We start from the raw sequence: 57,671 nt of genomic DNA on the forward strand, positions 1-57,671 counted from the left end.
ATGCAATAAATGCAGGACTAGTAAAAAATGTACTCATCATCGCCACAAACGTTATGACAAATAACAGCCAAACACAATAGAATACGAAAGCCCACATAGCTTGTGTCATAGGAACAGTAGTAAATAAATACGCTGAGTAGCCATAAGACACAACATAGCCAAGAGCTATACAGATAACTGCCATTATATAATGGATAATGATTTTACTATTTAAATAAGATGATATCGATACTGGCCTTGTTAGGATAAATGCCATCATGCCATTCGCTTTTTCCCCTTGGATAATACTCATAGTAGCAACTGCCAGAATAATAATGCCTAGTTGATCAAATTGTGAATTTAATGTTGAGGCAAGTACCTCACCTCCCTCTGGCTTTGCCATGTTAGGATCAATCATTATACCTTCAACCCCACCAGCTGATTGTAAAATAACTGGTAAATAATACGTCATAATCGGCTGAGTTAGCCCTAGTAAGATAAAGACAATTGGGAGCCAAACTATTTTATATTCTTTTGTCATTTGATTTATTTCTTTTTTGCTTAACGCGATAAAAGCATGCATTCACTTACACCACCAATTCTAAAAATATTTCTTCTAGATTATCTTGAATACCCACTTCAAATTTAGTAAACAACACTTTTGAGTCGAGTCCATGCTGTAATAATCGGTTGGCATCACCTTCCAAATGATCCACAAATACTTTAAAGCCATCTCCATAGCTTTCAATTTTCTTCACGTATGGCAAATGTTCAATCATTGTTAACCACTTCAAATCTTCCTTTCGAATCATTAAAAAGATAGCTGATTCTTGATGATGCTTAATCAATTCTAATTTTGTAGCATCCTCTATTTTGTGACCATTTTTAATCACTACAAAGCGCTCACAAATTTCTTCTGCATCGCTCAATATATGTGTTGATAATAAAATGGTCGTCTCTTTTTTTATCTCTTTTAATAGATTTAACACTTCTCTCCTACCTATTGGATCTAGTGCAGATACCGGTTCATCCATAATCATTAAAGCTGGTTTGTGCAATAATGCTTGTGCGATGCCAAGGCGTTGTTTCATACCACCTGAAAATGTTCTGACATGGATATGTGCTTCTTTCCCTAAGCCTACCTTTTCTAATAGCAATGGAATTTCTTTCTGCAATTCTGTTTTTGCTATGCCAGAAAGTGTCCCCATAAAGGACAATGTTTCAAATGCTGTCATCCACGAGAAAAAATTAGGATACTGAGGTAAATAACCAATTTGATGTTTCATAGATGAATTCTTTTGACCATCAAGAAGAACTTCCCCTTCATCCGCATACAAAATGTCTGCAATGATTTGAATTAACGTAGATTTCCCTGCTCCATTTGGACCAATTAATCCAACACACTCATTAGCATCAATGACCATTGAAAAACCATTCACAGCCGTTTTATGTTTAAATTTTTTCGTAATATTTTTAATTTCTAAGCGCACGTTTATTTACATCCTTTCTACCAATAATGAAGTATAGAACAGAACCAATCGTATTAAAGAACAAAATAATAATTGTCCACATAAGTATGTTTTCTCTCGTATCTCGGTGCCGATATAAATCGAATAAAGCAACAATGATTAGAACAAATCCTACGAATAAAAATGGCAAAATGATTGGTAGTATGCTTGCCCAATCCAATTGATTTAAATCATCAAAACTATAGTGTAATTTCATTACTAAAACCCCCATTCATTATCATTATCAATAATGATAACAAAATACTTTAAAAATTTCATCCTTTTTACTGTACATCCTTTTAAAAAATATATATTATATTTTTGAGAATGTTCTCACGTTGATAACATTTTATTACTACCCTTGATACCATCTCATTTTTTCTATAGGAGGATCGTTTTATGCGTAATAAAGCAGAGGTCTTAATGCACCCTGTGAGAATGAAAATTTTACAAGCTCTGAATAAAGAAGAAGGCTTAAGCACTTTGGAGATGATTACTGTCATTAAGGATGTACCTCAAGCTACTTTATATCGACATATCCAAATTTTGGTGGATGAAAACATTATAAAAATTGTAAAAGAGCGAAAAGTACGTTCTGTTACAGAGAAATTTTATGCATTAAATGAAGGAGCAGCAAAACTGAGTAAGGAGGATTGGTCACAACTAACAATCAAACAAAAATTAAATTATGTTTCCTATTATCAATTAGCTTTACTATCTCAATATCAAAATTATTTAAATTCACTTGATGAAAAAGAAAGCACGGCAGATCTTGCAACTTTTTCATTTCTTGACTTGTCATTAACGAATGATCAATTTATGAACTTTGAAAATGAATTAAACAATTTAGTAACTAAATACTATAATATGGCCGACTCAACTGAAGAAACTGAGACAAAAACAATTGCTGTAAATATTATTCCAAAACCTTAAGTATTATTTTACATACAGAAATGGAGAAGATGAATGAAAAAAAGAAAGTTAATTGAAAACACACGAAAATTTATTCTGATTGTCATTGGCGCTGTCATTGCAGCATATGGACTAGAGGCGGTATTGATACCGAACGATGTCATTGATGGTGGTGTGACGGGGATTAGTATTATGGGCGCACATCTCTTTGGTATTCCGTTAGGCGTGCTGCTCTTTGTATTAAATATTCCGTTTATTTTTATTGGCTACAAACAAGTAGGTAAAACTTTTGCATTGATGAGTTGTGCTGGAATAGCAGCTTTATCTGTTTCCACAGTCCTTTTACACGATGTTAAAACAATTTTAGGTCCAGAAGATCCTTTATTAATTGTTTTAGCTGGTGGTATGTTACTTGGTGTTGGGATTGGGATTGTCTTACGTAACGGTGGCGCTTTAGATGGCTCTGAGGTTTTAGCCGTGCTACTATCTCGAAAGATTCCATTTTCAGTCGGGGATATTATATTATTTATTAATGCCTTTATTTTCTTAGGGGCAAGCTTTATTTTTGGATTGGAGAGCGCATTATATTCAGCTTTAACGTACTATATTGCGAAAAACGTTATCGATATTATTCAAGATGGTTTAGAAAAATCAAAAGACGTTCGTGTTGTTAGTTCGAAGTCAGAGGAAATTGGAGATGCGATTCAAGCTCGTTTAGGTCGTGGTGTTACCTATACACAGGGTCGTGGTGGTTTTTCAAATGAACCAACTGAAATTTTAAACTGTGTTATTAACCGTATGGAAGAAAATAAGATTGTTTCAATTATTAAAGGTATCGATGAAAGTGCTTTTGTCGTCATTTCTGATGTTTCAGAGGTACGCGGTGGTAACTTCAAAAAACGTGATATTCACTAAATCAAAAGTAATGTTTGATAAAAAATATTCTCATTGGATTACGTCCAATGAGGATATTTTTTATAGCGCGGTAAATTAATTTTTAATCAATAGGATATTCAATAAATCTATTTTTTTAGAATTCATAGTTTTGTTTTACGGACAAAATTATTTTGGAATTTTTTCAATGTTAGTACACAGAGGAAAAGTAATATTATACTTGGTTCCTAATTGAGGTTTACTCTTTATATCAATCTCTCCCCCATGAGCTATAATAATTTGTCTTGCAATTGCCATTCCTAACCCTGTTCCCTGATTATTAGATGATGCACTAGTTCCTCGGTAATATCGATCAAATAAGTGCTCAATCGTTTCTTGATCCATACCGACTCCATCATCTTTAATTACAACACGAATTTGTCTTGGGTAAGACAAGTCTTCATGTAGGAAAATTTTAATGTTGGTTTCAGGGGGATTATGCTTAATACAATTAGCAATTAAATTTTCAAATGCCCGCTTCAAGTATCTTGTATCCATATTAAGGATAATTTGTTCCTTACTTGATTCAAATGAAAACATCTTATTTTTCGATTCAGGCAATCTATATAGTTGTTCTAGAACATCTTTAAGAATATTTACAAGATTATTTTGTTCAAATTGTATTGGAATAGAATCATTTTTTAATTGAAATGTTAAGTTGAAGTCTTCAATTAATTGTTCCATATACTCTACACGATTCTCCATGATTCTGGAAAATTGACGTATCTTATCTTGTTCCCATTCGTATTCACGTGAAGATAACAAAACAATATAACCTTTAATAACAGACAAGGGGGTTTTAAGATCATGTGAGACTCCTGTTAGCCATTCTTCCCTAGTCTTTTCTAATAACTCCCGTTCTTCTGAATTTCTTTGAAGAGTTGATGTAAGATTGGAAAGAGCCTGCGTCAATTCTTCATACGTACTATATTTAGTTTTATTTCTCCACCGTTTTTTTTGATTAAATTTCCATTTAGAAAAAGGTTCTTCATATTTTTCATTAGATAGATTTTCAATCCACGATACAGTATGTAGTAAAGGAGCACCTAGTTGTCTTCCAAAAAATAAAGCAAGTAGTATTCCAATTATCATGATTGAGAGCATCCATAGATTATTTACCCAATAGAAAAACGGATTATTATTTGACATCGGCTTACCTAAAACCCATGTAAGATTTTGGCTATCAATAGTTTTATACCATGTTGACAGCTGATATCCTTTTTTTGTGGGATACAGTTAATCAGAAACTAGTTCTCCTGGAGTATAATGTTCTTTTATATTTTGGGGTTTATTAAAGGAAAATATTTCATCGCCATTTTCATCTAATATTTGGATCCACATTTTATTTTTTAATAAAGCATCTTTAATCTTAGAACTTATTGTAAGTTTTTGATCTACGACACTGGTATGTTCAACAGCATTGCTAATCGTTAATCGTGCACTTTCTGTTTTATTTTGTCCAAGAAAGAAACTGAAAAAAACAATGGTTATTACAATAAGTAAGCTCCAAGTAAACATTAACCAGAAAAGGCGTGAAATGAAAAAATAGGCAACACGATTTTTTAATTTCACAATAAGCCCTCTTTTGTGTCTACTTCAAAAATATAGCCTAATCCTCGAATTGTTTTTATCCATTTAGGTCTACTAGGATCTTTTCTATTTTTTCACGTAAACGTCGCACATGTACCATCACTGTACTATCTCCACCATATATTTCACCCCATACATCCTTATAGATTTGATGTTTACTTAAAATTCGGTTGGGATGCTCGCAAAAATAGAGCAAAAGTTTCATTTCCTGAGTAGGACACTCTATTCTTTCGCCATTAACAATAAGTTTGCCCATATTGGGATCTAGAGAAAAATAGGCAAAATCGTAAATCTGTTTTCTTACATACTGTGATGGAATTTTAGTAAAACGTTTTAATTGTGCTTTTACACGAGCAACGACTTCTAATGGATTAAAAGGCTTTGTAATATAGTCGTCTCCTCCAAAACTAAACCCCTGTAATTTATCTAAATCGGTAGTTTTAGCTGTAAGAAACAGTACTGGTACATCTGTCTCGAAACGAATTTTATTGCACAAAGTAAAGCCGTCTGTATCAGGTAACATTACATCTAACAATATAATGTCTGGTTTTTTTTGAGTTGTTATAGAAAGTGCTTCTGCTCCATTAGTGGCGATTAAGATATTTTGAAAACCTTCCTTTTCAAAGACTGTTACTAATAAATCTAAAATGTACTGATCATCATCAACCATCAGAATTTTATGATTCTCGATTTTAAAAGTCACCTATATCATCCTCTCTATCTCAACTATTATTTTACCTTAAACATAAATATAAAAAGTCGTTAATAAAAGAATTAATACTCCGTTTAATTTTCTGAAAAATCAGAGTACGAATTCCTTAGCATTCCATGTAGGTTGATTAAAATAGATACTTATTATAGAACTAGCCGTTTAGCAAATGTTTAAGAAGAGTTTCATTCATGTTCATTAAGTTTCATATACGATTGAAATGAGGTGAGGAAATAGATGAAGAATCAAATAGTGGTGACAAATGAGCTTACCAAAAAGTATAAAGGGCATACATCTGTGGAAGGAGTAAATTTACGAATTGAACGTGGACAAATTTATGGATTCCTTGGTCCTAATGGAGCTGGAAAAACTACAACAATTCGAATGTTACTAGGTTTAATAAAACCGACAAAGGGAAATATTGAAATTTTTGGTCAAAGTCTAGAAAAAGATCGGCTACAAATTTTACAACGAATTGGATCATTAGTGGAGTCTCCAACATTCTATGGGAACTTAACCGGACGTGAAAATTTAGAGGCTGTTCGTAGGTTAAGAAATCTTCCAGAAAATAGCGTTGACGAAGTATTGGATGTAGTAAGATTGACTAAATCTGCGAACCGACTAACAAAAGAATATTCACTTGGAATGAAGCAGCGACTTGGGATTGCTACGGCACTATTAAGCAAGCCGGATTTATTAATTTTAGATGAGCCGACAAATGGTTTGGATCCGTCGGGTATTCAAGAAATAAGAGAGTTAATAAAAAAATTGCCTGAGTCTGGTATGAGCGTCCTTTTATCTAGTCACTTATTAAGTGAAATAGACCAGATGGCTACGCAAGTTGGGATTATTAATTGCGGAAAAATGATTTTTCAAGATTCAATTGAGCAATTAAGACGAAAAAGAAAACCGTTATTAAAAGTAGGAGTTAGTGATTTAGTTGAAGCAAATACACTATTAAAAGGAAAAGGATTAAAGACTGATTTGCAAAAAGATTTTTTGTGGCTTCACCAAACAGAGCCAGAGTTTGTTTCAGAAATCAATTCCATTCTAGTTCACTCAGGACTATCTGTGTATCGACTTGAGGAAGTGAAAAGAACACTTGAAGATATTTTTTTAGAACTAATTGGTAGTGAGAAAAGCTTATGAAAAATATCTTATGGGCAGATAAAATCAAATTAAAACGTTCTTCGCTATTAATTATTGTTCCATTGGTTCCGTTACTTATCATTGCATATGAGTTGGTGAATCTCACCTATCGCGCTGAGTTTGTGGAAAAACAAGCTGAGATGTTCGGCGCAGGCTCAATGTGGATGTATTTAATATATGACAATAGTTTGTTATTTGGTCTAGGTTTTCCATTAGCCGTTACACTAGCTGCATCAGTGATTGCAAATATTGAACATCAAGCTAATGGATGGAAACAAACCCTTTCAATGCCTATAGCAAGAGGGAAAATTTATTTGAGTAAATTTACTTGGCTAACAATTAGTCTATTCCTATCCACTACTATTTTTCTGATTGGCATGGTTTTTTTAGGAAAGGTACTATCATTTGAAGAGGATATTCCTTGGGGCTTATTGATAGGCGATTGTTACGGTATGTTAATTACAGTATTACCAATTATGGCTTTTCAATTTTGGCTATCTATGAGCATTAAAAATCAGGCCTTCTCTATTCTTATCGGATCAGTTTCCTCTATTATGGGTCTGTTTTTAGCAGCTGCTCAAACGACTAGATGGTTACCATTTGCCTATCCAATTCAATCATCAACGGTTATATTGCAGTATGAGGGAATAGGATATAACCCAGATTTTTCGGCATTTCTTCTTGTAAATCTAATATTAGGTATCATCCTGTTTTTTATGGGGTCCATGCATTTTGCCAAACGGAATGTCCAATAAGGGAGGGCTAATTTTGAAAAATATCTTATTTGTTGAACGATTAAAGTTAAAACGCTCCAATTTATGGTTACTTTACTTTATTGGTCCTATACTAGGTGTGGCATTAGCTTATATTAATTTCTTTAAAAACTATGATCTCCTAATGCAACCTGGAGATAATGCTTGGATAGAAGTGTGGACACAAGCCGCATTATTTATGGGACCTTTTGTATTACCAATCTTAGTAGGAATATATTCAGCACTAATTTGTAGAAGTGAACATGCGGGAGGTGGATGGAAACAACTACTAGTATTACCAGTTAAACACTCGGTCGTCTTCCTAGGTAAATTTATTACAGTGGTCCATATGGTAATCATTACAATGTTAATTTTATTAATCTTTTTTATTGGATTTGGTTATATTAAAGGAATCAAAGACACCCTTCCGATCTTTACAATATTGGGGTATATAATTAACGGTATTATAGCGTGTCTACCTTTAATTCTTTTGCATTTAATTATTTCCATAAGAGCTAAAACATTTGGCATACCATTGGCCATCAGTATTGTTTTTACACTTCCAGCGATTATTGTTGCCAGCACACCATTAGGCCAGATTTATCCATGGACACTGCCAATGTTAGCAATGTCACCTAAGGACGAATCACCTATTCAATCTTATTTCTTATTTTATACACTATTAGGTGGAACTTTTATCACTTTACTAGTTTATGGTTTGAGAAGTTTTCGTAAACGGGACATAATTTAACTGTTTTGACCAATACTAGGCTCAAATACCTACTTTGTTTATTTACCACAATGACGAAGTGCAGTCACCTGCACTTACATATTTTTTAGAGACGATCGATGAATACGATGTTTCATCAGTTTGAGGGCTACCCAACACTCAAAAAAGAGCTATTCAACATTGAACAGCTCTCTTTTTGAGTAATTATTGTTTCTACTAGTTTCCTAGGCTTGCTTAATTGCCATTTTTTAAAATTCTACCATCACTTAGTAGTTCAGCTGACAAGACTTCCACATATTTTCCATGCAGTATATCTTTTGACGATTAATCTAATTTCCTATAGGCTTTTATTAAATCGGTTTATACAAAGGAGTATTAAATGGATATATTTATCGCCAGTAATCGTCAACTACCTATACGTTATTACGTCAATGAAGCAATTTGGATTCGTCGCGGTGGCAGTACAAAACTTCCCGAACTAACATTACCGTTTTTTGTCGAGGTGGAAATTAAAAACCGTGTAAACTTACAAATAATAATCGAATATATTTTTGAATTCCAACGACAGTACAAACAAACAGAAATTCAAATCCTAATAAAAGACACATATATTTTAGCTAATATCCAAGACATGCTTACTAACAATACGTTGACCAATCACACGATCACTATTCAGCAGGTGTAACAGGTAATTCAATGAAAAACTTCAGCAAGTGATCTGCATATTTTGCGTCAATTTTACCACCATGTAGTTCTACTATACTCTTTGCAATAGCAAGTCCAAGTCCTGAACCTTCCGCTACGCTTGTTCTAGACTGATCTTTTTTATAAAATCGCTCAAATAAGTTCATTAGCTCTTCGGATGTAAATTCATCACTTTCATTTGCAACACAGATTTGAACATTGCCCTCTTGTCTTTCAAGAGAAACAAAAATCTTACCGTCACCTGTACTATATTTAATGGCATTCATTAATAAATTATCAAAAACTCTGACAATTTTTTCGGAATCAACCGTAGTAAAGATCCGCTCCTCAGAGAAATTTTTTGTAAATGAACGATGGTTTTCCTCTGCCTGCGGGATTAACTCCTCAATTAATTGATCGAGAAGCTCATTGATACATACCTCTTGTTGCACAAGGACAATGCTTTCATTCGTTAGCTTCGTATACTCAAATAAATCATCAATTAGGTTTTTTAATTGTTCAGATTTTGAAAAAGCAATCTTTAAATACTCATCATACTGCTCCTTCGTGTCATACCTCTCATCTCTTAACAATCGTAAATAGCCCATAATCGAAGTAAGTGGTGTTCGTAGGTCATGCGAAACATTAGTAATTAATTCATTTTTTTGTTTTTCAATCCTTCGTTCCATCTCTATATTCGTCATAATTGCTTCGGCCATATGATTGACGTTCTCTGTTAATAAAGCTATTTCATCTATCCCCTTTTTTTCAATTCGATAAGTTAAATCTCCTTTTGCGATTTCCTTAACCCCCTCCGCCAACGACTCAATTTGTTTCATTTTTCGTTTTGTTAAGTAAAAGAATGACAGGGCAAAAACAGCAATTCCAATTAATACGGGAAAAGGACCCTCCGTAATGCTTGTAATAAGTACGCCTGTTGGAATACCACTGACAAACAAATATAAATTTTTATCTTCTATAGTTATTGGATTAAAGGCAATAATTTCTTTATGCGATTGCTCGACTGTAGGTATATCATAATTAAAATTAAAGAGTGGATTATTGATTGCAAAATCCATTACCTGACGAATCTTATTATGTACATCAATTTGTTCCTCTTCCGCTTGCTTTGTTTTATACAAAACTTTACCGTGCTCATCGGTAACTAACACTTTCAGCGCTCGCTCTGTCGATTTCAGTTTTTCATTTTCTGCTTCAATCATTTGCAGTATAGTTTCGACACTATTTTCACTAACAGCCAAATCTGCCGCTTGCTTTGCTTGAAAATTTATTTGCTGCATATCTCCACTGTAGTCAATGGTAGGTGTTGGATTCCCAACATACGGTAGAGTAAATCGTGCAACAAGTAAACCGAGAAATGCACAAAGGATAAAGGTTGTTAAAAGTTGAATTCTAATACTTTCCCGAACTTTTGTAATGGCATTCACTATAAATAATTTAAGTTTGCTTAGTAAGTATTTAAATGGCTTAATGATCTTTCTCAATTTTATAACCTACTCCCCATACGGTTTTAATATACTGAGGATTTCTTGGATTTGTCTCAATTCTTTCTCGAATTTTACGGATATGTACCATGACCGTATTTTCAGACTGTATAGCTTCTTCCTTCCAAACCCTTTCATAAATTTGCTCAGCACTCATGACCATTCCTTGATTTCTTGCGAGTAATTCAAGTACTGAAAACTCCCTTGGCGTCAGCTTCACTTTTTCATTATTAACGACTACTTCATGTGTGGCAGTATTAATTCGCATATCACCTATTTCTATTTCATTTTCGTTCATCGTATCTAGTCGATTCATTTTGATGTATCTACGAAGCTGAGATTTAATGCGCGCAATTAGCTCTAATGGGTTAAATGGCTTTGTTACATAGTCGTCTGCCCCTAAAGTTAATCCAGTAATCTTATCCATATCCTGTGATTTTGCGGACAACATAATAATTGGCATCTCGGCTATTTCCCTTACTTTCATACACATCTCAATACCATCTACATTCGGCATCATAATATCTAGAACAATTAAATGTACTTTATGTTTCGTTAAAAGATTAAGGCCTTCTTCTCCATCACTAGCTTCTAGTACATCAAATCCTTCGTTTTTTAAATAAATAGCAATAAGATTTCTAATCTCTTTTTCATCATCCACAATAAGAATTGTTTCTTTATTCATCTAATCCCACCAATTATAAAATATATTAAACTATCCAATGTGTTAACCAGGCTCATCACCATAACGTGGGGTTGATTTCCGTTCCGACTGGGCGCTTTTTACCTGTCAAACTATTTCCTTTACAATAATTTCCGTTCCTAATTTTAACTATTTTTTTAATTTTCGTATATAAAAATAATAAAAACACCCTACAATAGCGACGAAAACCCCAAAATATATTCCATATCTCGTAGCTAGCGCAGAAATATATTCCATATGTTTTCCAAAGAACAAACCAAGTGTAAAGTAGATCAATGTCCAAACAAAACCTGTTGTGTAGGAATACATCGCATATTTTTTAAATGACATGTTATTCATACCCACTAAGTATGGAATGATATGTCTTACAAATGGTATAAAATAGCTTACGACTAAAGCAAAATGCCCGAACCTTTCTATTAGTTCTTTTGATTTCAATAAATGTTTAGCATTTTTCTTCTTCACCAATTTATCAAGTATTTTATGACCAAATACTTTACCTAGGATATATCCTAAAGAAAGTCCTGACACTACACCTAAATACGTTAATATAAATGCTTTAATCACACTCATTTTTTCTAATGAAGATAGAAATCCACCACTCATAACGATCATCTCATCAGGAAGCGGCATACCCACGATTCCTAGCCATAAGCTAAAAAATAAAGCAAAATAACCATACTGCTCAATAAATGATAAAAGATCCTGTAACCCCATTAACTAGCCCTCTTATTTCCTAGTTTACAGCTCAACACATAAGCTGGCGGAAAATTAACCCACACTTTTTCATGTGAAATGTTCTCAAAAAATTGTTGAATAAAGGATTTTCTTACAAGCGAATATTGGAATGTAATAAATTCTCCATCCTCTAAGCAATCCTTTACATTATGTAAAATTCGTGATGAAACGGCTGGATTCAACGATGTAAAAGGTAACCCAGATACGACATAGTCAATTTTTTCGATATTTAATGCTGCCATATACATGCATAAATCCTCAGCTGATCCATGTATAACAATTACACTTGGCTCATGCTCAAATTGTTGACGGAGCCTTTCACAAAAAATCTCATTATATTCTATAAGAATTAGCTTCGTAGTCTTCTCTTTTCTTTTCATTAGTTCTTTTGTAAAGGAGCCAGTGCCTGGGCCTAGTTCAACAATACATTGGGCTTTTTCAAAGCAAATCGTTTCAACCATTTTTTTTGCTAATTTTTTAGAACTAGGCGAAATTGCACCTATATTTTTTGGATTTTTTATAAATTCAGTAAGAAACGTTATAAATTGCATTCCATTTTTCTCCCCGCTCATGAGTAATATTTGAATGTTTTAAATATACCGAGCATTTCTTAAAGAATTGCGAGGGAATTTCTTAACTTTTTCTTAAGAGTCATAAAAGGTCATTAGTTCTAATAATATTTTCCTCAAGAAAATAGGCATACAATTGCTTCCAATGGAATAGAAACCTATATAGATACATTTACGGAAAAATAAAGTGGGGTGTGAAAGGATGCTTAAAGTAAATGATGCAAAAGAAATGGTACTCAGAATTGTGCAACATGACCCATTATTTGTCGTTATACAAAATACGCCGCCTCTAGAAGAAACACTTTATAATGACGACTATTTAGCGCATATTGAGGAATCAAATTATTATTCTACTTCAGATGTCGCTGGCTGGTTTGAAATAACTGATGCGAAGCTTCGTTATTACATTAAACCATTTGAACAGTATATTTTTGATAGTGCTGTGAATAGCCCAAACACCAATATTCGTTTGAATCTTCCTGCCATTTTAAGACTTCGTATGATATTACTATTAAAGGATGAACACCGCGTTAAAGGTTTGAAGCTTTTACTTGGCCTTGATGATCATGCTCAACTCATTAACCATCAAATAACTGCGACAACTGTAGGTACTGATGATTTAACCAACAAAGTCGATGTTCTTGGAAACGTGCTACAGCAAATGATACAAACAGGACTCTTCAATATCTTTCCAACTGAAGAGCATGGAGCATTACAAGTAACGATTAATCAAGATTTTCTTGCGCAAAAATTTCAATTACTATCCTCCGAATCTAGTCTTCAAGTTGAAGAAATTCAAAAGGAAACAGCTGAACTTAAAGAAGAAAACGAAAATTTACAAAGGCAAATTTCAGAGCTGCAAGAGGATAGCGTGAAGGATATTGTCCAAAAAATTCGTGAACGTCATATTGAAAATGAAATTGTATCGACATTGCGGACAGAAGCATTACAGCAATTTTCTACGCAAAACAAGGTAAGTTTCTTTACAAAAATTTTCCGCTCCTCACAAATTGAGATGGAAAAAGAGCAATTTGTGTTGAGCTATATTTCGAAGCACCTGGAAGAACGTTTAGAAGTAGCACTGCATAATTATTATGGGAATTAAATACCTTTTCTTTAGAAATCACATAATTTTTTCCAAATTATCATTCTTTAAATACTTAAAAACCTTTGACCTAGTGGACATTTGGTTCCAGTCAGAAGTTTTTCGTGGGAAAATAACGAGCCTCCTCAGGGTAACGTGCTGTAGGTCACGAAGGTGTTGTCAATGGAAGTGACGATTACTTTTAACCCTCCCTGAGGGGTCTCGATTACCCATTTGTACCCGAAAAACATTGTATCGAAAATTGTTTACTTCAACTACAGGACTCATCACCCCTTCTGCATTTCTCCTTATTTTCGAAGAATAACACAATTTTTTCCTTCCCCCTCTCCCTTATCTGTTACACACAAGGCACCTCATCCTAAAATTCACTTGATCATTCCCTAATCCCTTTGAAAAAATATCCATATCTTAAATTGACCACATTGGTCAACTCATATATAATCATGTTAAAAATAAACTGAAGGGAGAAAAAACTTGTATCAAACATTCCTTAATTTAGAGGTTGAAAAACAACATAAAATTATTAACTCAGCACTCAAAGAATTTTCCATCAATAATTACGATACTGCTTCAACAAATAAGATCATTAAAGATGCCAAAATTTCAAAAGGTATTTTGTATCACTATTTTGGTAGTAAAAAAAATTTATATCTTTACTTATATGAATACGTTACAACGATTTTCATTGATGCAATCAATAGCCGCTTAGATTTTGAAGAACCTGACATATTTAAACGCTATGAACAAATCATGAAAATAAAATTAGAATTAATTAAGCAGTACCATACTTTATTTGATTTCCTTAAAAAAACGTATATCGAAACAAGTTTAGAAGTAAGAAGTGAGCTCGATCAATCTAATTTAACTTTACAAAATAGTTCCTATGAAAGTGTGTTTGCAGGAATTGATTACGATTTGTTTCATAAAAATATAGATAGTAAAAAAGCAATAGATACCATTCGGTGGGTTACGGATGGAATAAGTCATCGATATGAAGAACAATTAAAAAGTAATATAGATAACAGTGAGGCCTTTAACCAACTTTTAGAACAATGCATGGAGGAAGCAAACGATTATTTTCAATTTTTAAAGCAATTAGTATACAAAAACACAAAGAGGTGAATTGTATGACAATGATTGAGGTCAATAATTTGACTAAAAAATTTGGAGAATTTTATAGCATACAAAAGGTGGACTTACAAATTAATAAAGGTGAAGTATTCGGATTTTTAGGTCCAAACGGTGCGGGTAAATCTACAACAATCCGGCATTTAATGGGCTTTTTACAACCGACAGAAGGACGTTGTTTCATTAAAGGATTAGATTGTCGTCAATCTACGGCTGAAATACAAAAATTTATTGGCTATTTACCAGGTGAAATAGCTTTTATTGATAAAATGACGGGTCAACAATTTATTAAATTTATTGCGCAAATGCGAGGATTACACGATTTAACAAGAGCACACGAACTCATGCAATACTTTGAATTAAATGCTACAGGGCTTATAAAAAAAATGTCAAAAGGGATGAAACAAAAAGTTGGCTTAGTTTGTGCGTTTATGCATAACCCTGAAATCGTCATTCTAGATGAACCAACAAGTGGATTAGACCCTCTAATGCAAACAAAATTTATTGAATTTATTTTAGCTGAAAAAGAAAAAGGAACGACGATTTTCATGTCCTCTCATATGATTGAAGAAATCGAAAAAACTTGTGACCGTGTAGGCATAATTAATGCTGGGAAGATTGTTGCAACCGAAACAATTGCTGACTTAAAAAAACGCAAATCAAAAAAGTTTTTAATCGAATTTCACAACGAGCAGGAGCTATCTCGTTTCCTAGAAGAACCATTTAAAATTGAAAAAATCGGGCCAACAAAAGCCATTGTAAAAGTTCAAGGGAATGTCCAAACATTGCTTCCAACATTAGCAAACTATCAAATTCTTGACCTTGATGTGATTTCTCAATCTCTTGAAGATATATTCATGCATTACTATGAAAAAGGAGGTACAGAATCATGAACTTTACTTTGCTAAAACATGAAATGCTAGCTACTGTAAAACTATTTTGTATTATACTCGCTGTATTAATGCTATATATCATTAGTATTGTCTATATGTATAACCCTGAAATGAGCAATACCCTTAAACAACTTACAGCAACGATGCCCGAAATGATGGCGGCTTTTGGTATGAGTAATATAGGTGATTCATTAATTGAGTTTTTATCTACCTATCTGTATGGATTTTTATTACTAATTCTTCCGTTAGTTTTCATGATCATGTTAGCAAATAAGCTCATAATGGGCTATATCGATAATGGTTCCATGGCATACTTAATTGCAACACCGAATACACGTTTTAAAATCGTCTTTACACAAGCTTTCTTTTTAGTTGCTAGCATCTTTATACTTCTCTCGACGACAACTTTGGCTACAATCATATTTTCCGAGATTTTATTTCCAAATGAATTGGATATCACTGCTTTCCTGACATTAAATATCGGTCTTTTTTTCTTACACTTTGCCATTAGTGGCTACTGTTTTCTTGTTTCGTGCAGTAGCAAGGATTTAAGAACTTCTTACGCGTATAGTACCGGAGTGCCCATACTGTTTTACTTAATTGAGGCGCTTGGCAATATGGGGGGCTCTTTAGAAAAGCTTCAGTACTTCACTATTTATTCGTTGTTTGACCCAGAAAAATTAATGGCTCAAGATAGCTCGTCCATTTGGATGCTAGGAGCATTATTTTTAATCGGGATGCTATGTTATATGTTGGCTATTCGTGTTTTTGTTAAAAGGGATTTGTATTTATAATGTAAAAATCTGCTTGCTTTCTCTGAACAAGCAGATTTTTATTACTAATACACGTGAAACCTGTGTTAACATTCAATACTGCGTAGACGTTAAATTACAAATAAACAGCACTAAACGGGAATGAATTGTTGCCAATTCCTCCACACTTACATCCTCATTTCCTCTGTCTAACCACTCCTGAATAACTCCCAAAATTGCAGAAGCTAGAAAAGCCTTTAAATATTGCTGGAAACCTGAATCTTGTAATTCCTCTCCAATAACGGATAGTCTGTCTAATATTTGATTACTAAATACTTCCTTCATCCTTTTGCTAAATGCTGGGCTTCCCTGCTCCCCTAAGATAACTCGAAAAGCTGTAGCATGCTCTTTAATGCATGTAATGACTTCAACAAATGGTTGATATAGCTGCCCCGTTTTTAATATGTGAAAGGCTTCTAATGGTTGCACATGTTTAACATAACTTTCTAGTTCATTTAATAGCTCCTGCTGCAAATCCTCCATTACTTCAAACTTATCCTTATAATGTAAATAAAACGTTCCTCGATTAATGTTTGCAGTAGAAGCCAGATTTTTAACGGTTACTCGTTCAAAGCCTACCTCTTCTATTTGTATAATTAATGCATTTTTTATAGCTGACTTTGTTTCAAAATTCATCATTTTATGGATAGACATGTATACCCTCCGTTCTATTGACACTTTATACCAACTTGTTCATTGTAATAGCCAATATGCTAACGTAAAATTTTATTAGTATCAACACTGTGTTCAGTAAAGGAGAGAGAAATTTATGGAAGCTTTAGCAATTTTCTTTTGTTTAGCCATTACCCTACACAATATTGAAGAAGCTATATGGTTACCTCAATGGTCACAGCACGATTCAAAGTTTCAAAAAGCTGTGACGCCAAATGAATTTCATTTCGCAGTGTTTGTGATTACAGCTTTAGCTTATTTATCGGCATTTTTCTTTATCTTTTTGCCCCAATCTAATTTTGCGAAATGGTTTTTCGTTGGGTTTTTAGGCGCGATGATGATCAATGCTATTTTTCCGCATCTTCTAGTAACAATAGTCATGAAAAAATATGCACCTGGACTTGTAACAGCATTACTACTTAATATTCCAATCAACTCCCTAATCATTCATAGGATGTTCGAGACTCATTTAATTGGATGGACAGAGCTACTATTTTCAACGATTCTAGTAAGTATTAGTTTGTTAGCGCTTATCCCATTTTTGTTTAGGTTAGGAGGATTAATTTCACCTGGCTCGAAAACGTAGTAATCCAAAATCACTTAACACTTTTTATTTGTTTGTTTATTGTAATTCCCAATACACTGCCTTAAAATTTCAGGTATCAACACTATGTTCAGTAAAAGGAGCGATAAATAAATGGGAAACAACGCAATTTCACTAAACTCCATTGAAAAAAAGTTTCATCAAAAACAAGTAATTGCCCCGCTTTCCTTAGAAATTCCAAAGGGACAGCTTATTGGCTTACTTGGTCCTTCAGGCTGTGGGAAAACGACGTTAATTAAAATGATCATGGGAATGATCAAACCCGATAACGGCAATATTCAAGTATTAGATTTTATCGTCCCTCATAAGCAATTACTGACGGATATCGGCTATATGGCACAATCGGATGCACTGTATTTGGATTTAACCGGTGAAGAAAACCTTCATTTTTTTGCTAAGCTTTATCGATTATCAAAAAAAGAGCGTGCTGAGCGTGTCAATTATGCTGCAAGCCTTGTTCATTTAACGGATGATTTAAATAGTAAGGTATTGAATTATTCTGGAGGGATGAAACGGAGATTGTCCCTTGCAATTGCTCTTATCCAAAATCCAAAGCTGCTGATTTTAGATGAGCCAACTGTTGGTATTGATCCAGTATTAAAAAAAGAAATATGGCAGGAATTAATTCGATTAAAAAACGATGAGCATAAAACCATTTTAGTAACGACACATGCAATGGATGAAGCAGAGCGCTGCGACCAGTTGGCTATGCTACGCAATGGGCGGATCATCGCACATGGAACACCTCATGATTTGAAAGCTCATTATCAAGCAAAAGATTTTGATGAAGTATTTTTAAAAGCTGGAGGTGAAGCACTATGAGAATCGGCGCAATTGTTACAAGAATTATTCAGCAAATGGTTCGTGATAAACGTACACTTGCCCTATTATTTTTCGCACCACTTCTTGTACTTTCGCTAATGTATTTTGTGTTTAACAGTGATGAACCTGAAGTAACACTAGTTGTTTCAAATGGACCTGTACAGCTAATTGAAAAACTTGAAGCTGCGGATTTCCATGTCATCGAAAACAATGATTTTACTATTGCCAGTCTAAAAGAAGAAAAATATGATGGCTGGTTAGCTTTCAATCAATCTCAATTAAAGCTCACATTATTAAATGATGATCCGTCTACCGCCAAGGCTTTAAAAATGAAGCTTTCTCAGGTTTTACAGCCAGAGCAATCTTCTAAGATGAAGTTGACGACTGACTATGTATATGGCGATGAAAATACCGCTATTTTTGATATTTTTAGCCCGATGCTTATAGGTTTCTTTGTTTTCTTCTTCGTCTTTTTAATCACAGGTATAGCTTTGTTAAAAGAACGAACTTCAGGGACACTGGAACGTTTACTAGCTACGCCGATTAAACGTTCTGAAATAGTTGCTGGCTATATGATTGGTTATGGTTTATTTGCCTTACTTCAAACGACTATTATTGTATTATTCGGGATTTATGTCCTGGATATCGTACACGTTGGTTCAATTTGGCTCGTTCTACTAATCAATATTATCGTCGCACTTGTTTCATTATCATTAGGAGCTCTCTTATCAAGCTTTGCTGCTTCAGAGTTTCAAATGATGCAATTTATTCCGCTTGTCATTGTACCGCAAATTTTCTTTTCAGGTATTTTCCCACTCGATAATATGGTTGAGTGGCTACAAAATATAGGTCGAATCATGCCACTTTACTATGCCGCTGACGCGTTGAATGGGGTTATGTATAAAGGTTATTCCTTTAGTGACATTTTCTCAGACTTAGCCATTCTCACTTCCTTCGCTCTTGTGTTTATTACATTAAATATTGTAAGTCTTAAAAAATATCGATCATTATAATCAAAAGGGTCTGCTCAAATTGGGCAGACCCTTTTTGTAAACTAACCAAAATTAGAAAATTACACCAATTTTCATTAGCAATAGAACTAATATTCATCTATACTAAATTTACAGTTACTGGTCTTGGACTTTGTACATCGTAAGTATACATAAATAGAAATAACAGTGATTTAGAATAAGAAAGCAAAAAAATAAAGGTGTGTAATGATGAATACGATTATGGAAATCCAGAACATCTCTAAACAGTATAGAGGTAAGCAAATTTTAGAGAATGCTACATTTTCTATTTGTGCCAATCAAATAATAGCTCTTGTAGGAAAGAATGGCTCAGGTAAGAGTACCCTTCTAAAGATCATTGCAGAATTGGTCGATGCTGACAGTGGTTCCATTGTGAAACATCGACAATCATTAAAAATTGGATATGTGCCAGAAGTGACGCCTTCACATATTTTGTTTACACCTGAAGAATATCTTTATCATATGGGCAGCATTCGAGGTATGACCAAAAAACAACTACAGCAAAGAATAAATGACTTACTTGAATTATTTCATTTACAGGATGCACGGAATATCCGGATTGATCATTTTTCCAAGGGTATGAAGCAAAAGGTTATGATCATGCAGGCAATGCTTGAAGATACAGATCTGCTAATCTTAGATGAACCATTGTCAGGACTCGATCCTAAAGCACAGAGCGATTTAGAAGAAACCCTCTCTATTTTAAAGGACAGAAGGTTAAGTATCGTTTTAACATGTCATGAAACAAAATTACTTCAACATCTTGTTGATACCGTCCTTGTTATTCAAAATAACAAAGTTATTCAAAGTGATTCGACACATAAGAGGAAGACATCGAAAAATAAATTAATTTTTGAAATTTCAAGTGAGGAATTAGTTGATAACCTATTACCTATTCTTGAAATTCAACAACAAAGTCTATTAAACAACGGTTATTTTGAGGTAATCACCTTTATTAAAGCACAGGATACAGACCAAGTATTATTAGAGCTACTACATAAAAAAGCCGCAATTAAACAATTAATTCCGATAAATGAAAAGGAGGAACAATTCTATACCCATTTTTAATGAGGAAGAATAGACGCCGACATGACTAGTTTATTACGCTATCAATTTATCAATTATTTAAGAACCTATAAATATGTTCCACCCTTTTCAATTTTCATTTTATGTCTTGTTGTAAACTATACCTTTGTCCCCAATCCAATTTTAGATAGCTATTCGTTTACAGCTATCATTCTCTTCTTTCTAATGGGATGGTTTACAATCACACTATTTCACGCAGAAGATGAAGAGCAAAAAGTAATTACCACGCTTCATGCAAAAAGTCGAAAACAGTACAATTTAGGAATTTTTATAATCTGTGGCCTCATTGGTTTAGGCCTAAGCTGTGTATCCGTAATCTACCCTACTCTAATCGGTGCCTTTGAAGAAGAGCCAAGATTTATACATCAATTACTAGGATTCCTATCACATTTTAGTTTATCTGTACTAGCCATTGCACTTTCAGCTATCTTTACAAGAGAACTCGTCAAAAACAATCAAAATACTTGGTGGGGTGTTCTTAGCATCTTAATTGTTTCTGTTGTGATCGCTACCTTAAAAGAGTCGATTCTTCAGATAAAGGGACTGATTTGGCTACTTCCACCCGTCCACCTGTCATTGGAAATGATGAGTTCAGAGGATTCTATAAAAACAATACCGAACAACTTTTATTCGCAGTTTGCTTGGATATTTATCTATGCAAGCCTAGTTATAGCGTTGTTCTTCCTCCTGTCAAATCGAAAAAGGAAATAAGATTTCTAAAGAAAGAGAGACATTTTATGTTAAAAAAGCGAAAGTGCTGATTATAGAAGACGAAGGTTATTTAAATACGGTATGTCAGAATTTGCAAACAGTAAATTGGATCGACGTTTCAAACAATACTGGCTGGGCAATTTTTCGTGCGTTAAATGATGAGGGCAATATATAATAAAAGAAATTCAAACTAGATTGGTTGTGATGAAATGGAAACAGTTCCCATTCCTATCGACGCTGAACATATTGTTAGCACCTCTAGTAAAGGCGATCAATCGAAATGGCGTATCGGCAACAAGTGGGTCAAACAAAATGCACGAGGTTATGAAGGGCAAGCAGAAGTATTAGCTTCCCTCATTCTTGAATGCTCAACTCTTGATCGTTCTAAATATGTCGTCTATCAGCCATGTATCATTCAGTTGGCTGACGGTGAACAATTTGAAGGCTGCTCCTCACTCGACTTTCGTGGTACAAAACAGGAAGTGACACTTGAGCGCTTGTTTGAAGCAAATTTCAGCTCTACTGACCCTATTACAAATAACAAAACACTTTCTACTAAAGAAAAATTCGAGCAATTAATGGCGCAGGTTGAGCAGTATACAGGACTCGTTGTACATCAACAGATTGCACAGCTATTCGCTTTTGATGCCCTTATTCTAAATGAAGATCTGCATACAAATAACATTTTATTTTTATACGATCCAAAAGAAAAAACATGGGAGCTGGCGCCTATTTTCGATAACGGGCTTAGCCTATTATCCGATGAAAAAGACTATCCATCCGGCAAACCTTTAACGATTTTAAAGCGAAAAGTAAAGGCAAAACCACTGAATTCATCTTTTACAAAACAACTTGCTCTTTACGAAGGACCACCCTTTATTGATAAGGAGAAATTAGTAGCGGCAATCGATCAATCACCGTACGATTTTGGACGTGCTAAGGACGTATTACTTTCACAGTTGCGTGATCCAGTTTTGAAACATTTATTCATAGAAGGAAGTGAATCTATTGATTGATTACATGACTTTTGACGTGATGTGGATGGATGACATTATTGCAAATGTTGATTTAAAACCGACTGATGGTGGCACACCGTATGTCATTAACTATATTGAAGATTTTAACAAGCAATTTTCACCGACGATGGAGGGGCATATAACCTTAGAAGAACTGGAGCGTTGGCTAAAATGGCGAACCTTCCCCCCTACTCGGGTCAACGCAAAAGAATTACTGGCTTCACTAGATATGCAAGCCTATAATCGCTGGGGCATCGTGCGAAAAACACACGGTGTCATGGCAGATGATGAGATTTGGATTCGATTTAAAGGCGAAACCCTCACACATCGGGATGTCTGCTTACGCAAGGATTTATATTATCCTGAGGAACCAAATTTTCTAGATTTTCAATAAGTTAACTGATGGAAGACTTATGCTGAAAGAAGTTAAACTAGCTCTCAGACGTATTCTAAATCGAGTTGACGGATGATTCCCCAACTCGATTCATCTGGGCGCTCTTTAAGAAAATTAGCATCAAACAGAGCGAAAATTTTTAGCAAAGAACAGATAAGAGTATAAAACAAGAAAAATGAATTCCTTTTTGTATCGAAAGGAATTCAACTTTTCATAACTTTACAATGATAAAATTATTTGATATCTGAGAAAAAATCTTCTTCAGAAAAGACCTCAATATTATTTCTTCTGAGCAACGCGGTAGTTACGCCTACGCCAACTAATTTTGTCCCATTGAAATCTCCATTGTAAATCATTGCACTGCCACAGGATGGACTATACTCTTTTAATATAACCTTAGTTGCACCTAGTTCAAGTGCTTTCTGTAATGTTGCATATGCACCTTTTAAATAAAGCTCCGTTACATCACTGCCAGATTTTCCAATCACTCTCGCTTTTCCAACAAGAACGTCTTCCCCATCACCGCCAACTATTTCTGCTGGCACACGAGGCGTCGAAAAACCGCCCATAAGTTCAGGGCACACAGTTACCGCCTTATTTTCTAACACAAGCTGTTGAATTCTTTCATCTAAACTATCTGTTCCGTTATAACGTACCTTTAATCCTGCTAAGCAGGAGCTTATTAAAATCATATGCGCACCTCATTTTTTAGCAATTTCGTATAAGTATCACTATAACTTATTAGAAAAGTCCGTCAACAGCTCTTACAATGACTTAAATTGCTTCCTTGCCCCTCAATTCTTTTTTAATGAGCGATATTGATTCTTTTAACTGACTTTAATTATTTAAGTAGCACATTCATTTCACTGATTTATGCTACTATTTCTTTATCTAGATTTTTTGAACTAGTAATACTATGCATGACAAAAAAGAAAAGTTATCAAAAATGCAAATATGATTTAATTAAAAAGCAGATCAATGGTGGAAGCGTACTGACTGGAATCTGCCAAATTCAGATGCTTGAAATTTTCGCTTTGCCATTTCAAAAGGAGGAAAAAGAATTGGTTGAATTTACAATCTGTTTTCTTAAATAGGGTGACAAAATATTACTACTTAATAGAGATTATCCAGAGTGGATGGGAGCTTGGAATGGTGTAGGAGGAAAGATTGAGAAAAATGAAACCCCACTGGCCGGTGCATTACGAGAAATTAAAGAAGAAACAGGCATTGCACTTCAGGATATTACATACAAAGGAAAAATAACGTGGACTGATGGTACAACCAACTTTGGCTGTATGTATGCTTTTATTACTGAATTGCCAGAGTCCTATCCATATGTGACACCAATTAAAGTCGCAGAAGGCATTCTCGATTGGAAAGATCTATCATGGATTTTCCATCCTAAAAACGTCGGAATAGCAGATTTAAAATATTACTTACCAAAAATGCTAGAAGAAACAAACAACTATGAATACATATTTACATATAAAGAAAGTAAATTGATTGACGTGACTACTACTCCATTAGCACAAACAATTATTGTCTAAATACAACAAGTCTCGTAAACGCGACTGTAACGTTTACGAGGCTTGGCTGTTATTTTCTTGGCTGTGCAAATCGCATTCTACACATCGACCAGTTAAATGATGTTTTTTGAATTCCATCATGAATATCCCACAAATTATCAACTATTCGTACTTCAACATTACGTTTAAACAATTCCTCAAATAAATTTTCCACTTCAAATTTAGCAATAGGATATTGCGTTGTTTCACTTGTATAATAACCAGCATTTTGATCCTGTAGTGTAAACCCTTGGATATCAAACTCATATAAGTAGAGTTTCGTATTTTTCATCGTCTCAAACCACTTGCTTTCAATAACAATAACGTGTGAACATTGTGTCGATGCTATAAAAACTCGTTTATCCTGTTCCGTAGTAGTAGCACCAATATGATAACAAACACGCGGGCAATTTCTAGGTGTTAAAAAGTTAGGCAAACATGTATCGTTGATTGCCCATACTAGCCCTTTTTTCGGATCTAAATCTGGTCGATCCGGTAATCGGGGATGAAACACTGTCATATCATTTTCCTCACTGACATGAAATATTCGCACATGTTTCCCTCCTTTATTTTCTTAATTTAAATACGATAAAATCTGCACAATGTAAATCTTCCTCGAATTGTGGATACTTGGTAAGCATCTCTTTTGAAGGCATCGGTTCGATAACGTCTTCTATCGTAAATCCTGCTTGAATAATTGCTTTCATATAGTTCGTTAATGTTCGATGATAAAAGACAATTTTTTCATCAGAATCTAGCGGAAGCTTTTGATCATATACACCTTCATAAAAATATCGCTGAACTTTCCAATACTGTTGGTCAAGTTTTCCATTTCTGATCCATCCGCTATTAGGCGTAATAAAGCAAGGATGAAGAATCGAAAAGATGAATGTGCTATTTGGCTTTAACAGGCGATACATCTCATTCAAAGCTGCCTGATAATTCTCTAAATCTTGCAGAACCATATTGGAAACAATACAATCGAACTGTTCATCTACTAAAAAATTGAGATTTTCACAATTACCGTGTTTATATTGTATAGTGACTTCCTCACGTGTTCTTTCCCTAGCAATTTCCAGCATTTTTTCTGAATAATCAACAGCTGTGACAATTGCTCCTTTTTGAGCAAGGATTCTACTTAAATAACCTTCTCCACATCCTGCATCTAATAGCCTTTTCCCATGTACATCTTCCAATAATGAAAAAATGGCTGGATTCAATAATACTTCACGGTGTATATCACCATGCTCATCGTAGTTTACTGTAAACCTTTCTGCATGTTGATTCCAGCGTCTAATCGCCTCTTCCGTTGTTACTGTTCTTTTCATTCTATTTCCTCATTTCTTTATAGAATCGTAACGTTACGTCTTTTGTGCACATCAATATTTTTTTATATCATGTAGATAGAGGCATGCCATCTTTAGATAAATATTCAAGCCAGAAATCCTGATTGGATTTCTGGCTTTTCTAATTTAAGGACTAGATTGAGTTTTGATAGGCAATGCATGATCTAAAGTCTCCTGTCGTTTAACAGTGATCCATCTTCCACATACCATCACAATCAATGCAAAAAATACAATGACTCCTGCAAAGATAAGCGCTGCCTTATAGCTATTATAAACGGCCACAAGCTGACCAGCGATGATTGGACCAATAATTTGTCCAAATGCATAAAACGTTGTTAACAATGATACTACTGGACCGCTTTGCGTTGGGAATAGCTGACGTGCATAAGATGTCGTTAACGTCACAATTCCTACAAATGTTAAGCCGAATAAAAACGACGATAATAATACGCTCCATGCTGTTTGTGAAAATACTGGTAACAAGATACCTAAAACTTGCAATATGTATGCCACAAACAATATTTTAATTGCTGAGAATTTCTCTAATAATACAGTCCAAACAGGTGCTGACGGTATGGCCGCTACCCCAACAATGACCCAGCTATACGAAGAGTACTCTTGCAGTGAAGGAATATTATGAATGATATCCACTAAAAAAGTACCTGTGATAATATAGCCTAACCCCTCTAAGCCATATGCGACAATCAGCCATGGCATAAAGCCCGTTGTCATTTTTGCATCGGAGGATTTTGCGGTCCTCACACTATCCTGTACATCCAAATCTCTCCAAAGTATAAATGTCATTACTAAAAACAGAGCAGATAAAACCCCTAAGCCGATCCACGTACCTTGCCAAGCAAAACGCGCTTCAAAAGCAGGTACGAATAAACCTGAAATAGCAATTCCTAATCCAATACCACCAAACAAATAGCCTGACCATCGTGTAAGGGCATGCTTTGCTAAATAATCCATAATAATGCTCGATGTTAAGACAAAAATAAGTCCCCCTGTGATGCCTGCAATCAGACGAAGTACAAGCCAAATACTATATATTTCAATGATTCCCATAAGAACAATAGAAAGGACATTCAAAATAACACTTAACAATAAAAAGTTCTTTTTTTGGCGATTGATAAATCCTGCCCACAACGCGCCAATAAAATAGCCAATATAATTACTTGATGCCAAAAATCCTGCAACTTCAAACGAAAACCCGACATCATTACGCATAAATGGCAAAATTGGTGTGAATGCAAATCGGCTAATTCCCATTGCCACTACAAGTAATAGCACCCCTCCAAATAAAATTCCAACATGCTGTCGATTCATCTCGTCCCCACCCCCTAAAAACTTTTTGTAATTAAAAGGATACAGAGGGAAAATTAATAAATCTAATATATAATTTATATAAAAGGATAAAAATTTTTTATAAAAGGTGGATACTTAATGAATTTACATGCTCTTAGATTATTCACAAAAGTAGCTGAACTCAAAAGTGTTTCAAAGGCAGCACAAGCTCTAATGATTAGTCAGCCTGCCGTTACCATTCAAATTAAAAATTTAGAAAAAGAACTAGACTTAACTCTTTTAGAATCGAAAGGTAGAGGAATTACCTTAACACAAAATGGCGAATTTTTATTTAAACAGGCTCAGCGATTATTTGATTTAGAATTGGATATTGAACACAAATTAGAGCAATTAAAAAACACCGGTAATGAAGAATTACAAATTGCTTCTACCCATGTTCCATCCCATTTTTTATTACCGAAATGGCTCGCAAAATATAAGCATGCCTATCCGACAACAAATATCCACATAAAATCGGCTAATTCTCAACAAGTTATTGAAGAATTACTTCACTATAAGGCTGATATTGCTTTTATCGTAAAAGAGGACGGTCATCATCCAGATATTAATTACCAATTTCTTATGAATCTCGATTATTGGTTTATCATCCCATACGGACATCCGTTGGCAGATCAAACAGTGACTTTAGCGGAATTAATGCAAGAGCCATTTGTTTCACGAGAAGATGGTAGCTCCACAAAAGAATATTTAAACGCTTTATGTAAGGTGCATAAAATCCCGCCACCCAGAGTAGGGCTGCAACTGGATGGTATCAATGAATCAATTCACGCCATTGCTGCTGGATATGGTACGATGCTAGCTCCATCTATAGCAGCTTCAAGCTTTCTTCAACGGCAGCAAGTAGCCCGAGTTTTTATAAAAGACATCGACATTCAGCGTCCTATTTATCTATGCACACGGAAAAATGAACAAAGTACCTCCTCGACCTTTAATACTTTTATTAGTATCGTGAATGACTCAATTTCATAGCAACCTCTTTTTTAAAAATTGAACTACACAAATTTGTACAACAACAAATTGATGTGTAGTCTTTTTTGCAAAAATTTGTAACTAACTATATCTCAATTGCTCATTACCAAAACGTGGGGGTGATTTCCGTTCCGACTGGGCGCTTTGTTGCTGACGCTTCGCTTTCGCACAGATAAAACATTTGCCGCTGACGCTTCGCTTTCGCGCAGATAAAACATTTATTGCTGACCTTAGCTTTCGCGCAGATAAAACATTTGTTGCTGTCGCTTCGCTTTCGCGCAGATATAACATTTGTTGCTGACCTTTGCTTTCGCACAGATATAACATTTGTTGCTGACGCTTCGCTTTCGCGCAGATATAACATTTGTTGCTGACGCTTCGCTTTCGCGCAGATATAACATTTGTTGCTGACGCTTCGCTTTCGCGCAGAGCAGAGCTCCCGGGGGCGTCCGATGAGCCGCTTGGGCCTATACGATGTAGGTCATGAAGGTGTTATCACAGGACGTGAAGGTTTTAGCCTTCGTTCCTCTATCGCTATCCCCAAGGAGGCGCCCAGCCTCCACTCCAGTCAACTAATATACAATGCATACGTTTTAACAAAAATAATCCCAAACTTTTGGTGTAGAAGCATCTCGATAATTCCAAAAAGAGGTAGGAATAGACAAAACTTTTTAAAAAACCTAAAACCACCCTTGTTAATATTCGTCTTTTTATAGACTTGAAAGTTTAAATAACCTATAATAATCCATGCATACATAAATACACGAACATTAAGGTGGTTTTTATGACTAATTATACGTTAATTTTCAAGGGAACGGCTTTTTCAAGTAAGTCTCCTACTGAAGTACAAATTTTAAAGGATCATCTATTCTTCATTAATGCTGACGGGATGATTGAAAAAACTGTAGCTCCTGAACAAGCAGATTATCAAAATCTACTAACTACATATCAACATCAAGAAAATTTCCATCAATTAGCTGCCGGTCAATATTTCTTACCAGGCTTTGTCGATTTGCATGTACATGCACCACAATGGGCACAAGCTGGAACTGCATTAGATATTCCACTTTATGACTGGCTAAATACATACACATTCCCTATCGAATCCAAATTCTCTGATTTAGAGTTTGCACAAGAGGTCTATGGAGATTTAGTAAGCACTCTTCTTGCAAATGGAACGACTACATCACTCTATTTTGCAACAGTCCATAAAGAAGCGAGCCTGCTATTAGCGAAAATTTGTGCTGAAAAAGGACAACGAGGTCTAGTTGGGAAAGTTGTGATGGATGATCCTGAACAAAATCCAGACTATTATCGCGATGCAACTACGCAAACTGCATTAAACGATACAGAAGAATTTATTGTAGCTGTAAAAGAATTAGCAAAATCAACGAAACAGGGTGTTTATCCAGTTGTAACACCACGCTTTATCCCAAGCTGTACAGACGATGCTTTAAAAGGTTTGGGAGAGTTAGCTGCTAAATATGATACACATATCCAATCTCATTGTAGTGAAAGTGATTGGGCGCACGGCTACGTAAAGGAACGATTTAAGAAAAATGATGCCTTTGCTTTACATGATTTTGGCCTACTGGGCGATAAATCTGTGATGGCACATTGTAATTTTTTAAATGATGACGATGCACAGTTATTTGCTGAAACAGGCACAGCAATCGGTCATTGTCCAATATCCAATGCTTATTTTGCAAATAGTGTCATTCCAATTGCCCGCTTCCATGCAAAAGGCGTAGATATCGGATTAGGGTCAGATATTTCAGGTGGTTTCTCCCCTAGCCTATTCGATAATGCTAGACAAGCTGTTATGTCATCTAGAATGCTAGAAGACGGTGTTGATCCATCTCTTCCTACTGAAAAACGAGGTGTTCCACATTCACGTATTACGATTAATGAGGCATTTTATTTAGCAACAGCAGGTGGCGGAGAAAGCTTAAGCCTACCTATTGGCCGTTTACAGGAAAACTACACATGGGATGTACAAATTATCGATACTAACATACCATCTGCAAAACTTCCTATATTTGATAGCAAGGAAGATTTACAGGATATCTTCCAAAAAATTATGTATCTTGTGCGCCCAGAAAATATCCGTGAAGTTTGGGTACAAGGTAATAAGGTTCACGCTAGAGCATAAATAAAAATTCTAAATTTACAATTTTGAGGTGTACATCTTAGTGGAAACGCAACATAACAAATTAGCTAACGATAAAATGAAAACTCAGCAATTAACAGTTTTACCAGATGAAAAGGTGTCATTCGGTCAATCAGCTTTACTTGGTTTACAGCACGTTATGGCAATGGACGTCTATGTAGTGCCTTTCTTAATTGCCATGTTAATCGGTTTACAATCAGGTCAATCAAGCGCATTGATTCAATCGACATTTATTGCCGCAGGGATCGCAACGATTATCCAAACTCATTTTTGTATGAAGCTACCGATAGCACAAGGTCCTTCATATGTTCCTCTTGGCGCCATTGTAGGTATTTATGCTACAAGTGGTGGTGGAGATCTTGGCTGGAGCACTGTGCTAGGAGCAAGCTTAATCGGCGCTATTTTAGTCATTATTTTAGGTTATACAGGTATATTCAATAAAATCGTCAATACTTTCATTCCTCCACTTGTCGGAGGGACAATTATCTTTGTTGTCGGTCTTTCATTAATGCCTGTAGGTTTAAGTAATAACATTTTTAACGCAGCGGGTGCATCTATTAACCAAAACATCTATTTGGCTCTCATTTCAGCTACCGTTCTTATCGTTTGCGTTATGCTAGGTGCAGTCTTTCATAAAAAAGGTCGCGTATTTCGTATCACTTCAGTAATCATTGCTTTAATCGCAGGTAGTATTGCCGCGAATATGATGGGTGTCTTAGATTTATCAGCGGTATCACAAGCAAAATGGTTTAGTATGCCTCAAATTCCATTTGTAGATTTCGGCTTTACGTTCAATTTTTCAGCCATCATTACAATGGTTATTATTTATATCGTCTTAATGGCAGAAACAACAGGTACATGGTTTGCAGTGAGTAATGTCATCGACAAACCATTAACAGATAAACAAATTAATCGAGGCGTTATCGGAGAAGGAATTGGCTGTTTCGTTGCTTCCTTACTTGGCTCAACTCCTGTCACTGGCTATTCAACAAATGCTGGTGTGATATCGATCACAGGTATCGCAAGTCGCCGTGTTTTTATTGCTGCAGGTTTTTGGTTTGTATTATTCGGCTTCTCTGGTAAATTAGCTGCTCTTATTTCTGCAATTCCTTCAGCAGTTATAGGTGGTGTATTCGTTATCGTTTGTGGCATTATTGCGATCAGTGGTTTACAAGTAATGAAAAATGAACACATTGGTGAAAAGGAAATGTATGTAATCGCAATACCAGTAATTTTAACATTAGCCCTAACATTACTTCCTAAAGATTTCTTATACTCATTACCAACAACTGTTCAATATTTATTCGGCTCTCCAATTGCAACAGCTGCTATAGTAGCCATCGTTTTAAATAAAATATTACCTAGTGTGAAATAGCTTTAAACTCGATGCACAACTCTCCTATTTTTATAAGAAGAGTTGTGCATTTTCTTATTTATGATGTTTTGCAAACCAACATCCCCTTAGCAACTTAAAATTAGGTATAATTTATTATAATTGACGTTTTAAGATAATAGTCCATTATAAGCAAGGAGGTAGAAAGTTGATAAACATTTTGGTACTAGATGATCATGAGGCCATTGGTGAAGGTATAAAATTATTATTAGAACAAGAAGGCGATCTCCATGTTACTGTTGTAAACTCTGGTGAAGAAACGTTGAATATCCTCCTACAGCAAACATTCGATATATTTTTATTTGAAGTAAATATGTATTTTTTAAATGATTTAGAATTACTAAAAAAAGTGCAACAATTAAATCCTGAAGTAATCAAAATTATCTACACGGGCTATAACATTGAACCTTTTTTCAATGTATTAGTAGAATCAGGTGTTTCTGGCTTTGTTAGTAAAACAGTTTCTACGGAAAATCTTATTACGGCAATACGCTCCGCTCTAGATGGGAATGCCATGATCCCAGTGAAGTTATTACGACAATTAAAAATAGTAGAAAGCCAAAAGAATAAAATGGAAATAATGAATCCGTTAATTCAATATGACCTCAAAAAAAATGAACTAGCTGTGCTTCAATTAGTGGCAGTTGGAAAAACAAATAAAGAAATAGCAGAAAATTTATTTGTCAGTTTACGCAAAAGAACATAAGTTACAATTCACAACTTGGTTTGTAGTGATAGGGGCTATGTTGATTGGTGGTTTTTTTGGGAGCTATGTAATTGGTAAAGAAACAGGAAAGGGAAGATAATGTCCCTGAATATGATGAGCGTAATAGTTCTGACACAAGATGAATTTTACAAACAAGCTGTTCAACAAATGGGCGGTAGTAAAATCGTTACTTTCAGATGGTGTGAATGGGTTGTAGGTGCACTATGTGGCACTGGTGGTGAAATTGCTTGCTTCGCTTTAGCTGCTGCTCTAGGAATTACTCCAGGAGTTGGTGGACTTACTCTTGCAGGAGTATGTGGATTAATTGGAGCATTAGGTTGCACAGGGGCTACATTAGCAATTTGTGGATAGTAAATCGTTTACTGCTTAAAGGTGCTAGCACAGCTTCACACAGACAGTTCACGGACGTACTTGGCTTCGAAAAATCGAAGGAAATACGGTACCATAAGGATTTTGAACTGCAGTTGCCCTAGTCAAAGGTTATAGTAAAAAAATGGATATTTACTATCTCTACTTAAGCGTCTTTCATTTTCTTCAAAAACGGAAGAATTTGAAAATAGAAATTGATGAGGCTGAGAACGTATATTATTCTGAAGAAGATCCTTCAGTTTCACCATTTGTACCACCACTAATTGTTTGGGCTGCTGGAGTACTAGCAGCTGTCGGTCTTACTTGGATAGCTGATAAATTATTAGATTGGGGGCGCACAAAAGTTTTGTGATAAGTATAGAAACAGTAATTCTATAACTAGGATGGTGTGTAATGTCATTGCTCCGTAACCCTATAATGATTGGATTAGCTATGTTACTTACATCTATAATTCAGAAAATTCTGATTAAAATCGGAATATTCAATAACAACTCTTTACCTTTAGAGTTTTTAAGTTATGTCGTAATTTTTTTCATAGTTTATGCATTACTTGACATTAAAAATTTGTATATCCTTATTTTGCAGAGAGAGTAGTGTGAACTACTCTCTTATTTCTGAATAAAGTTAGTTGATACTGAATACAGTAGAACATTATATCTATCCCCAATAGGCCAAAGAACGTTTCTTCATCGCTTCTCGGTATTGCTCGGTTGAGATTGGCAATGCCTTATTTGTTTGATAATCCATAATGACACCGTATCTTCGAACAACATCCATTTGATTAATTTCACCTTTGTTGTACATTTGTTCAACTTCTATCGGATCTATCCCCAGCCATCTATGACGATTTTTGCGAATATAATCACGTTCTTTTAATGTAGCAGCCATATCAATTTCGAAAGCATCCAAATCGCGGTCAATTTCATGGATGATTACACCATAATCTAGCTTCGCACGTTCAATCGAAACATATTCATCAATAACGTCCTCTAAAACAGCTTTGACATCTCGTGCAATTGGGTCGCCTAAACCGCCTCCTCCAGCTGAAGGACGTGTAAAGGTATCGCCTTTCTTTAATTCAATATTGGAGAAAATCGTGCCTAAAAATCTCTCACCCTCTTTGTTTGGATTTAAAATAGCTCCTTGTGCGATAGAAGGTAAGCCGCCCATAATCCCCCATGTAATAGAACGAGAACGATCACAGCAATAGGACATCACGGTTTGGTTGACATCCGTTAAAATACCGCCCTTTTCTACACCACAACCACCACGGTATTGCCCAGGACCTGCAGAATCTATAATAATTTCATGCTTCGTCGTTACAACTGGTGACAAACGCTCTTGCCCTTCGCATGGCTGAACGCTCAATCCTACTCCGAACACTGGTGACGTAGTATTCGCACCATCGCGGTCAATACGTCCACCATGACCACCCGCCATCCAGTCATACCACATAAAATATTCACTACTATCTCGTCGTTGATCATAACCGCCTATTAGTAAATACTCTAAATTAAATGAACATGCGATAGCGCGCTCAGGCATAATAGATGACCATAATTCAAAGCAAGCATTCATAATTTTTTCAAAAGCGCCTGAACAATAGCCAGAGACAGCTACTGGGCTAGGTGCATTGACGACAGAGTTTTCAGGAAGAAATATTTTCACAACACGATAAAACCCCGAGTTCAGCGGAATATCTGGGAAAAATGTTTTGGTTCCTGCATAGGTACCAGAAAGTGCTGAGCCAAAGCCCGCATTTAAAAAACAACTGATATAAGGATGAGAATCACTTAAATCATAAGCTATCTCATCGTCTGTAATGGTCATTTTTACACGAATTGGGATTAAGCCATCTCCTAATTGTGGGTCCATATCGATATAGTCCACTGTTTCCCACTGTCCTTTAGGTAAAGCTTTAATCTTCGCTCTCATTAATCGTTCAACGTAATTTTGAACTTCTTCAAAAGCTGTTAGCACCGTGTGAATACCGTACTTCTCAATCATTTCCTTGAGTTGCTTCTCTCCCACTTTCGCCGCTTCTACTTGAGAACGTAAATCTCCTATACGTTCTTCCGGAATACGCATGTTCATGACAATAATTTTCACTACATCTGTTAAATATTGACCTTTACTATAAATACGAACAGGTGGGATACGTAGACCTTCCCCGTAATGTTCCTTTGCTGTGATATCAAAAGAACCTGGGTTAGAACCGCCGACATCCGCCCAGTGCCCATTTGTTTGCATCATTGCAATCAGTTTGTCATCATGGAACACTGGTAAAATTACACGTACATCACTGAAATGCGTTCCTCCACGATAAGGATCATTTACTAAAAATACGTCTCCTGGATGAATATCATCAGCGAAATCTTCTAATACAGCCTTTGCAGTTAAATGCAATGTCCCTACGTGTACGGAAATATCTTGTGTTCCTTGCATCACCGTATTGCCCTGTGCATCGCATAATGCACAGCTGAAGTCTCGATTATAAATAACAAACGAGTAACACGTACGCAGCATTTGTTCAGCCATTTGATCGACTAAGTTCACAAAGCCATTTTTTAACACTTCAAATGTTACCGGGTCGAGATTTTGAACCTTATCATTCATCTCCAATTTCGTAGTACTCATAGCCTGATTCCTCCTTATCGCGTATTAGTTCACCGTAATAATGATATTTTTATAGGCATCTACTTCCGCTGTAAACCCTGGTGGAATAACAGTCGTCGTATCCAGCTGATCGATAATGGCAGGACCCTCAAATTGCGTATGAACTGGTATTTTATCGCGATGATATACGTTCGTTTCAATATATTTACCTTCAAAATAAACAGGACGTGTTTCTTTGAAAGCATCTTCAAGCGAGCCTTCAGGAGCATACTGCGGGAAATTAGGCTTAGGAACTGTTCCTATAGCTGTGACACGTAGACCAAAAATCTCTACAGCTTGGCCCTGATCGGAAAATGCAAATTCTCTTTCATGTTCTTGATGGAATGCTTCCAAAATAGCATCTAAGGAAGTTATTTGATCGGATACGAGAACGGCCAGAGATCGCCATTGTCCTTTATAACGAAGATCTATAAAATTCGTTAATGACGATGAATTTTCTGCTATTCCTTCCTCTACTAATAACGCTCTTGCCTCCTCCCGCAATTCACTAAATTGATTTGTCAGTTCCTCTACATTTACTTCATCAAGTTTTTTCACATACGTTTTAGAAATATCGTGGCGTACATCTACAAGTAGGCATCCCATTGCTGCTGCCACACCTGGATGAGTAGGAATAATGACTTTTGGAATGTTCAAATCTTTCGCCAAATAGGCACCATGTAATGGCCCTGCACCACCAAAAGCTACGAGTGCGAAATCTCGTGGATCATAGCCTCTCCGTACGGATATTAATCGAACTGCATCACTCATATTGGCATTTGCAACTTCTATAATGGCACTTGCCGCTTCCTCGACTGATTGATCGAATGCATCTGCGATTTTTTTCACAGCATCATTTGCAGCATCTTTGTTTAACTGCATCATACCATCCAACAAATCCACACCCAGACGTCCTAACACTAAATTTGCATCTGAGTTAGTTGGTTCAGTGCCTCCTCGTCCATAGCAAGCTGGACCTGGTACAGCCCCTGCGCTTTGTGGTCCATTGCGTAAAGAACCGCCTTCATCTTTCCATGCAAGACTACCGCCACCGGCTCCTATTGTTAAGATTTCAATGCTCGGGAAACCAATTGGATAGCCATATTCTATCGACCAGTCCTTTGTGATCCGTATATCACCCTTATACATCAGCGAAATATCAGTACTTGTACCACCCATATCTAAGCCGATTGCATTGTCAAACCCGCACAACTTTGCAATATGCTTACTTGCAATTGCTCCAGCAGCTATCCCGGAACTTGCTAATCTAGCAGCATAGCGTGGAACTGTACTCGAAGTCATCACCCCACCACCGGAATGTAAAACTAAAATTTCTTCTTCATAACCTTTGTTCTGCATTTCATAGCTTAACTTACTAATGTAGTTACTCATAATTGGTCCAAGAACAGCATTGATAATCGTTGTACTCATACGTTCATGCTCGAAAATTTCTGGAAGCACCTCGCTTGAAATACAAACATAAACATCAGGTAGTTCCTCTTTTAGAATTTTTTTAACGCTTGCCTCATTTTCCCCGTTCACATAGGCATTGAGGAAACACACTGCAATAGATTCTGTTCCTCGACGTTTTAATTTTTTTGCTAATAAACGAACTTCTTCTTCATCAATAGCTTGAAGAATATTTCCTTCATAATCTATGCGTTCTGTCACTTCAAATCGATCACGTCGTTGAATATAGGGCCTCGCAGTATCCTTATAAGTGTCCCATATATCTTCTTTTGTCCCCCGGCGAATTTCGATGACATCTCTAAAGCCCTTTGTCGTAATAAGAGCTGTTTTCGGTAGCTTTCGCTCAATTAACGCATTCGTTCCAACCGTTGTGCCATGAGAAAAAATTTTAATATCTTTTCCATTCAATCCCGCTTTTTCTACTCCATTTAAAATTCCCTGCTCTGGGTTTGAAGGTGTGGATGAGGTCTTTGTTACAAATACTTCTCCTGTTTCTTCATTAAAAACAAATACATCTGTAAACGTTCCACCAACATCAATTGCTAAACGACTTTGTGTCATAGCTCTACCTTCTTTCATTTAATAGATTTCCTAAACGTATTTTTGTATGAAATAAATGCCTCAAGCGAATGTCACAGATTTTTTAAAATTATTGCGTAGGTTTCGAGAAATCTGTAATCATTACACCGAGGCATACAAGGGATATATTGTGATTTGTTCAATCACTTGCTTAGATATTAAGTTTTTCTACTCGCTTTTTGTGCCAATGGTAATCGTTTTGAATATTGTGAAGAACTCTTTTGCTGCTTGGCCTTGTTCACGGGCACCGGTACTTGAATTTTTCATTCCTCCAAACGGCGCTTGTGGCTCAGCACCACCCGTTTCATCGTTAACCTGTACAAGTCCAACTTCACTGCGGTTAATAAAATCAAAGGCTTTTGGAATGTTATTTGTATAAATAGAAGCGCTCAATCCAAAATCGGAATCATTCGATAATCGAATCGCTTCTTCATAATCTTTTACCTTTATGACAGCTAATACTGGTCCAAAAATCTCTTCATGAGCAATTGACATCTCATGTGTTACATTCGTAAAAATGGTCGGATCTATATAGTATCCTTCCACCATACCTTTTGTAGGACCTCCACCAAATACAAGCTCTGCTCCATCTGATTTAGCTTTTTCGATGGCCGTTAATATAGATTCATACTGCCCCTTGGATGACACAGGTCCCATTGTGACACCAACTTCGATTTTTTTAGCTTCATCAATTAACTGCTCCAACACCTGTTCATAAACCGCTTCCTCGATGTACACTCGACTAGTTGCTGTACAACGCTGTCCAGTCTGCTTCATCGCACCTTCAATCGTTAATTTTGCAGCTTGATTGATATTGGCATCAGCTAAAATGATTGCTGCATTTTTGCCTCCAAGCTCGAGCTGAATTTTTTTATTAGTCGATCCAACAGTATCTAGAATACTTTGCCCAACACTATTTGAACCGGTAAATGTAATCGCCTTTACTTCAGGTGCCTCCAATAATACCTGCCCCACTTTTGAACCACGGCCTTGCACAACATTTAATACGTTTTCTGGTAGGCCTGCTTGTATGAATAATTCGCCAATTAATTTACCGGTTAAAGCGCTTTCAACAGACGGCTTCCAAACAACTGTATTGCCATACACTAATGCAGGAGCAATTTTCCATAGAGGAATAGCGACAGGGAAATTCCAAGGAGTTATGGCGGCAACGACACCAAGAGGCACCCGCATTGTGTACAGTAATTTCGCTTCATTGGCTGACGGTAACACCTCACCTGTTGCCCGCATCCCTTCTTGTGCAAAATAACGTAAAATCGAAGCGCCACGTTTAACTTCACCAAGCATTTCATTTTTCGTTTTACCCATTTCACTCGAAGCTATTTCAGCTACTTTATCTATATTTTTCTCAAGTAAATCAGCTGTCACACGTAAAATCTCTCCACGTGCTACAGAAGATGTATTTTTCCAACCTTCAAACGCTTCCTGAGCTGCAACGATAACGTCTTTCGTTTCATCTATAGTTAAAAGCTCAACTTGGCCTATACATTGAGACGGCTTCGCTGGATTAAATTGTTCTCGTATTTCTCTAACGATGGTTGTCATAGAACTCCTCCTTCAAATAATGATCGTCAATACATTAGTACTCAAACTTCTTTTTCAACAATTGTTTTACGTATATGCTCAAATGTCTCGTCTAAAATACGTAACATTTCATCTAGCTCTACTTTTGATAGAATGAGAGGGGGAGAAAAAACAACTGTATCTTGATCATACGTAACTGTACGTAGAATCAATCCTCGTTTCATCGTTTCTTGTACAAAAATCGGGCTAAGAGCCGTTTCAAACAATTCACCCGTCTCACGGCTCTTCACTAATTCAATGGCTCCAAGTAAGCCAAGGGTACGCACTCTGCCGATAAAGCTATATTTTTCTTGCAGCGCTTGGAATCCTTTTAACATGGCCACCCCCATGTTTGCCGCATTTTCAACAAGATTTTCATTCTCAATGATGTCTATATTTTTCAACCCAACTTGGCAAGCAAGTGCATGACCGCTGTAAGTATATCCGTGCATTAATGTTCCTTTAGAAAGTTCGCAATAATCTTGATGAAGCTTTTCGGATATCGCCACACCACCAAGTTGAACATAACCACTTGATACTCCTTTAGCGAAAGTCATCATATCCGGCACTACCCCGTAATGCTCCATACCGAAGAATTTCCCTGTACGACCAAACCCCGTAATAACTTCATCCGCTATGAATAAAATACCGTACTCATCACAAATTTTTCGCACTTCTTTAAAATAATCTTTTTGTGGAATATTAACCCCACCTGCACCTTGCACAGGCTCAGAAATAAATGCCGCAACAGTCTCAGGGCCTAATGTTTCAATCGTTTCACGTAAATTTCGTACGGAATCGCTGAATACATAGTGGAAATCAGGGGCGTGTGAATTGGTAAAGTCACGGAATGCTTGTAAGCCTGTCGCACTTGTAGCCCCCATAGCTACACCATGGTATGAATGTGTACGAGAAATAATTTTTTGACGCTCTGGCTGCCCTTTCAGTAACCAGTAATGACGTGCTAATTTAATCGCTGTATCGTTCGACTCTGAGCCACCTGAAGTGAAAAATACAGTATTTAAGTCTCCCGGAGTTAAAGATGCGATTTTCGTCGCTAAACGGATAGCTGGTTCATTGCTAAATGTTGCGAAGCAGGAACTAAATGCTAATGTAGACATTTGCTCTTTCGCAACTTCGGCAATTTCTTTACGACCATGCCCAACATTTACATTCCATAAAGAAGACATCCCATCAATGTAGATATTCCCTTCTATATCTTTTAAATAAATGCCATTCCCTTCTGTAAAAATGGCTGCTGGACCTTGTGTTTGCTGTTGCTCAATCGACGTTGTTGGGTGTAGAAAATGCTTTTGATCTAACGTTTTTAATTCTTCTTTTAGTTGAATTGTCATAAATACCAACCTCTTTTCGTTTATAATTTCATTCACTTTTTTAATAGCAATTCTCATGCCATCTAATGAAAAAATTCTTTTAACGAAAAAAATATTGCTACATTTTTATAACTTGTGGTTGATTTCCGTTCCGGCTGGGCGCTTTGTCGCTGACGCTTATCGCTAATCCCCAAGGAGTCGCCCAATCTCCACTCCAATCAACTAATATTTATGGCATTCGTTTTACATAATTCTCGCTTCACAAAACTGCAACAAAATGAAAAAGAGACGCTTTCTTGTTTGAAAATGTCCCTTTCTTCTAAACAATTAACATATTAATGATGCATTTCATCATTTTCCTTGTATTATTTAGTGAGGATTGCGATATTACAGCTTATTTTGCATAAATGAAATTTTGATGCAAAAGTACATCGTTAGTCCTTATATGAAATTTGTCGCGTTAATTGGAACTTTTGAATTTTACGTACCAATGTTGACTGATCACAGCCAAGTGATTTGGCCGCTTGTCTTATACTTGGATATTTAGATAAAGCTTCCTTAATAATTTGTTTTTCAAACGCAGCTACTTGTTCCTTTAATGTGCCACTGAACTTTGGATTGATAACCGTTTCCTGGATATTTTGTATTTGTACAGGATTTTCCAGATCACGTGCAATCGTTGGGCTACTATCTAACTCTTGTTGCACAATATATACTGTTATTTCTGGCTGCGTTGCTAATAAGCAAATACGCTCCACCATATTTTTAAGCTGCCGTACATTTCCCGGCCAATCGTGAGACTCTAATATTTTCATAGCAGATGAATCAATCGTCCGGTGGATGCCGTATTTTTCTCCGATTACAGCCAAAAAATGGTTGACCAGCGGAATAATATCTTGACGACGTTGCCTTAATGGTGGAATTTCAATCGGGATAATATTTAAACGATAATATAGATCCTCACGGAATTCACCTTGCCTCACCATCTCCGCTAAATTGCGATTTGTTGCAGCGATTATGCGTACATCAATAGGAATAGGCTTACCACTACCAATACGCTGAACCTCCGATTCTTGGAGCACACGTAATAATTTTGCCTGTAGTAGTAAGGGCATCTCTCCAATTTCATCTAAAAACACTGTACCGCCTGATGCAATCTCAAATAACCCTGCCTTTCCACCTCTTGCCGCTCCCGTAAATGCTCCTGCCTCATAGCCAAACAGTTCGGATTCTAATAAATTTTCAGGAATTGCACTACAGTTAATCGTTAATATTTGCTTATTGTGACGTCGGCTGTTTGCATGAATAAGCTTTGTAATTTCCTCTTTACCTACGCCTGATTCACCACCAATTAATACAGTAGAGTCTACCTCTGCAATCCTCATAACACGCTTTACTACCTGCATCATTGCGGCAGACACAGCTATTAAACTACTTTTGGTTGATTCTTTAGTATGTAAGGCATGTAGCTTATTTTTAAAATTCTCGTTTTGAACTTCTAATTTTTTTACTTCCTTCTCTAACAGTTTTAATTGTGTCATATCACGAGTAATTGCTACTACGTATTGTAATTCACCGTGTTCATCAAATATTGGCTTACCAGAAACTAAAAAACATTTTCCATTAATGAACGTCTGCAAAATAGTTACTTTTTCTTTTGATTCAATGACTTTTATCGAAATGGAATCACTCATTAAACCTTCAGCGATTACGTCTTTTGCATATCTTCCCATTAAATCGATGCCAACTATTTCAATATCAATATCATTTTGAAATAAAATTTTACCGTAACTATCACATACTGTAACGCCATCTGATATAGAGTTTAATACTTTAATTGACAGTGGGTTCATAAAATCAATATGGCTATACTGCATGAATGGTTTGACATGAAATACGCTACCTTGCGAAGTTTCTAATACGTGAATAAAATAACCTTCTACCTCGAACGTTTTTGTTCCTTTTTGATATTGTTTTATTATTTTTTCAAGAAGCTCTCGTTGGATATCACTTTTAATCATTACTTCCTCATTTTTTACAATAAAAAAATGTTCCTCTTTATGAAGTTCAGTTATCGACATATAGACCACTTCCTCTCGAACTAAAAAAATTCGCTCACTTTCTACGGAGCATTTGCAAGCCTAAAAGGTGTTAAATCGTCCTTTAATGGCTTGAAATCTCGGAGAAACATTGCGAATTTTTTATATTTTACGTATTCTACTCTGAGGCTAGCTTTTCCTCTATTTGCTCTGCTGATCTTGTCGACAGTTTTCGCATAATCATAAACAACACAACAGAGCCGATCAATACTAATGTACTTAAATAAAATTGGGCGCGTAAAGATTCAATGAGTGCTTGGCATAAATAAACGACTGTTAAAATTCCAATTGTGACATACGACAAGTATGGGAATAACCACATTTTTATCGCTAATGGCTCATCTGAAACTTTGTCATAATACCGCCGGAAACGAATTTGTGAAATGGCAATGAAAATATAAACAGCTATCATTAATCCTCCAACACAATTACCTAAAAAATAGAAAATGACTTCAGGTGAAATGAAGTATAGCATCGCACAAATATATGCCACCACTGTACTGCCAAGAATAGCTGGTACAGGTGCACCTCGACGATTTTTAATTTGTGAGAATATTTTCGGTGCATCTCCTTGACGCGACATTTCAAGTAACATACGTGAGCTTGTATAAAGAGCAGAATTTAAAACCGAGATTAACGAAATAAAAATTACGATTTGAATTAGTTGAGCAGCAATAGGAAGCCCAGCCATCGTTAAGATATTTGCGTAAGGTGCTGCCAATATTTTCGAATCATTCCAAGGTATGATTAAAATCATAATGGCTACTGAACCTACAAAAAATAAACCTAACCGAAATACAACGTTGCGAATGGCGCGAACAATATTTTTCGCCGGATTTTCAGACTCTGCTGCCGCTATGGCTGCAACCTCAGCACCACAAATGGAGAAAATAACAAAGACAATTCCTGTTAAAATGGGCACAATACCATTTGGTGCAAATCCACCGAATTCTGTTAAAATACTTAACCCCTTCGGCTCATAATTTGGCCAAATTCCTAAAATCATCGCTAGACCTACTACTAAAAATACGACAATAGCTGTAACTTTAACAAAGGAAAGCCAATATTCGAATTCACCAAATGATTTTACTGAATAAATATTAATAACTGTCATCAATAATGTTATGCCTACACTTCCGGCCCAAGTTGGGATCATTGGAAACCAATTATGCAGCATCCCACCTATGAGTGCGGCTTCTAACCCCACAATAAACACCCAGCTTGCCCAATAAAGCCAGCCTACTGTAAAACCTGCCCATGGACCAATATACTTTCCTGCATATGAAGCAAATGAACCTAACTCTGCTGAACCACCAGATTTCTTCCCTAAAACTATTTCTCCTGATGCCATTTCCCCAACCATTTGCATGATTAAAACTATGAGTAAGCATGCAATCGTATATGAAACCACCGCTGCAGGACCGGTACTTAAAATATTTTTCCCTGTCCCGACAAATAGCCCTGTGCCAATAACCCCTCCAATGGAAATCATCGTAATATGCCTTGTTTTCAGTGATTTTTGCAAAGCTCCCATTAAACCACCCCTTTTGTGTTTTATGTAGACATTTACTAGCCCCTTTCCTCTAATTCAATGTCTACCGTTTAATGAGCAATTCCGATGCCAAACCTATTCAACTATTAAAAATTTCAAAAAATTATCAATCTGTATATCTGTTGTTATTTTTTATTATTTAAAACAAAAATTGTTGATGACATTAAAAAAAGTTGTAATTTTAGTTGATTGGAGTGGAGGCTGGGCGACTCCTTAGGGATCAGCGATAGAGGAACAAAGGCTAAAAACATCACGTCCTGTGATAACGCCTTCGTGACCAACATCCTGCTGCTGTCGCTTCGCTTTCGCGCAAAAAACATCCTGCTGCTGTCGCTTCGCTTTCGCGCAAAAAACATCCTGCTGCTGTCGCTTCGCTTTCGCGCAAAAAACATCCTGCTGCTGTCGCTTCGCTTTCGCGCAAAAAACATCCTGTTGCCCTAAGCGGCTCATCGGACGCCCCCAGGAAGCTTTGCTCTGTGCGAAAGTGCAACGACAGCAACGACAAAGCGCCCAGCCGGAACGGAAATCAACTTCATGTTATGATGAGGATCCTTTACAAAAATTTATGAATGTATTCATATGCGACTTTGAAAATTTCGATGCAAAAATACATCAACGACAGTTTGTTTGCATCACCTATCCTATCCATATACACGGTTAAATGAACTCATAATATTCATCTCTTCCCTGTACTTCGCTACTGTCCGCCTGGATATTTGGATACCTTCCGTACTTAAAATAGTTGTAATATGCTGATCAGTTAAAGGTTTTTGTTTATCTTCAGCATCAATCAACTGTTTAAGCCGCTTTTTAATATACATAATAGAATCCATTTTCCCAGATATATTCATTACTCCTTTTGTAAATAACGATTGTAAGCCATACACACCTTGAGAAGTTTTTATATATTTTCCACGAACAGCTCGACTAATTGTTGACACATGTAGACCTAAAATGTCAGCTACATCTTTTAACCGCATAGGCTTTATTGCTTCAATTCCTTTATTGAAAAAATCCTCTTGCAACTCGACTAACAATCTAGCTAATTCGTAAAGTGTTTTATCACGTTGTTCAATCCCTTGTAACAATAAAAGAGCATCTTTCATTGTGTCTTTGAAATATGTTTTACAATTCGGATCATTTTTTAATATCTCAACATAATGTTTATCGATTGAAACGATTGGTAAATATCCACGATTTACATTAATCATCCATTCCTCTCCTAATTTCTCTACTTCGATTTCAGGAATGACATATGGAATCGTTTCAAATTTATCACCTGTCACCATTGGTTTTAAATTTTTGATATAGTGGACAGTTTTCTTCACTTCCTGTATAGGCGTTTTATACTTTTTACTTAACTGTTTAATGGACTGTGCTGCCACTAGCTCTAAATCCGTTTTGATAAATTGAGAGGTCCATTTTGGTGCGAGCGCATCCCTGTCTACTTGAATGAGTAAATATTCTTTATAATTCCGTGCTCCTACTCCTACTGGCTCGAAAGTTTGAAGTAAATCCAATAGTGCTTCTATGTGCAAAACTTTTGTCTTAAATTTATTTGCGACGATTTCTAAATCAACATCTAAAAATAGACGATCATCTAAGGAACGAATTAAAAATGTTAAGATTTTCAAATCTAACGAAGATAGATTTTTATGCATAGGCACTTGTTCCAATAAAAACTGCTCAAAGCTTTCTTTTGCAGCAAGCTTCATCTCAATAGGGTTAAATGAATTATTTTGCCGTCCATAATATTGTGCAGAAAAATTTTTAAAGGAATAGCTTGCTAACTGCTGAATTTCCTCATATTGACTTTTCATCGTCGCGTCAGTGACAACTAACAGCGGATTTTCATTTGCTTTGTCATAAATAAACTGTTCTAATTCATTTGTTGAATATTGCAGTATTTCTAAATGCTGTACTAGTTGTGCTGATAAAACTTGCATTACTTTTTGGGAAGTTTTGATAGCCAGTTGCATACCCCATACCTCCTTAACAGAATTTTCTACATAGTAACATGTTTATTCTTTGATTTTCCATTTTTTCGTAATTTTTTTATTTCATTTAGACATTCCTAAATTACCTCTTCGAATTTTCTAATAATTCCAAAAAAAGTAATTGACTACATTCATAAGTAATCATAAAATACACATATACAATATTAGTTACCACATTGCGGTAAAAAGGAGGAATGATGAAATGTTTCATTTACCAACTGTGCAATTTACACAAGAGCAAGAACAATTTCGTTTAGATGTTCGAACGTTTCTACAGGAAGAATTAGTAAAAGGAACCTTCACGTCTAAATGTGACTCTTGGTTAAGTGGAGATGATCCTGAATTTTCTAAACTAATTGGTCAAAAAGGTTGGATTGGTTTAACTTGGCCAAAAAAATATGGTGGTCAAGAGCGCAGTACCATAGATCGATACATTTTAACGGAGGAATTTTTAGCCGTTGGTGCTCCAGTTGCAGCACATTGGTTTGCTGATCGCCAAACAGGACCACTTCTTTTACGATATGGGACAGAAGAGCAACGTGAATATTTCTTACCGAAAATCGTGAAAGGTGAATGCTACTTCGGCATAGGCTTAAGTGAACCAAATAGTGGCTCTGACTTAGCTTCGGTTAGCACACGTGCTGAAAAAGTAGAGGGTGGCTGGATTGTCAACGGACAAAAAATATGGACGAGTAATGCACACCTTTGCCACTATATGGTGACTTTAGTGCGTACTAGTCCTTTTGATGGAAAAAGTAAACACGCAGGCCTTAGTCAGCTAATCGTCGATTTACATGCAGAAGGCGTAACCGTTGTTCCTATTAAGTTTTTAACCGGTGAACATCATTACAACGAAGTGTTCTTTGAAAATGTTTTTGTACCTGACAATATGGTTGTTGGAGAAATCGGTAATGGTTGGGCTCAAGGATTGGCTGAGCTTGCCTTTGAGCGTAGTGGTCCAGAGCGAATATTGAGTACTTTCCCATTAATTGATGAGCTTATTCAAGAGTTAAAGCGCCAAAACAATTTAGAAGGTTTAAAACAAGCGTCAAAAATTGTAGCTCGTCTTTGGAGTCTACGAAATTTGTCACTTGGAGTAGCCCAGCTTTTAGAATCTGGTAATGGTGAAGACGTATCTATTCCGGCTGCACTTGTGAAGGCACTTGGGACGAAATTCGAGCAAAGTATTCCTGAAATCACACGTTTAATCGTACAGACTTATCCAACACTTGATGCGCATCGTAAAATTGATCGCTTTATGGCTGAATCCATTTTACATGCACCAGGCTTTACTATTCGAGGAGGAACTTCAGAGGTATTGTATGGCGTTGTAGCGAAAGGGGTTATAGCACAATGAGTGAAATGAGAGACATGATCGTTGATGTTGTAGAGCGCATGTTAAAAGAAAAAGTGGATAAAGATTTAGTCGATACAGTAGAACAAGGTCACTGGGCACCAGAGCTATGGGATCTATTTAAAGAAAACCGGATGACTGCGGTAGCCATTACAGAAGAAAATGGCGGTGCAGGTGGCGATATAGAGGATTTATTGAATATTGTTCGTTTAACTGGAAAATATGCTGCACCGATTCCATTTACTGAAACAACATTTGCAAATTATTTATTGGAATTTACGAACTTACAAGTAATCGAGGATTTGGCTACGTATATGCTTTGTCCTGATCAAGCCTTTACGTTAGAGAACGGCAAATTAACGGGAGAGGCGATTCATATTCCTTGGGCACGCCATACAAAAAATCTAGTGACACTTGCCCGTAGCAAGGATGGTACACATCTTGTAGAAATAAATTTAAGCCAAGCTGAAATTAAAGAAGCTACGAATTTGGCAGGTGAGCCGCGTGATACTGTGAGATTCCAACATAGTACAACTTCACAAGTGTCCGCAGTGTTATCTCCTGACAAGATACGCACTATAACAACACTCCATACAGCTTTTCAATTAGCACTGATGACTGGTGCCATCGATAAAATAAATGACTTAACTGTTCAATATACGAAAGAACGTGAACAATTTGGTCGTCCGATCCATCGCTTTCAGCTCGTTCAGCAACATATTGTACATTTAGCAGGTGAAACGGCTATAGCATTAGCAGCATTCAATAATGTTACCGAAGCCCTTCTGATGAACAAGCAAAATAGTGAGGTTGCTTACGCTAGCATTCGTTTTGAAGAAATCATCCAAACAGTTACAACAATTGCGCATCAAGTTCACGCTGCAATTGGTACAACACACGAACATAGTTTGCATCAATTTACACGCAGACTTTGGTCTTGGCGCGATGAAGGAGCCAGCACCTCATATTGGACTAATTTGGTCGCAACACAGCTAATGGAAAGTGGTGATAGTCTTTGGGGATATTTAACTCCTTTTAGCAAAAGTTCTCCCCTTCTCAAAGTAGAAGGATAGTGAAAAATGCTGTAATGACTAAATTTGTGACAAAACATTCATGACATGATAAGGAGAGGGTTATCAATGACTGATTTACTTTTTGAAGTGCAAGACCATATTGCCACAATTACACTAAATAAACCTGAAACGTATAATGCTTTCAGTGAAGAAATGATTTCCGAATGGATTAAAGCTCTTGAGGTTGTTCGTGACTCAGATGATATTCGAGTTGTCATTGTTAAAGGCAATGGGAAATCGTTTTGTGCAGGTGGCGATATTAAAGCGATGCAAGCCGGTGAAGGGTTTTTCAAGAGTGAAGAAGATATCTCCTCCACAGGCTTAGCAAGAAAAAATTCACTATGGAAAAAGATTCAACGTATTCCCCTACTACTTGAGGAAATTGATAAGCCTGTTATTGCACAAGTTCATGGATTTGCAATGGGTGCCGGTCTTGATATGGCCTTAATGTGTGACATTCGGATTGCTGCAAAATCTACAAAAATATCAGAAAGCTATATTAACGTAGCAATTGTTCCCGGTGATGGTGGTGCTTATTATTTACCAAAATTAATAGGCATCGATCAGGCATTGGACATGTTCTGGACAGCTCGTGTATTAACTGCTGATGAAGCAAAAGACAAAGGCGTTGTGACATTTGTTGTGGAAGACCATGAGCTTGAGGAATACACATTGAATTATGCGAAGGAATTAGCAAGTCGTCCAACTACGACATTACAATTCATTAAACGTGCTGTTTATCAAAGTCAACGGATGGATTTACGTTCTGCTCTTGACTATATTTCATCACAAATGGCCATTGTAACAGAGCTAGATGATTTTAAAGAGGGTGTAAGCGCAGTTGTTGAAAAACGTAAGCCTGTATATAAATGATGTGTGTAGGAGGAAGGACAATGCAACCTCTTGAAAATATTCGAGTGTTAGATTTATCTCGTGTTTATGCTGCTCCTGCTGGCTCCATGATGTTGGCAGATTTAGGAGCAGAAGTAATTCGCACAGAACATCCGAATGGCTCTGATAGTATGCGTGACTGGGGGCCATTTGTAAATGATCAAAGCACGTATTATTTATGTGCTAATCGCAATAAAAAATCAATCACCTTAGATTTAAAAACAATAGAAGGCAGAGAAAGATTTAAAGAGCTTGTCAAAGATGCTGATGTCGTACTCGAAAATTTTAAGACTGGGGACATGGAGCGGATGGGGCTAAGCTATGAGGAACTAACAAAAGTGAATCCAAGAATCATTTATTGTGCTGTAACGGGATTCGGTCAAACCGGTCCTCTTGCGCATGAGCCAGGCTTCGACCCAGTTATTCAAGCAATGAGTGGTTTAATGCATGTCACTGGCTCAGCTGAAGGTGAAGCGACAAAAGTCGGCGTCCCTATTGCGGATATTTTAACCTCTAATTATGTTGTCATTAGTATTTTAGCCGCTCTACGAATGCGCGATCTAACAAATAAAGGTCAATTTATTGACTTAGCTTTATTAGACGTTCAAATGAGTAGCTTAGCGAATGTAGCTAGCGCTTATTTAAATACAGGTTTTATCTCAGAACGTCTAGGTAATCGTCATAATAATGTTGCGCCGTATCAAGTGTTTCACTGTGCGGATGGTCCATTAATGATTTGTGTTGGTACAGATGGACAATTTCAAAAGTTCTGCACTATGTTGAAACGTGAAGAATGGGCCGATGATTCACGTTTTTTAACTAATACGATGCGCAAGCAACATGAAGCTGAGCTTGTTGAGATGATTACTGACATTACGATGACTAAAACACGGGATGAATGGATTACATTATTACAACAATACAAAATTCCAGGTGGACGTGTGAACACGATTGCTGAAGCACTAGAACAACCGCAATTTATTGCACGTGACATGATTGGTGAAATAGAGCATGAACAATATGGTACAATCAAATTCATCAAAAACCCGTTAAAGTTCTCAAATTTAAATATTCAATATAAATTAGCACCACCGATACTTGGACAACATACAAACGAATTCCAAAAGTCCTCTCTACCAAAATAAAATTGCGCTATAATAGAAGTAAATTTTATCTTCAACTAATAAATGCTTTTATGCACAAAAAAACATAACGGCATGCATATATGAAGATAAATCCTCCGGCGGAAGTCGAAGAAAATTTTATTACGTAGGTGACGGGATGAATCAGGAAATTTTCGAAAAAAACTATACAATGTCATCGCTGCACAAAGCTATTAAAGTATTAAAAGCTTTTTCAAAAGATGAACCTAGCCTTTCCCTAACTGAGTTAAGTAAAAAAACAGGGATAAGCATTTCCAGTTTACAGCGCTTCGTTTCTACCTTTGTATACGAAGGCTTTCTTCACAAAGATGAACGTACAAAGCGCTATCAATTAGGTCATTCACTTCTGTATTTAGGAAATTTAGTAAAAGAAGAATCAAGTCTTATTATTGTCGCTGAACCTATCTTGAAAAAGCTAAACGAAGAAATCGGTGAAAGTGTTTCCATGAATATTATTGATGGATTGGAGAGACGATGTATTTTAAACTATGATTCAACATATCCGCTTTCAACGAAAATGTTTGTTGGTGACACCTCCCCCCTTTATGCAGGTGCATCATCTAAAATACTGCTCGCTTTTATGCCCAATGTTGATGAATATGTAGAGAATATAAGTCTTGAACCTATCACTGATCACACAATACTTCTAAAAGAGCAGCTATTGAAGGAATTACAGCATATCCGTTTACAACGTTTTGCAAAAAGTAATAGCGAACGTGTGCGCGGAGCATGCTCTTTATCTGTACCAATTTTAAACGCTTCTAACCAAATAATTGCATCGGTGTCACTCGTTATACCAGAAGTACGATATAGTGACTACGATGAAAATTTATTAATTGAAACTATTCAGAGCGTTGCATTACAAATCGAAGAGCAATTGTATTGATAGAAACAATAAATAAACCCGAATAGGTTCACTTTTAAAGTGTCCTCTATTCGGGTTTAATGCTTTAATTATTTGTTAATCTTAAAAAATCATGCCAATGATTTAAGCGTGGCAGTTCAACTTGCTTGTTATACGATTGATTTTTTAAAATTACTTTTGTCTTCACATCTTGAAGTGTTTCTAATACAGCCGGTTTATCATCTACATAAATATCTAAAGAAAGTTCTTTTATGATTGCTACTTTTTCTGTATCTTGCATGCCGCAGAAAAAGTGACCTTCTGTGACTGGGAAACCTTGTGCCCTCATCCATTCACGTGTTTGCTCACAATACTGTTTAGGACGTGACGTAATATAGTAAATCTCATGTCCCTGTTGTGCCAAAGCTTGGAGTGTTTCTAGCGCCCCCTCAAAAGAAGGACAGTCCGTAAAATATATATCCTCTAATGAACGATTCCACATCGCCGCTCCTTCTTTGTCTGTTAATCCAAAAGGTTCGTGAATTTCAACTCTTTGTAAGGCTTGAAATACTTCAAATGCAACATTTTTACCAAGCTTTTTATTATAGAGTGCAAAAGCGTGTGCTCGTAAATCAATAAGTGTGTCATCTATATCAAAGCCAAATTTCATCTAGTTTTTCTTCCCTTCAAGAAGCATTGTTTATGAAGCTTTTTCATTTTGCTTCACTAAAACTTCCCCAACAAATTGCCAACGCCTTCTTCATTTAAACGCCTGCGCAAGTGGCGAAAGTAATGACCACGCCACTCGGCCAATCCCCTACGATCCATACTTCTGCTTGACCGTTAGTTTCCCTCAGTTTTCTTCGGATAGGCAATAATACGTAAATCTTGCCCTACTTGCTCAAATGAAGCAAATTCTACATCCCATGCCTCATCCATCGTAGACGGATTAGGACCAGCAAATGGTGTTAATGATAAACGACCACCGAGTACCTTTGGCGCTATGTAAATCACATATTTATTGATAGCACCTTGCTGTAAAAATGAAGAGTTTACGGTGCTTCCACCTTCTACCAAAATATCAGTAATGCCATATTGATATAGTTTTTCAAGCATATCATCCACAACAAGCCCCTCAGATTCATGTCGAACTGGTAATACAGTTACGCCTTTTTCTTCGAACGCTGTTATTTTTTCTTGGCTGGCATTCTCACTACAAACAATAATCGTTTTAGCTTCTTCAACATTTAGTACATTAGCATGTGCTGGTGTACGAAGTGAGCTATCCATAATAATGCGTACTGGATTTTTTCCGTAATCTTCCTTTAATCTTGTCGTTAATGATGGATTGTCAGCTATGACTGTACCAATACCAACTAAAATCCCATCCACCTCATGACGAATATAGTGAACATCCTCACGTGCTGCCTCACCAGTCACCCATTTGGAATGACCCGTATGGGCAGCTATTTTTCCATCTAAAGTCATCGCAAATTTTGAAATAATAAACGGTCGTTTTGTTAGCATATTGTGAATGAAGCGTTCATTTAAGCGTTGAGCTTGAGCTTCAAGCACACCTACCGCAACCTCAATGCCCGCATCTCGTAACAGTTGAATACCACGCCCAGCTACAGCCGGATTGGGATCTTGCATGGCTACAACAACACGACTAACAGCTGAATCCTTCACTAAATTTGCACATGGAGGTGTTTTTCCATAATGTGAACATGGCTCAAGCGTTACATAAAGCGTCGCACCTTTAGCATGTTCTCCAGCCATCCGGAATGCGTGTACCTCTGCATGCGGTTCACCTGCTTTTCTGTGTAAACCGGTTCCAACGATTACATCATCTTTCACGATTACTGCCCCAACAAGTGGATTAGGGTTCGTATTTCCTCTAGCACTAGCTGCTAAATCGAGTGCTAGCTGCATATATTTTTCATCTGTTGTCATCTTCAAATCCTCCACTTACTTCTTTTCTCGTATATGTCCAGATTTTTCAACTTTTGTGTCTAAATAAAAACGGTTTGTCTCCGTTACCCCTCCCCATAATGGGACATGTCCGTCCGCTGCTAAGCCATGCGCTTGCAATGCTGCAAGCTTCTTCGGATTATTAGTAATGAGTGTAACTGCTTTTGAACGAAGTACAGCTAACACAGTAATGGCATCTTCATAAGAACGAGTATCGTCTTGGAAGCCGAGAGCATGATTTGCTTCAACCGTATCTAACCCCTCTTCTTGTAATAAATAAGCAAGAGATTTCGAGAATAGCCCGATGCCACGACCTTCATGATCTGCTAAATAGAAAATAGCTCCACAGCCGTGCTCCACAATCATTTTCATCGATTCATGTAATTGATAACCACAGTCACAGCGCTGGCTTCCAAAAATATCACCTGTATGACAAATGCTGTGCATACGAATTAAAGCATCCTCCGCATTTGCGAAATCTCCATAAACAAGCACTGACGATTGTTGTAAAAACGCTAAATTTGCAGATGCTAATCCATCAATAATTTCTTCTTTTGATAGTTCGGCATCTACTTTTAACCAGTTGTACCATTGAAATGTTGCTGAAAAATCGCCTTGTTTTATTGGTAATTTTACCGGACCAACTAGGCAAATATTTTCAGTTTCAGATTGCTTCACGATTGTCATTTTGTCTTTCACTATATCCATAACTTTAGTTGTAATTGTCATATTTTTCTCCAACCTTCTATATGTTAACAGTTAGCTAAATCTACTAACTGAGCACTTGTATTTTCACAACACTTACATAATGTAACTTAGTTTATAATAATAACCGAAAGCTGTCAAATAACTGCTGCTAATCTATTATAAAATTAATCAGTATAAAAAACTGCTACAAGACATTTTTATCATATACTAATAGCTTATGGAGATGCTATTTTTTCTGTGCAGGCTAGTCTATAATAAGCTGTGGCAACTGTAATGACGAAAGGAAGTTTAGAATGAACTTAGAAAAAAATGTTCAGGTGAAGCAGCCAAAGTACCAACAAATAGCTGTTGATTTAGCCTCAAAAATCGTGGAAAGAAAATATCAAATCGGGGATAAAATTTATGCGAGATCCTCGCTTGCTAGCCAATATAATGTTTCTGCAGAAACTGCAAGAAGAGCGATTGCTGTTTTGCAAGACTTGGAAATTGTGGAGGCCTCTAAAGGCAGTGGGGTCATCATTAAATCATACGAAAAGGCTGCGCATTTTGTCCGCCAATTCCATGATGTTCAATCTGTGCATGAAATACAAAATGAACTTATGACTAGTATTCAGAAACAGCACCTAGAATTAATAAATTTGCAGGAAAAGACTAAACAGCTAATTAGTCGAACTGAACATTTCCGATCCGTCAACCCATTTATCCCGTATCAATTAGAGATGACAGCTGAAAGTCCTTGTATCCATCAGACTGTACAAACATTAAATTTTTGGCAAAATACATCTAGTACGATTGTTGGTATTCGTCGTGGAAATGAATTATTACTGTCACCTGGTCCTTATGTATCTTTTGAAGAAGGAGATATCATTTACTTTATCGGTAATGACGAATGTTTCGCTCGAGTTCAGAGTTTTTTATATCCAAATTAAAAACCGCTTAAGCGCTGATATAACAGCGTTTAAGCGGTTTTTTTCTCATTTGTCGATTTGACAAAAGTAACAACCCTTTGTTAGTGTTAAGTTGTTACTTGTTTATTTTTGGGTATCATTATCCTCAAATAGTATTTATCTTCATTCAGTAAGTGTCCAAACACCTACTGTAATAGAGGAACTCAGACTAAGGACATCACATCCTGTGAAAACGCCCGAGTGAACAACATCATGTTAATTACGCCAAGGCGAAATTTGAACTATGAAAGGAGTGGTTCTATTGGAGAAAATTAAAGTGGAACATGTTTCTAAAGTTTTCGGAAAACATATTCCTCAAGCATTAGAACTCGTCAAGCAACAAAAAAGCAAGACTGATATCTTAAAAGAAACAGGTGCAACTGTTGGTGTATACGATGCAAGTTTTACTGTGAATGAAGGTGAAATCTTCGTTATTATGGGGTTATCAGGAAGCGGAAAATCTACACTTATCCGACTTTTAAACCGTCTTATAGAGCCTACAAGCGGAAATATTTTTATCGATGGAGAAAATATTTCTAAAATGGGTAAAGAGAGTTTACGTAATGTAAGAAGAAACAAAATGAGTATGGTCTTTCAAAACTTCGGTTTATTCCCCCATCGTACACTTCTTCAAAATACTGAATATGGCCTTGAAATCAGAGGCATCTCAAAGGAAGAACGTCAAGCAAAAGCGGAACAGGCTCTCGAAAATGCTGGCTTGCTTGCTTATAAAGACCAATATCCGAGTCAACTATCAGGTGGTATGCAACAGCGTGTTGGATTAGCACGCGCACTTGCTAATGATCCTGAAATATTACTAATGGATGAAGCTTTTTCTGCACTTGACCCATTAATTCGAAAAGAAATGCAAGATGAGTTACTCGATTTACAACGTACATTAAAGAAAACAATTTTATTTATCACCCACGATTTGAATGAAGCACTGCGTATTGGTGATCGTATCGCCATTATGAAAGATGGCTCAATCATTCAAATTGGTACAGGGGAAGAAATTTTAACGAATCCAGCAAATGATTATGTAAAAACCTTCGTGGAAGATGTCGATCGCTCTAAAGTACTAACAGCTGAAAATGTCATGGTTCGACCGGTATATGTCAATGTAGACTTAGATGGACCGACCGTAGCACTTAAAAGAATGCGTCAAGAAGCTGTTAGTTTGCTGATGGCAGTTGACAAAAATCGACATTTAAAAGGTTATATTACCGCTGACGACGCATTAGCTGCTGCTAAAAAACATGAACAAACGGTGCATTCAATAGTGCAATCAGAGGTGTTAACCGTTCCACCAGATATGCTTTTACAGGATATTTTAGGTATGATTCATAATTCTCCTACTCCTATTGCAGTTGTAAAAGATGAACGCTTACTAGGTGTTCTCATCCGTGGCGTTGTTATCGAAGCACTTTCAACTAGCGATGAGGAGGCAACTACACATGTATAATTTCTTAGATAATATACCAGCTATACCACTGGCTCCGTGGGTAGAATCAGCTATGGACTGGTTGACGAGTAATTTTTCAGTATTCTTTGACTCAATTCAAAAAAATGGAAAACTACTCATGAATCAGGTTACGGATTTATTAGTTAGCATCCCTGCCATTGTTCTGATCTTACTTGTGGTTATTTTCGCCTTTTTCGTTACTGGTAAAAAATTCGGGCTCGCAACGTTTTCACTATTAGGCTTGCTATTTATTTATAATCAAGGCTTATGGACACATCTTATGGAAACAACTACGCTCGTGCTCTTTTCAAGTATTATTTCAATCATAATCGGTATTCCACTGGGCATTTTAATGTCCAAATCAACAATAGCAGAAAACATTATTAAACCTATACTCGATTTCATGCAAACGATGCCTGGTTTCGTATACTTAATTCCCGCTGTTGCATTCTTTGGAATTGGGATAGTACCTGGCGTATTTGCATCCGTAATTTTCGCCTTACCACCAACTGTACGTATGACAAACCTAGGCATTCGCCAAGTACCAAAAGAATTAGTGGAAGCTGCGGATTCATACGGTAGTACGGCAAGTCAGAAACTATTTAAAGTGGAGATCCCTCTTGCGAAATCAACTATAATGGCTGGGATCAACCAAACGGTTATGCTATCACTTTCCATGGTTGTAATCGCCTCCATGATTGGTGCACCTGGCTTAGGACGTGAAGTATTAACTGCACTCCAACGTACACAGGTTGGGAATGGCTTTGTTGCCGGTTTAAGTCTTGTTATTTTCGCTATCATTATAGACCGCTTAACACAAAGCTTTAATAAGAAGAAAGCCGTTTAAAAGAGGCAAAATTATTAGTGAAAGTCCTAGTTTTCAACTTTTATTACTAGGATTTGTGTTTTGAAGTTTAATCAATTATGCCACGGCATAATTGCGTCCGGAATCGGCTTTGTGCTTAGGCCTGCGTGATGCAGGTCAGTTAGCCGTTATCGCATGGATGCGATGATTTTAGGCTAACATCCTATGTGAACTCTTTTCCGATTCCTTGACACCCGCTGAAAGAAGTTAAAATAAGGGAGGAAGATTCGATGAAACTGAAAACATTATCTAAATTAGGAATGGCTTTAGGACTTGGGTTTTTACTAGCTGCATGTAGCGGCGATGATTCTAGTAAGAGTAGTGGTGACTCAAAGGATGTCAATCTAGCTTACGTAGAATGGGATACAGAAATTGCTTCAACACATGTAGTTGGGCAGGTGCTCGAGGATTTAGGCTACAATGTAACATTAACACCACTCGATAACGCTATTATGTGGGAGGCCGTTTCAAAAGGTGAAGC

The 57,671-nt window shown here is 36.4% G+C and carries 58 protein-coding genes and 2 pseudogenes (2 of these 60 cut by a window edge); 33 read left to right on the forward strand and 27 right to left on the reverse strand.

All coding sequences use genetic code 11. The features are described 5' to 3' along the window. The 3 genes in view from BFJ97_RS01745 to BFJ97_RS01755 are tightly spaced (at most 4 nt apart) and all read right to left on the reverse strand, a layout consistent with a single transcriptional unit that may run on beyond the window. Positions 1-562, reverse strand: the 5' portion of a protein-coding gene (locus BFJ97_RS01745) for an ABC transporter permease (RefSeq protein WP_068982927.1). The gene continues 218 nt to the left of window position 1, outside the view; only the first 562 of its 780 coding nucleotides appear in the window; the start codon lies at positions 560-562; its stop codon lies beyond the left edge, outside the window. A 4-nt stretch (positions 563-566) separates the two neighbouring features. Next, on the reverse strand, positions 567-1,469 hold the full coding sequence (locus tag BFJ97_RS01750; protein ID WP_068982928.1) for an ABC transporter ATP-binding protein: 903 nt from the start codon (positions 1,467-1,469) through the stop codon (positions 567-569). Continuing rightward, a complete protein-coding gene (locus BFJ97_RS01755) occupies positions 1,453-1,704 on the reverse strand; it encodes a PLD nuclease N-terminal domain-containing protein (RefSeq protein ID WP_068982929.1) in 252 nt (83 codons plus the stop codon). Before BFJ97_RS01755 ends, BFJ97_RS01750 begins: the two co-directional genes overlap by 17 nt. A gap of 182 nt (positions 1,705-1,886) precedes the next feature. Here BFJ97_RS01755 and BFJ97_RS01760 point away from each other — a divergent pair, with 182 nt between their 5' ends. After that, on the forward strand, positions 1,887-2,420 hold the full coding sequence (locus tag BFJ97_RS01760) for a transcriptional regulator (protein WP_068982930.1): 534 nt from the start codon (positions 1,887-1,889) through the stop codon (positions 2,418-2,420). A gap of 33 nt (positions 2,421-2,453) precedes the next feature. Continuing rightward, a complete protein-coding gene (locus BFJ97_RS01765; RefSeq protein WP_068982931.1) occupies positions 2,454-3,314 on the forward strand; it encodes a YitT family protein in 861 nt (286 codons plus the stop codon). A gap of 147 nt (positions 3,315-3,461) precedes the next feature. On the opposite strand, the gene BFJ97_RS01770 is transcribed toward BFJ97_RS01765, so the two are convergent. From BFJ97_RS01770 to BFJ97_RS01775, 3 genes and pseudogenes are all read right to left on the reverse strand, one after another. Further along, entirely contained in the window at positions 3,462-4,424 is a 963-nt protein-coding gene (locus BFJ97_RS01770) for a sensor histidine kinase (RefSeq protein WP_254660096.1), read from the reverse strand. A 144-nt stretch (positions 4,425-4,568) separates the two neighbouring features. Further along, on the reverse strand, positions 4,569-4,904 hold the full coding sequence (locus tag BFJ97_RS25030) for a hypothetical protein (RefSeq protein WP_254660097.1): 336 nt from the start codon (positions 4,902-4,904) through the stop codon (positions 4,569-4,571). Continuing rightward, positions 4,901-5,592, reverse strand: a pseudogene (locus BFJ97_RS01775) (response regulator transcription factor). Before BFJ97_RS01775 ends, BFJ97_RS25030 begins: the two are co-directional and overlap by 4 nt. Before the next feature lie 276 nt (positions 5,593-5,868). On the opposite strand from BFJ97_RS01775, the gene BFJ97_RS01780 reads away from it, so the two are divergent. From BFJ97_RS01780 to BFJ97_RS01795, 4 genes are all read left to right on the forward strand, one after another. Then, positions 5,869-6,780, forward strand: coding sequence for an ABC transporter ATP-binding protein (locus tag BFJ97_RS01780; protein ID WP_068982932.1), 912 nt, complete (start codon positions 5,869-5,871; stop codon positions 6,778-6,780). After that, positions 6,777-7,535: an ABC transporter permease gene (locus tag BFJ97_RS01785; protein ID WP_068982933.1), complete on the forward strand. Its 759-nt coding sequence runs from the start codon at positions 6,777-6,779 to the stop codon at positions 7,533-7,535. Before BFJ97_RS01780 ends, BFJ97_RS01785 begins: the two co-directional genes overlap by 4 nt. Positions 7,536-7,548: 13 nt before the next feature. Further along, positions 7,549-8,283: an ABC transporter permease gene (locus tag BFJ97_RS01790; RefSeq protein ID WP_068982934.1), complete on the forward strand. Its 735-nt coding sequence runs from the start codon at positions 7,549-7,551 to the stop codon at positions 8,281-8,283. Between the two features lie 358 nt (positions 8,284-8,641). After that, entirely contained in the window at positions 8,642-8,947 is a 306-nt protein-coding gene (locus BFJ97_RS01795) for a hypothetical protein (RefSeq protein ID WP_068982935.1), read from the forward strand. Here BFJ97_RS01795 and BFJ97_RS01800 read toward each other — a convergent pair. From BFJ97_RS01800 to BFJ97_RS01815, 4 genes are all read right to left on the reverse strand, one after another. Beyond that, positions 8,931-10,451, reverse strand: coding sequence for a sensor histidine kinase (locus BFJ97_RS01800; RefSeq protein WP_068982936.1), 1,521 nt, complete (start codon positions 10,449-10,451; stop codon positions 8,931-8,933). The two genes, BFJ97_RS01795 and BFJ97_RS01800, sit on opposite strands and share 17 nt — an antisense overlap. Then, on the reverse strand, positions 10,435-11,136 hold the full coding sequence (locus tag BFJ97_RS01805) for a response regulator transcription factor (RefSeq protein ID WP_068982937.1): 702 nt from the start codon (positions 11,134-11,136) through the stop codon (positions 10,435-10,437). The genes BFJ97_RS01800 and BFJ97_RS01805 overlap by 17 nt, the downstream gene beginning before the upstream one ends. Positions 11,137-11,283: 147 nt before the next feature. Then, complete coding sequence (locus tag BFJ97_RS01810) at positions 11,284-11,871, reverse strand: DedA family protein (protein WP_068982938.1); 588 nt, start codon at positions 11,869-11,871, stop codon at positions 11,284-11,286. After that, positions 11,871-12,443 (reverse strand): class I SAM-dependent methyltransferase, encoded by a 573-nt coding sequence (locus BFJ97_RS01815; RefSeq protein WP_068982939.1) that lies wholly within the window; start codon positions 12,441-12,443, stop codon positions 11,871-11,873. Before BFJ97_RS01815 ends, BFJ97_RS01810 begins: the two co-directional genes overlap by 1 nt. 220 nt (positions 12,444-12,663) lie before the next feature. Here BFJ97_RS01815 and BFJ97_RS01820 point away from each other — a divergent pair, with 220 nt between their 5' ends. The 4 genes from BFJ97_RS01820 to BFJ97_RS01835 all read left to right on the forward strand — a co-directional run bounded on the left by BFJ97_RS01820 (position 12,664) and on the right by BFJ97_RS01835 (position 16,381). Beyond that, complete coding sequence (locus BFJ97_RS01820; RefSeq protein ID WP_068982940.1) at positions 12,664-13,566, forward strand: hypothetical protein; 903 nt, start codon at positions 12,664-12,666, stop codon at positions 13,564-13,566. Positions 13,567-14,040: 474 nt separating this feature from the next. Next, on the forward strand, positions 14,041-14,688 hold the full coding sequence (locus BFJ97_RS01825; protein WP_068982941.1) for a TetR/AcrR family transcriptional regulator: 648 nt from the start codon (positions 14,041-14,043) through the stop codon (positions 14,686-14,688). An 11-nt stretch (positions 14,689-14,699) separates the two neighbouring features. Continuing rightward, the gene (locus BFJ97_RS01830; RefSeq protein WP_217492391.1) at positions 14,700-15,587 is read left to right on the forward strand and encodes an ABC transporter ATP-binding protein; all 888 of its coding nucleotides are present in this window, start codon (positions 14,700-14,702) and stop codon (positions 15,585-15,587) included. Further along, positions 15,584-16,381: an ABC transporter permease gene (locus BFJ97_RS01835; protein WP_223553036.1), complete on the forward strand. Its 798-nt coding sequence runs from the start codon at positions 15,584-15,586 to the stop codon at positions 16,379-16,381. The genes BFJ97_RS01830 and BFJ97_RS01835 overlap by 4 nt, the downstream gene beginning before the upstream one ends. A gap of 72 nt (positions 16,382-16,453) precedes the next feature. Here BFJ97_RS01835 and BFJ97_RS01840 read toward each other — a convergent pair whose 3' ends face one another. Beyond that, on the reverse strand, positions 16,454-17,053 hold the full coding sequence (locus BFJ97_RS01840) for a TetR/AcrR family transcriptional regulator (protein WP_068982944.1): 600 nt from the start codon (positions 17,051-17,053) through the stop codon (positions 16,454-16,456). Positions 17,054-17,168: 115 nt separating this feature from the next. Here BFJ97_RS01840 and BFJ97_RS01845 point away from each other — a divergent pair, with 115 nt between their 5' ends. The 7 genes from BFJ97_RS01845 to BFJ97_RS01875 all read left to right on the forward strand — a co-directional run bounded on the left by BFJ97_RS01845 (position 17,169) and on the right by BFJ97_RS01875 (position 22,735). Next, positions 17,169-17,657, forward strand: coding sequence for an HXXEE domain-containing protein (locus BFJ97_RS01845; protein ID WP_068982945.1), 489 nt, complete (start codon positions 17,169-17,171; stop codon positions 17,655-17,657). Between the two features lie 111 nt (positions 17,658-17,768). After that, on the forward strand, positions 17,769-18,497 hold the full coding sequence (locus BFJ97_RS01850) for an ABC transporter ATP-binding protein (protein ID WP_068982946.1): 729 nt from the start codon (positions 17,769-17,771) through the stop codon (positions 18,495-18,497). Next, positions 18,494-19,510, forward strand: a complete 1,017-nt coding sequence (locus BFJ97_RS01855; RefSeq protein WP_068982947.1) for an ABC transporter permease — start codon at positions 18,494-18,496, stop codon at positions 19,508-19,510. The genes BFJ97_RS01850 and BFJ97_RS01855 overlap by 4 nt, the downstream gene beginning before the upstream one ends. A gap of 219 nt (positions 19,511-19,729) precedes the next feature. Further along, positions 19,730-20,596: an ABC transporter ATP-binding protein gene (locus tag BFJ97_RS01860; RefSeq protein ID WP_439097993.1), complete on the forward strand. Its 867-nt coding sequence runs from the start codon at positions 19,730-19,732 to the stop codon at positions 20,594-20,596. Between the two features lie 21 nt (positions 20,597-20,617). Further along, positions 20,618-21,325 (forward strand): ABC transporter permease, encoded by a 708-nt coding sequence (locus BFJ97_RS01865; protein ID WP_068982949.1) that lies wholly within the window; start codon positions 20,618-20,620, stop codon positions 21,323-21,325. A 209-nt stretch (positions 21,326-21,534) separates the two neighbouring features. Continuing rightward, positions 21,535-22,341 carry a hypothetical protein gene (locus BFJ97_RS01870; protein WP_068982950.1) on the forward strand — a complete coding sequence of 269 codons (807 nt, stop codon included), beginning with the start codon at positions 21,535-21,537 and terminating at the stop codon, positions 22,339-22,341. Next, positions 22,334-22,735: a hypothetical protein gene (locus BFJ97_RS01875; RefSeq protein WP_068982951.1), complete on the forward strand. Its 402-nt coding sequence runs from the start codon at positions 22,334-22,336 to the stop codon at positions 22,733-22,735. Before BFJ97_RS01870 ends, BFJ97_RS01875 begins: the two co-directional genes overlap by 8 nt. 233 nt (positions 22,736-22,968) lie before the next feature. On the opposite strand, the gene BFJ97_RS01880 is transcribed toward BFJ97_RS01875, so the two are convergent. Then, on the reverse strand, positions 22,969-23,427 hold the full coding sequence (locus BFJ97_RS01880; protein ID WP_068982952.1) for a DUF523 domain-containing protein: 459 nt from the start codon (positions 23,425-23,427) through the stop codon (positions 22,969-22,971). Between the two features lie 411 nt (positions 23,428-23,838). On the opposite strand from BFJ97_RS01880, the gene BFJ97_RS01885 reads away from it, so the two are divergent. Continuing rightward, entirely contained in the window at positions 23,839-24,282 is a 444-nt protein-coding gene (locus BFJ97_RS01885; RefSeq protein ID WP_302621780.1) for an NUDIX hydrolase, read from the forward strand. Between the two features lie 49 nt (positions 24,283-24,331). Here BFJ97_RS01885 and BFJ97_RS01890 read toward each other — a convergent pair whose 3' ends face one another. The 3 genes from BFJ97_RS01890 to BFJ97_RS01900 all read right to left on the reverse strand — a co-directional run bounded on the left by BFJ97_RS01890 (position 24,332) and on the right by BFJ97_RS01900 (position 26,975). Then, on the reverse strand, positions 24,332-24,853 hold the full coding sequence (locus BFJ97_RS01890) for a DUF6886 family protein (protein ID WP_068982953.1): 522 nt from the start codon (positions 24,851-24,853) through the stop codon (positions 24,332-24,334). A gap of 13 nt (positions 24,854-24,866) precedes the next feature. Then, positions 24,867-25,628, reverse strand: a complete 762-nt coding sequence (locus BFJ97_RS01895) for a class I SAM-dependent methyltransferase (RefSeq protein ID WP_068982954.1) — start codon at positions 25,626-25,628, stop codon at positions 24,867-24,869. A gap of 144 nt (positions 25,629-25,772) precedes the next feature. Then, positions 25,773-26,975 carry a YbfB/YjiJ family MFS transporter gene (locus BFJ97_RS01900; RefSeq protein WP_068982955.1) on the reverse strand — a complete coding sequence of 401 codons (1,203 nt, stop codon included), beginning with the start codon at positions 26,973-26,975 and terminating at the stop codon, positions 25,773-25,775. A gap of 117 nt (positions 26,976-27,092) precedes the next feature. Between BFJ97_RS01900 and BFJ97_RS01905 the strand changes: the two genes are divergently transcribed. Continuing rightward, a complete protein-coding gene (locus tag BFJ97_RS01905) occupies positions 27,093-27,983 on the forward strand; it encodes a LysR family transcriptional regulator (RefSeq protein WP_068982956.1) in 891 nt (296 codons plus the stop codon). A gap of 103 nt (positions 27,984-28,086) precedes the next feature. On the opposite strand, the gene BFJ97_RS23940 is transcribed toward BFJ97_RS01905, so the two are convergent. Continuing rightward, on the reverse strand, positions 28,087-28,347 hold the full coding sequence (locus BFJ97_RS23940; protein ID WP_139114362.1) for a hypothetical protein: 261 nt from the start codon (positions 28,345-28,347) through the stop codon (positions 28,087-28,089). A 420-nt stretch (positions 28,348-28,767) separates the two neighbouring features. On the opposite strand from BFJ97_RS23940, the gene guaD reads away from it, so the two are divergent. The 5 genes and pseudogenes from guaD to BFJ97_RS24480 all read left to right on the forward strand — a co-directional run bounded on the left by guaD (position 28,768) and on the right by BFJ97_RS24480 (position 32,994). Then, on the forward strand, positions 28,768-30,135 hold the full coding sequence (gene guaD / locus BFJ97_RS01910; protein ID WP_068982957.1) for a guanine deaminase: 1,368 nt from the start codon (positions 28,768-28,770) through the stop codon (positions 30,133-30,135). A 40-nt stretch (positions 30,136-30,175) separates the two neighbouring features. After that, positions 30,176-31,528: a uracil-xanthine permease family protein gene (locus BFJ97_RS01915; RefSeq protein ID WP_068982958.1), complete on the forward strand. Its 1,353-nt coding sequence runs from the start codon at positions 30,176-30,178 to the stop codon at positions 31,526-31,528. Positions 31,529-31,694: 166 nt separating this feature from the next. After that, positions 31,695-32,252 (forward strand): response regulator transcription factor, encoded by a 558-nt coding sequence (locus BFJ97_RS01920; protein WP_068982959.1) that lies wholly within the window; start codon positions 31,695-31,697, stop codon positions 32,250-32,252. A gap of 198 nt (positions 32,253-32,450) precedes the next feature. Beyond that, a pseudogene (locus BFJ97_RS25775) lies at positions 32,451-32,624 on the forward strand (halocin C8 precursor-like protein); the annotation flags it as partial. Between the two features lie 199 nt (positions 32,625-32,823). Next, positions 32,824-32,994, forward strand: coding sequence for a hypothetical protein (locus tag BFJ97_RS24480; RefSeq protein WP_175401653.1), 171 nt, complete (start codon positions 32,824-32,826; stop codon positions 32,992-32,994). Positions 32,995-33,299: 305 nt separating this feature from the next. Here BFJ97_RS24480 and BFJ97_RS01935 read toward each other — a convergent pair whose 3' ends face one another. From BFJ97_RS01935 to rpoN, 8 genes are all read right to left on the reverse strand, one after another. Then, positions 33,300-35,279: a hydantoinase B/oxoprolinase family protein gene (locus BFJ97_RS01935; RefSeq protein WP_083226880.1), complete on the reverse strand. Its 1,980-nt coding sequence runs from the start codon at positions 35,277-35,279 to the stop codon at positions 33,300-33,302. Between the two features lie 24 nt (positions 35,280-35,303). Further along, entirely contained in the window at positions 35,304-37,328 is a 2,025-nt protein-coding gene (locus BFJ97_RS01940) for a hydantoinase/oxoprolinase family protein (RefSeq protein WP_068983484.1), read from the reverse strand. Between the two features lie 186 nt (positions 37,329-37,514). Next, entirely contained in the window at positions 37,515-38,912 is a 1,398-nt protein-coding gene (locus BFJ97_RS01945; protein ID WP_068982962.1) for an aldehyde dehydrogenase family protein, read from the reverse strand. A gap of 41 nt (positions 38,913-38,953) precedes the next feature. Further along, positions 38,954-40,285 (reverse strand): aminotransferase family protein, encoded by a 1,332-nt coding sequence (locus BFJ97_RS01950; RefSeq protein ID WP_068982963.1) that lies wholly within the window; start codon positions 40,283-40,285, stop codon positions 38,954-38,956. A gap of 413 nt (positions 40,286-40,698) precedes the next feature. Then, positions 40,699-42,345: a sigma-54 interaction domain-containing protein gene (locus tag BFJ97_RS01955; protein ID WP_068982964.1), complete on the reverse strand. Its 1,647-nt coding sequence runs from the start codon at positions 42,343-42,345 to the stop codon at positions 40,699-40,701. Between the two features lie 136 nt (positions 42,346-42,481). Beyond that, positions 42,482-43,897, reverse strand: a complete 1,416-nt coding sequence (locus tag BFJ97_RS01960; protein WP_068982965.1) for an amino acid permease — start codon at positions 43,895-43,897, stop codon at positions 42,482-42,484. Between the two features lie 231 nt (positions 43,898-44,128). Then, on the reverse strand, positions 44,129-44,365 hold the full coding sequence (locus BFJ97_RS01965) for a hypothetical protein (protein WP_068982966.1): 237 nt from the start codon (positions 44,363-44,365) through the stop codon (positions 44,129-44,131). 191 nt (positions 44,366-44,556) lie between these two features. After that, complete coding sequence (rpoN, locus tag BFJ97_RS01970; protein WP_068982967.1) at positions 44,557-45,894, reverse strand: RNA polymerase factor sigma-54; 1,338 nt, start codon at positions 45,892-45,894, stop codon at positions 44,557-44,559. 220 nt (positions 45,895-46,114) lie between these two features. On the opposite strand from rpoN, the gene BFJ97_RS01975 reads away from it, so the two are divergent. From BFJ97_RS01975 to BFJ97_RS01995, 5 genes are all read left to right on the forward strand, one after another. Continuing rightward, complete coding sequence (locus BFJ97_RS01975) at positions 46,115-47,269, forward strand: acyl-CoA dehydrogenase family protein (protein WP_068982968.1); 1,155 nt, start codon at positions 46,115-46,117, stop codon at positions 47,267-47,269. Continuing rightward, positions 47,266-48,339 (forward strand): acyl-CoA dehydrogenase family protein, encoded by a 1,074-nt coding sequence (locus BFJ97_RS01980; RefSeq protein ID WP_068982969.1) that lies wholly within the window; start codon positions 47,266-47,268, stop codon positions 48,337-48,339. The genes BFJ97_RS01975 and BFJ97_RS01980 overlap by 4 nt, the downstream gene beginning before the upstream one ends. A 66-nt stretch (positions 48,340-48,405) precedes the next feature. After that, on the forward strand, positions 48,406-49,212 hold the full coding sequence (locus BFJ97_RS01985) for an enoyl-CoA hydratase/isomerase family protein (protein ID WP_068982970.1): 807 nt from the start codon (positions 48,406-48,408) through the stop codon (positions 49,210-49,212). A gap of 20 nt (positions 49,213-49,232) precedes the next feature. Beyond that, positions 49,233-50,375, forward strand: a complete 1,143-nt coding sequence (locus tag BFJ97_RS01990; RefSeq protein ID WP_068982971.1) for a CaiB/BaiF CoA transferase family protein — start codon at positions 49,233-49,235, stop codon at positions 50,373-50,375. Positions 50,376-50,511: 136 nt separating this feature from the next. Beyond that, positions 50,512-51,279 carry an IclR family transcriptional regulator gene (locus tag BFJ97_RS01995; RefSeq protein ID WP_068982972.1) on the forward strand — a complete coding sequence of 256 codons (768 nt, stop codon included), beginning with the start codon at positions 50,512-50,514 and terminating at the stop codon, positions 51,277-51,279. Between the two features lie 64 nt (positions 51,280-51,343). On the opposite strand, the gene BFJ97_RS02000 is transcribed toward BFJ97_RS01995, so the two are convergent. The 3 genes from BFJ97_RS02000 to BFJ97_RS02010 form a co-directional block, all read right to left on the reverse strand. After that, positions 51,344-51,907: a 5' nucleotidase, NT5C type gene (locus tag BFJ97_RS02000; protein ID WP_068982973.1), complete on the reverse strand. Its 564-nt coding sequence runs from the start codon at positions 51,905-51,907 to the stop codon at positions 51,344-51,346. 173 nt (positions 51,908-52,080) lie between these two features. After that, positions 52,081-53,190, reverse strand: a complete 1,110-nt coding sequence (ribD, locus tag BFJ97_RS02005; protein WP_068982974.1) for a bifunctional diaminohydroxyphosphoribosylaminopyrimidine deaminase/5-amino-6-(5-phosphoribosylamino)uracil reductase RibD — start codon at positions 53,188-53,190, stop codon at positions 52,081-52,083. Between the two features lie 15 nt (positions 53,191-53,205). Further along, on the reverse strand, positions 53,206-53,937 hold the full coding sequence (locus BFJ97_RS02010; RefSeq protein WP_068982975.1) for a GTP cyclohydrolase II: 732 nt from the start codon (positions 53,935-53,937) through the stop codon (positions 53,206-53,208). A 272-nt stretch (positions 53,938-54,209) separates the two neighbouring features. Here BFJ97_RS02010 and BFJ97_RS02015 point away from each other — a divergent pair, with 272 nt between their 5' ends. From BFJ97_RS02015 to BFJ97_RS02030, 4 genes are all read left to right on the forward strand, one after another. Continuing rightward, the gene (locus tag BFJ97_RS02015) at positions 54,210-54,845 is read left to right on the forward strand and encodes a TrkA C-terminal domain-containing protein (protein WP_068982976.1); all 636 of its coding nucleotides are present in this window, start codon (positions 54,210-54,212) and stop codon (positions 54,843-54,845) included. Positions 54,846-55,125: 280 nt separating this feature from the next. Next, a complete protein-coding gene (locus tag BFJ97_RS02020; protein ID WP_068982977.1) occupies positions 55,126-56,325 on the forward strand; it encodes a quaternary amine ABC transporter ATP-binding protein in 1,200 nt (399 codons plus the stop codon). Continuing rightward, positions 56,318-57,172 (forward strand): ABC transporter permease, encoded by an 855-nt coding sequence (locus BFJ97_RS02025; protein ID WP_068982978.1) that lies wholly within the window; start codon positions 56,318-56,320, stop codon positions 57,170-57,172. Before BFJ97_RS02020 ends, BFJ97_RS02025 begins: the two co-directional genes overlap by 8 nt. A gap of 248 nt (positions 57,173-57,420) precedes the next feature. After that, positions 57,421-57,671: the 5' portion of a glycine betaine ABC transporter substrate-binding protein gene (locus BFJ97_RS02030; RefSeq protein ID WP_068982979.1), read on the forward strand. The gene runs 625 nt beyond the window's last position; only the first 251 of its 876 coding nucleotides appear in the window; it begins with the start codon at positions 57,421-57,423; its stop codon lies off the right edge, out of view.

Origin of the sequence: Lysinibacillus xylanilyticus (assembly GCF_001708185.1) — a bacterium.
Classification (GTDB): Bacteria; Bacillota; Bacilli; order Bacillales_A; family Planococcaceae; genus Lysinibacillus; species Lysinibacillus xylanilyticus_A.

What these genes read in the sequence shown, in the direction of transcription:
- BFJ97_RS01755 (WP_068982929.1), bottom strand. Translation starts at nt 1,704, where the DNA reads ATGAAATTACACTATAGTTTTGATGATTTAAATCAATTGGATTGGGCA.
- BFJ97_RS01760 (WP_068982930.1), top strand. Translation starts at nt 1,887, where the DNA reads ATGCGTAATAAAGCAGAGGTCTTAATGCACCCTGTGAGAATGAAAATT.
- BFJ97_RS01765 (WP_068982931.1), top strand. Translation starts at nt 2,454, where the DNA reads ATGAAAAAAAGAAAGTTAATTGAAAACACACGAAAATTTATTCTGATT.
- BFJ97_RS01770 (WP_254660096.1), bottom strand. Translation starts at nt 4,424, where the DNA reads ATGATAATTGGAATACTACTTGCTTTATTTTTTGGAAGACAACTAGGT.
- BFJ97_RS01780 (WP_068982932.1), top strand. Translation starts at nt 5,869, where the DNA reads ATGAAGAATCAAATAGTGGTGACAAATGAGCTTACCAAAAAGTATAAA.
- BFJ97_RS01785 (WP_068982933.1), top strand. Translation starts at nt 6,777, where the DNA reads ATGAAAAATATCTTATGGGCAGATAAAATCAAATTAAAACGTTCTTCG.
- BFJ97_RS01795 (WP_068982935.1), top strand. Translation starts at nt 8,642, where the DNA reads ATGGATATATTTATCGCCAGTAATCGTCAACTACCTATACGTTATTAC.
- BFJ97_RS01805 (WP_068982937.1), bottom strand. Translation starts at nt 11,136, where the DNA reads ATGAATAAAGAAACAATTCTTATTGTGGATGATGAAAAAGAGATTAGA.
- BFJ97_RS01810 (WP_068982938.1), bottom strand. Translation starts at nt 11,871, where the DNA reads ATGGGGTTACAGGATCTTTTATCATTTATTGAGCAGTATGGTTATTTT.
- BFJ97_RS01815 (WP_068982939.1), bottom strand. Translation starts at nt 12,443, where the DNA reads ATGCAATTTATAACGTTTCTTACTGAATTTATAAAAAATCCAAAAAAT.
- BFJ97_RS01820 (WP_068982940.1), top strand. Translation starts at nt 12,664, where the DNA reads ATGCTTAAAGTAAATGATGCAAAAGAAATGGTACTCAGAATTGTGCAA.
- BFJ97_RS01830 (WP_217492391.1), top strand. Translation starts at nt 14,700, where the DNA reads ATGATTGAGGTCAATAATTTGACTAAAAAATTTGGAGAATTTTATAGC.
- BFJ97_RS01835 (WP_223553036.1), top strand. Translation starts at nt 15,584, where the DNA reads ATGAACTTTACTTTGCTAAAACATGAAATGCTAGCTACTGTAAAACTA.
- BFJ97_RS01840 (WP_068982944.1), bottom strand. Translation starts at nt 17,053, where the DNA reads ATGTCTATCCATAAAATGATGAATTTTGAAACAAAGTCAGCTATAAAA.
- BFJ97_RS01845 (WP_068982945.1), top strand. Translation starts at nt 17,169, where the DNA reads ATGGAAGCTTTAGCAATTTTCTTTTGTTTAGCCATTACCCTACACAAT.
- BFJ97_RS01850 (WP_068982946.1), top strand. Translation starts at nt 17,769, where the DNA reads ATGGGAAACAACGCAATTTCACTAAACTCCATTGAAAAAAAGTTTCAT.
- BFJ97_RS01855 (WP_068982947.1), top strand. Translation starts at nt 18,494, where the DNA reads ATGAGAATCGGCGCAATTGTTACAAGAATTATTCAGCAAATGGTTCGT.
- BFJ97_RS01860 (WP_439097993.1), top strand. Translation starts at nt 19,730, where the DNA reads ATGGAAATCCAGAACATCTCTAAACAGTATAGAGGTAAGCAAATTTTA.
- BFJ97_RS01865 (WP_068982949.1), top strand. Translation starts at nt 20,618, where the DNA reads ATGACTAGTTTATTACGCTATCAATTTATCAATTATTTAAGAACCTAT.
- BFJ97_RS01870 (WP_068982950.1), top strand. Translation starts at nt 21,535, where the DNA reads ATGGAAACAGTTCCCATTCCTATCGACGCTGAACATATTGTTAGCACC.
- BFJ97_RS01880 (WP_068982952.1), bottom strand. Translation starts at nt 23,427, where the DNA reads ATGATTTTAATAAGCTCCTGCTTAGCAGGATTAAAGGTACGTTATAAC.
- BFJ97_RS01895 (WP_068982954.1), bottom strand. Translation starts at nt 25,628, where the DNA reads ATGAAAAGAACAGTAACAACGGAAGAGGCGATTAGACGCTGGAATCAA.
- BFJ97_RS01900 (WP_068982955.1), bottom strand. Translation starts at nt 26,975, where the DNA reads ATGAATCGACAGCATGTTGGAATTTTATTTGGAGGGGTGCTATTACTT.
- BFJ97_RS01905 (WP_068982956.1), top strand. Translation starts at nt 27,093, where the DNA reads ATGAATTTACATGCTCTTAGATTATTCACAAAAGTAGCTGAACTCAAA.
- BFJ97_RS23940 (WP_139114362.1), bottom strand. Translation starts at nt 28,347, where the DNA reads ATGTTATATCTGCGCGAAAGCGAAGCGTCAGCAACAAATGTTATATCT.
- guaD (WP_068982957.1), top strand. Translation starts at nt 28,768, where the DNA reads ATGACTAATTATACGTTAATTTTCAAGGGAACGGCTTTTTCAAGTAAG.
- BFJ97_RS01935 (WP_083226880.1), bottom strand. Translation starts at nt 35,279, where the DNA reads ATGAGTACTACGAAATTGGAGATGAATGATAAGGTTCAAAATCTCGAC.
- BFJ97_RS01940 (WP_068983484.1), bottom strand. Translation starts at nt 37,328, where the DNA reads ATGACACAAAGTCGTTTAGCAATTGATGTTGGTGGAACGTTTACAGAT.
- BFJ97_RS01945 (WP_068982962.1), bottom strand. Translation starts at nt 38,912, where the DNA reads ATGACAACCATCGTTAGAGAAATACGAGAACAATTTAATCCAGCGAAG.
- BFJ97_RS01950 (WP_068982963.1), bottom strand. Translation starts at nt 40,285, where the DNA reads ATGACAATTCAACTAAAAGAAGAATTAAAAACGTTAGATCAAAAGCAT.
- BFJ97_RS01955 (WP_068982964.1), bottom strand. Translation starts at nt 42,345, where the DNA reads ATGTCGATAACTGAACTTCATAAAGAGGAACATTTTTTTATTGTAAAA.
- BFJ97_RS01960 (WP_068982965.1), bottom strand. Translation starts at nt 43,897, where the DNA reads ATGGGAGCTTTGCAAAAATCACTGAAAACAAGGCATATTACGATGATT.
- BFJ97_RS01965 (WP_068982966.1), bottom strand. Translation starts at nt 44,365, where the DNA reads ATGAGCCGCTTAGGGCAACAGGATGTTTTTTGCGCGAAAGCGAAGCGA.
- rpoN (WP_068982967.1), bottom strand. Translation starts at nt 45,894, where the DNA reads ATGCAACTGGCTATCAAAACTTCCCAAAAAGTAATGCAAGTTTTATCA.
- BFJ97_RS01975 (WP_068982968.1), top strand. Translation starts at nt 46,115, where the DNA reads ATGTTTCATTTACCAACTGTGCAATTTACACAAGAGCAAGAACAATTT.
- BFJ97_RS01980 (WP_068982969.1), top strand. Translation starts at nt 47,266, where the DNA reads ATGAGTGAAATGAGAGACATGATCGTTGATGTTGTAGAGCGCATGTTA.
- BFJ97_RS01985 (WP_068982970.1), top strand. Translation starts at nt 48,406, where the DNA reads ATGACTGATTTACTTTTTGAAGTGCAAGACCATATTGCCACAATTACA.
- BFJ97_RS01990 (WP_068982971.1), top strand. Translation starts at nt 49,233, where the DNA reads ATGCAACCTCTTGAAAATATTCGAGTGTTAGATTTATCTCGTGTTTAT.
- BFJ97_RS01995 (WP_068982972.1), top strand. Translation starts at nt 50,512, where the DNA reads ATGAATCAGGAAATTTTCGAAAAAAACTATACAATGTCATCGCTGCAC.
- BFJ97_RS02000 (WP_068982973.1), bottom strand. Translation starts at nt 51,907, where the DNA reads ATGAAATTTGGCTTTGATATAGATGACACACTTATTGATTTACGAGCA.
- ribD (WP_068982974.1), bottom strand. Translation starts at nt 53,190, where the DNA reads ATGACAACAGATGAAAAATATATGCAGCTAGCACTCGATTTAGCAGCT.
- BFJ97_RS02010 (WP_068982975.1), bottom strand. Translation starts at nt 53,937, where the DNA reads ATGACAATTACAACTAAAGTTATGGATATAGTGAAAGACAAAATGACA.
- BFJ97_RS02015 (WP_068982976.1), top strand. Translation starts at nt 54,210, where the DNA reads ATGAACTTAGAAAAAAATGTTCAGGTGAAGCAGCCAAAGTACCAACAA.
- BFJ97_RS02025 (WP_068982978.1), top strand. Translation starts at nt 56,318, where the DNA reads ATGTATAATTTCTTAGATAATATACCAGCTATACCACTGGCTCCGTGG.